The sequence below is a fragment of the Bacteroidales bacterium genome, assembly GCA_014860585.1.
In the GTDB taxonomy this organism is placed as follows: Bacteria; Bacteroidota; Bacteroidia; order Bacteroidales; family 4484-276; genus RZYY01.
Genome location: JACZJL010000112.1, coordinates 1 through 56,867 on the forward strand (window position 1 = coordinate 1; position 56,867 = coordinate 56,867).

General features: G+C 41.5%; 48 protein-coding genes, 3 tRNA genes and 1 pseudogene. 29 read left to right on the forward strand and 23 right to left on the reverse strand.

Annotation, left to right across the window (positions count from 1 at the left end; genetic code table 11):
- A partial coding sequence (locus tag IH598_11955) for a MiaB/RimO family radical SAM methylthiotransferase (GenBank protein ID MBE0639226.1) occupies positions 1–1,067 on the reverse strand: 1,067 nt, incomplete at its 3' end.
- A 196-nt stretch (positions 1,068–1,263) separates the two neighbouring features.
- Between IH598_11955 and IH598_11960 the strand changes: the two genes are divergently transcribed.
- From IH598_11960 to IH598_11990, 7 genes and pseudogenes are all read left to right on the forward strand, one after another.
- A tRNA-Ser gene (locus tag IH598_11960) sits at positions 1,264–1,348 on the forward strand.
- A 176-nt stretch (positions 1,349–1,524) separates the two neighbouring features.
- Positions 1,525–2,538, forward strand: a pseudogene (locus IH598_11965) (DUF1016 family protein).
- 360 nt (positions 2,539–2,898) lie between these two features.
- Positions 2,899–5,271 (forward strand): DUF349 domain-containing protein, encoded by a 2,373-nt coding sequence (locus tag IH598_11970; protein MBE0639227.1) that lies wholly within the window; start codon positions 2,899–2,901, stop codon positions 5,269–5,271.
- Between the two features lie 40 nt (positions 5,272–5,311).
- Complete coding sequence (locus tag IH598_11975) at positions 5,312–5,704, forward strand: hypothetical protein (protein MBE0639228.1); 393 nt, start codon at positions 5,312–5,314, stop codon at positions 5,702–5,704.
- Positions 5,705–5,733: 29 nt separating this feature from the next.
- On the forward strand, positions 5,734–8,625 hold the full coding sequence (locus IH598_11980; GenBank protein MBE0639229.1) for a hypothetical protein: 2,892 nt from the start codon (positions 5,734–5,736) through the stop codon (positions 8,623–8,625).
- Positions 8,626–8,773: 148 nt separating this feature from the next.
- Entirely contained in the window at positions 8,774–9,589 is an 816-nt protein-coding gene (locus IH598_11985) for an SDR family oxidoreductase (GenBank protein ID MBE0639230.1), read from the forward strand.
- Positions 9,590–9,611: 22 nt separating this feature from the next.
- Complete coding sequence (locus IH598_11990) at positions 9,612–10,091, forward strand: hypothetical protein (protein MBE0639231.1); 480 nt, start codon at positions 9,612–9,614, stop codon at positions 10,089–10,091.
- 342 nt (positions 10,092–10,433) lie between these two features.
- Here the strand turns inward: IH598_11990 and IH598_11995 are convergent, their stop codons facing one another.
- Positions 10,434–11,000, reverse strand: a complete 567-nt coding sequence (locus IH598_11995) for a DUF1684 domain-containing protein (GenBank protein ID MBE0639232.1) — start codon at positions 10,998–11,000, stop codon at positions 10,434–10,436.
- Between the two features lie 115 nt (positions 11,001–11,115).
- Here IH598_11995 and IH598_12000 point away from each other — a divergent pair, with 115 nt between their 5' ends.
- On the forward strand, positions 11,116–13,083 hold the full coding sequence (locus IH598_12000; protein ID MBE0639233.1) for a tetratricopeptide repeat protein: 1,968 nt from the start codon (positions 11,116–11,118) through the stop codon (positions 13,081–13,083).
- A gap of 156 nt (positions 13,084–13,239) precedes the next feature.
- Positions 13,240–13,695 carry a ferritin family protein gene (locus tag IH598_12005; GenBank protein ID MBE0639234.1) on the forward strand — a complete coding sequence of 152 codons (456 nt, stop codon included), beginning with the start codon at positions 13,240–13,242 and terminating at the stop codon, positions 13,693–13,695.
- Between the two features lie 108 nt (positions 13,696–13,803).
- Here IH598_12005 and IH598_12010 read toward each other — a convergent pair whose 3' ends face one another.
- Both IH598_12010 and IH598_12015 read right to left on the reverse strand, forming a co-directional pair.
- The gene (locus IH598_12010) at positions 13,804–14,199 is read right to left on the reverse strand and encodes a hypothetical protein (GenBank protein MBE0639235.1); all 396 of its coding nucleotides are present in this window, start codon (positions 14,197–14,199) and stop codon (positions 13,804–13,806) included.
- A 55-nt stretch (positions 14,200–14,254) separates the two neighbouring features.
- Positions 14,255–14,827 (reverse strand): sigma-70 family RNA polymerase sigma factor, encoded by a 573-nt coding sequence (locus IH598_12015; protein ID MBE0639236.1) that lies wholly within the window; start codon positions 14,825–14,827, stop codon positions 14,255–14,257.
- Positions 14,828–14,963: 136 nt separating this feature from the next.
- On the opposite strand from IH598_12015, the gene IH598_12020 reads away from it, so the two are divergent.
- From IH598_12020 to IH598_12035, 4 genes are all read left to right on the forward strand, one after another.
- On the forward strand, positions 14,964–15,608 hold the full coding sequence (locus IH598_12020) for a hypothetical protein (protein ID MBE0639237.1): 645 nt from the start codon (positions 14,964–14,966) through the stop codon (positions 15,606–15,608).
- A 202-nt stretch (positions 15,609–15,810) separates the two neighbouring features.
- Positions 15,811–16,929 (forward strand): L,D-transpeptidase family protein, encoded by a 1,119-nt coding sequence (locus IH598_12025; GenBank protein ID MBE0639238.1) that lies wholly within the window; start codon positions 15,811–15,813, stop codon positions 16,927–16,929.
- Between the two features lie 5 nt (positions 16,930–16,934).
- Positions 16,935–17,714, forward strand: coding sequence for a L,D-transpeptidase (locus IH598_12030; GenBank protein ID MBE0639239.1), 780 nt, complete (start codon positions 16,935–16,937; stop codon positions 17,712–17,714).
- Positions 17,714–18,544, forward strand: coding sequence for a hypothetical protein (locus IH598_12035; GenBank protein MBE0639240.1), 831 nt, complete (start codon positions 17,714–17,716; stop codon positions 18,542–18,544). Before IH598_12030 ends, IH598_12035 begins: the two co-directional genes overlap by 1 nt.
- 111 nt (positions 18,545–18,655) lie before the next feature.
- On the opposite strand, the gene IH598_12040 is transcribed toward IH598_12035, so the two are convergent.
- The 4 genes from IH598_12040 to IH598_12055 form a co-directional block, all read right to left on the reverse strand.
- Entirely contained in the window at positions 18,656–19,381 is a 726-nt protein-coding gene (locus IH598_12040; GenBank protein MBE0639241.1) for a hypothetical protein, read from the reverse strand.
- Positions 19,382–19,415: 34 nt separating this feature from the next.
- Positions 19,416–20,213: a PorT family protein gene (locus IH598_12045; GenBank protein MBE0639242.1), complete on the reverse strand. Its 798-nt coding sequence runs from the start codon at positions 20,211–20,213 to the stop codon at positions 19,416–19,418.
- A gap of 64 nt (positions 20,214–20,277) precedes the next feature.
- A complete protein-coding gene (locus IH598_12050; GenBank protein MBE0639243.1) occupies positions 20,278–21,297 on the reverse strand; it encodes a D-glycero-beta-D-manno-heptose-7-phosphate kinase in 1,020 nt (339 codons plus the stop codon).
- A 13-nt stretch (positions 21,298–21,310) separates the two neighbouring features.
- Entirely contained in the window at positions 21,311–22,519 is a 1,209-nt protein-coding gene (locus IH598_12055; protein MBE0639244.1) for a pyridoxal phosphate-dependent aminotransferase, read from the reverse strand.
- 317 nt (positions 22,520–22,836) lie between these two features.
- On the opposite strand from IH598_12055, the gene IH598_12060 reads away from it, so the two are divergent.
- Entirely contained in the window at positions 22,837–23,358 is a 522-nt protein-coding gene (locus tag IH598_12060; GenBank protein MBE0639245.1) for a hypothetical protein, read from the forward strand.
- Here IH598_12060 and IH598_12065 read toward each other — a convergent pair.
- Positions 23,343–23,843 (reverse strand): PaaI family thioesterase, encoded by a 501-nt coding sequence (locus IH598_12065; protein ID MBE0639246.1) that lies wholly within the window; start codon positions 23,841–23,843, stop codon positions 23,343–23,345. The two genes, IH598_12060 and IH598_12065, sit on opposite strands and share 16 nt — an antisense overlap.
- 162 nt (positions 23,844–24,005) lie before the next feature.
- Entirely contained in the window at positions 24,006–25,802 is a 1,797-nt protein-coding gene (locus IH598_12070) for a long-chain fatty acid--CoA ligase (protein ID MBE0639247.1), read from the reverse strand.
- Between the two features lie 227 nt (positions 25,803–26,029).
- Between IH598_12070 and IH598_12075 the strand changes: the two genes are divergently transcribed.
- Complete coding sequence (locus IH598_12075; GenBank protein MBE0639248.1) at positions 26,030–27,544, forward strand: hypothetical protein; 1,515 nt, start codon at positions 26,030–26,032, stop codon at positions 27,542–27,544.
- A 155-nt stretch (positions 27,545–27,699) separates the two neighbouring features.
- Positions 27,700–27,775, forward strand: a tRNA-His gene (locus tag IH598_12080).
- 92 nt (positions 27,776–27,867) lie between these two features.
- On the opposite strand, the gene IH598_12085 is transcribed toward IH598_12080, so the two are convergent.
- The 5 genes from IH598_12085 to IH598_12105 all read right to left on the reverse strand — a co-directional run bounded on the left by IH598_12085 (position 27,868) and on the right by IH598_12105 (position 32,485).
- Positions 27,868–28,881, reverse strand: a complete 1,014-nt coding sequence (locus IH598_12085) for a DUF4837 family protein (protein MBE0639249.1) — start codon at positions 28,879–28,881, stop codon at positions 27,868–27,870.
- Between the two features lie 30 nt (positions 28,882–28,911).
- Positions 28,912–30,822 (reverse strand): LysM peptidoglycan-binding domain-containing protein, encoded by a 1,911-nt coding sequence (locus IH598_12090; GenBank protein ID MBE0639250.1) that lies wholly within the window; start codon positions 30,820–30,822, stop codon positions 28,912–28,914.
- Positions 30,823–30,996: 174 nt separating this feature from the next.
- A complete protein-coding gene (gene thrH / locus IH598_12095) occupies positions 30,997–31,602 on the reverse strand; it encodes a bifunctional phosphoserine phosphatase/homoserine phosphotransferase ThrH (protein MBE0639251.1) in 606 nt (201 codons plus the stop codon).
- A gap of 70 nt (positions 31,603–31,672) precedes the next feature.
- Positions 31,673–32,173, reverse strand: coding sequence for a flavodoxin FldA (gene fldA / locus IH598_12100; protein ID MBE0639252.1), 501 nt, complete (start codon positions 32,171–32,173; stop codon positions 31,673–31,675).
- 237 nt (positions 32,174–32,410) lie between these two features.
- Positions 32,411–32,485, reverse strand: a tRNA-Val gene (locus tag IH598_12105).
- A 136-nt stretch (positions 32,486–32,621) separates the two neighbouring features.
- Between IH598_12105 and IH598_12110 the strand changes: the two genes are divergently transcribed.
- The 3 genes from IH598_12110 to IH598_12120 all read left to right on the forward strand — a co-directional run bounded on the left by IH598_12110 (position 32,622) and on the right by IH598_12120 (position 38,578).
- Positions 32,622–36,596, forward strand: a complete 3,975-nt coding sequence (locus IH598_12110; GenBank protein MBE0639253.1) for a T9SS type A sorting domain-containing protein — start codon at positions 32,622–32,624, stop codon at positions 36,594–36,596.
- Between the two features lie 250 nt (positions 36,597–36,846).
- Positions 36,847–37,830: an acyloxyacyl hydrolase gene (locus IH598_12115; GenBank protein ID MBE0639254.1), complete on the forward strand. Its 984-nt coding sequence runs from the start codon at positions 36,847–36,849 to the stop codon at positions 37,828–37,830.
- A gap of 1 nt (position 37,831) precedes the next feature.
- Positions 37,832–38,578, forward strand: coding sequence for a DUF2807 domain-containing protein (locus IH598_12120; protein MBE0639255.1), 747 nt, complete (start codon positions 37,832–37,834; stop codon positions 38,576–38,578).
- Here IH598_12120 and IH598_12125 read toward each other — a convergent pair.
- On the reverse strand, positions 38,575–40,047 hold the full coding sequence (locus IH598_12125) for a proline--tRNA ligase (GenBank protein ID MBE0639256.1): 1,473 nt from the start codon (positions 40,045–40,047) through the stop codon (positions 38,575–38,577). The two genes, IH598_12120 and IH598_12125, sit on opposite strands and share 4 nt — an antisense overlap.
- 128 nt (positions 40,048–40,175) lie before the next feature.
- On the opposite strand from IH598_12125, the gene IH598_12130 reads away from it, so the two are divergent.
- On the forward strand, positions 40,176–41,765 hold the full coding sequence (locus tag IH598_12130) for a hypothetical protein (GenBank protein MBE0639257.1): 1,590 nt from the start codon (positions 40,176–40,178) through the stop codon (positions 41,763–41,765).
- Positions 41,766–41,808: 43 nt separating this feature from the next.
- On the forward strand, positions 41,809–43,281 hold the full coding sequence (locus tag IH598_12135) for an outer membrane protein transport protein (protein ID MBE0639258.1): 1,473 nt from the start codon (positions 41,809–41,811) through the stop codon (positions 43,279–43,281).
- Between the two features lie 66 nt (positions 43,282–43,347).
- On the opposite strand, the gene IH598_12140 is transcribed toward IH598_12135, so the two are convergent.
- The 3 genes from IH598_12140 to IH598_12150 are packed head-to-tail and all read right to left on the reverse strand — an operon-like array spanning position 43,348 to position 46,076.
- Positions 43,348–44,160 (reverse strand): hypothetical protein, encoded by an 813-nt coding sequence (locus IH598_12140; GenBank protein MBE0639259.1) that lies wholly within the window; start codon positions 44,158–44,160, stop codon positions 43,348–43,350.
- Between the two features lie 52 nt (positions 44,161–44,212).
- On the reverse strand, positions 44,213–45,307 hold the full coding sequence (locus tag IH598_12145) for a Nif3-like dinuclear metal center hexameric protein (protein MBE0639260.1): 1,095 nt from the start codon (positions 45,305–45,307) through the stop codon (positions 44,213–44,215).
- Positions 45,294–46,076, reverse strand: coding sequence for a biotin--[acetyl-CoA-carboxylase] ligase (locus IH598_12150; protein ID MBE0639261.1), 783 nt, complete (start codon positions 46,074–46,076; stop codon positions 45,294–45,296). Before IH598_12150 ends, IH598_12145 begins: the two co-directional genes overlap by 14 nt.
- 165 nt (positions 46,077–46,241) lie before the next feature.
- On the opposite strand from IH598_12150, the gene rsfS reads away from it, so the two are divergent.
- From rsfS to IH598_12185, 7 genes are read left to right on the forward strand one after another with little or no spacing between them, the layout of a single operon-like run.
- A complete protein-coding gene (gene rsfS, locus IH598_12155) occupies positions 46,242–46,643 on the forward strand; it encodes a ribosome silencing factor (GenBank protein ID MBE0639262.1) in 402 nt (133 codons plus the stop codon).
- Positions 46,643–48,823, forward strand: a complete 2,181-nt coding sequence (gene ftsH, locus IH598_12160; protein MBE0639263.1) for an ATP-dependent zinc metalloprotease FtsH — start codon at positions 46,643–46,645, stop codon at positions 48,821–48,823. The genes rsfS and ftsH overlap by 1 nt, the downstream gene beginning before the upstream one ends.
- Before the next feature lie 39 nt (positions 48,824–48,862).
- Positions 48,863–49,504: an LUD domain-containing protein gene (locus IH598_12165; GenBank protein ID MBE0639264.1), complete on the forward strand. Its 642-nt coding sequence runs from the start codon at positions 48,863–48,865 to the stop codon at positions 49,502–49,504.
- Positions 49,505–49,529: 25 nt separating this feature from the next.
- Positions 49,530–49,739: a DUF2007 domain-containing protein gene (locus IH598_12170; GenBank protein ID MBE0639265.1), complete on the forward strand. Its 210-nt coding sequence runs from the start codon at positions 49,530–49,532 to the stop codon at positions 49,737–49,739.
- A complete protein-coding gene (locus IH598_12175) occupies positions 49,732–50,553 on the forward strand; it encodes a phosphatidate cytidylyltransferase (GenBank protein MBE0639266.1) in 822 nt (273 codons plus the stop codon). The genes IH598_12170 and IH598_12175 overlap by 8 nt, the downstream gene beginning before the upstream one ends.
- Positions 50,554–50,560: 7 nt before the next feature.
- Entirely contained in the window at positions 50,561–51,217 is a 657-nt protein-coding gene (locus IH598_12180; GenBank protein MBE0639267.1) for a phosphatidylserine decarboxylase family protein, read from the forward strand.
- A 15-nt stretch (positions 51,218–51,232) separates the two neighbouring features.
- Positions 51,233–52,150, forward strand: coding sequence for a ribonuclease Z (locus IH598_12185; protein MBE0639268.1), 918 nt, complete (start codon positions 51,233–51,235; stop codon positions 52,148–52,150).
- A gap of 59 nt (positions 52,151–52,209) precedes the next feature.
- Here the strand turns inward: IH598_12185 and rplS are convergent, their stop codons facing one another.
- The 4 genes from rplS to IH598_12205 form a co-directional block, all read right to left on the reverse strand.
- A complete protein-coding gene (gene rplS / locus IH598_12190) occupies positions 52,210–52,563 on the reverse strand; it encodes a 50S ribosomal protein L19 (protein ID MBE0639269.1) in 354 nt (117 codons plus the stop codon).
- Positions 52,564–52,710: 147 nt separating this feature from the next.
- Positions 52,711–53,481, reverse strand: a complete 771-nt coding sequence (aroE, locus tag IH598_12195; GenBank protein MBE0639270.1) for a shikimate dehydrogenase — start codon at positions 53,479–53,481, stop codon at positions 52,711–52,713.
- The gene (locus IH598_12200; GenBank protein MBE0639271.1) at positions 53,478–54,410 is read right to left on the reverse strand and encodes a DUF368 domain-containing protein; all 933 of its coding nucleotides are present in this window, start codon (positions 54,408–54,410) and stop codon (positions 53,478–53,480) included. Before IH598_12200 ends, aroE begins: the two co-directional genes overlap by 4 nt.
- 43 nt (positions 54,411–54,453) lie before the next feature.
- Positions 54,454–55,860, reverse strand: a complete 1,407-nt coding sequence (locus IH598_12205; GenBank protein ID MBE0639272.1) for a tetratricopeptide repeat protein — start codon at positions 55,858–55,860, stop codon at positions 54,454–54,456.
- 613 nt (positions 55,861–56,473) lie between these two features.
- On the opposite strand from IH598_12205, the gene IH598_12210 reads away from it, so the two are divergent.
- A complete protein-coding gene (locus tag IH598_12210; protein ID MBE0639273.1) occupies positions 56,474–56,710 on the forward strand; it encodes a hypothetical protein in 237 nt (78 codons plus the stop codon).
- The last annotated feature ends 157 nt before the right edge of the window (positions 56,711–56,867 follow it).

Below are 56,867 nucleotides of genomic sequence, written 5' to 3' on the forward strand. Positions count from 1 at the left end.
ACATCGTCAATCCATCTGGAACTGGCTGCACCCGGCCGTTGTGAATATTGCGCGATGTAGGCCATGTTATAGCTGAACTCATCCATGATCTTCCGGGTATTCTCAAATTGCTCGTCAGTTTCACCCGTGAAGCCGACAATGATATCGGTGAAAAGCGTGGCCTGTGGGATCAGCCGGCGGATCGTGGCCACAATTTCGCGGTATTTTTCCACAGAATGTTTGCGGTTCATACTGATCAGTACCTTGTCGTCACCCGATTGTATCGGAAGGTGGATTTGTTTGGCCAGGCAGTTGTATTGTGAAATCACTTCGATCACCTCGTCTGTCATGTCGCGCGGGTGCGGTGAAGTGAAATAGACCCAGAAATCTTTTTCTGACGCGTTGCCCAGTTCACCAATTTTTCTCAACAAATCCGGAAAGGTAATCTCTTCCCCTTTTTTATCCAGGCCGTAGGAGTTCACATTTTGGCCAAGCAGTGTGATGGATTTAAACCCTTCGTTCACCAGCCGTTCCACCTCGCTGATGATTTCACCGGATGGCCTCGAAACCTCACGTCCGCGGGTATAGGGCACAGCGCAGAAGGTACAGAATTTATCGCACCCATTCTGAATCGGTATAAACGCTTCAAAATCGGAACTGTAGTAGGGCTTCACCTTCCAGAAGTCTTCAATGTGCTCGTTTTTTGGCATTCTATCGAGGTTGTTTACCAGCGAGGCCGGCGTTACAACGCCATACTGACGAATAATTTCCGGCAGGATTTCCAGCTCGCTCATCCTGAAAATGATATCGAAAAGTTTAAGGAATTTGTCCATATCATCGGGCAGGATGCAACCCGAAATGAAAGTGACAAGGCTCTTACGGTTTTTCCATTTGTTCCAATTCTGGATGCGGGAATACACCTTGTCAATCGCCTTTTGCCTGACCGAACAGGCCAGGATGCCCAGCAGATTTGCTTCTTCCTCATTGTCGGTCCACTGGTAGCCGGTTTGCGTTTCGATGACCGAACGCACCCGCTCACTGTCCGACATATTCATCTGGCAACCCAGCGTGATCAAATGATACTTCATAAAAAATCTTTCTGTTCAGAATTTAATAAATCGCTTCCTTCAAAGGCTTAAAATCATACAATTTACCTTACCTACAAATTGTTAACTGCGATGATGCCGCAAAGATAGCAATAGCCAAACATCGGCTGTCTGCAGTTTGTTTAGGTAAAAAGAAACAAAAACTTTTGAAAATTCGAAAAAAGTGTACTTTTGCCGCGGAGAGTTGGCAGAGCGGTCGATCGCGGCGGTCTTGAAAACCGTTGACCTGCAAGGGTCCGGGGGTTCGAATCCCTCACTCTCCGCAACTAACAAGCAGTCTATTTGGCTGCTTTTTTTATATCGTATTTTGAGGTGGTTTCATCATACCGGAACAGCCGCACAGATTTTCCCAATTGTGTCCGCACTGCGTTCACAATTCAATACATCACGTACGAATTGATTCTTAATGATTTAAATTGTCACAACACTCAATTGAATCATGAGCAACGACAATCAAAAACTATCCACTTCATTTGTTCAGGACATCAAAAATATCATCGGGCAGGCGCGGGTGCAGGCCGTCCGAAGTTTTGAATTTCATCGCGTGCAAATGTACTGGAGCCTGGGCGAACGGATTTTCAATGAAGAACAGGAAGGGAAAGATCGTGCCGATTACGGCTCTTTTTTAATCCGGAACCTAGCAATGGAGATTGAGCCTGAGTTTGGAAGCGGATTTTCTTACCGGCAACTTAACTGGTGCAGGCAGTTTTACCGCACTTTCCCAATTGTGTCCGCACTGCGGACACAATTGAACTGGTCACAATACAAGATGCTCTTAAGTATTGAAGATGAGAGCAAACGAGAGTATTACGAACTTGAAGCTGTTAAAAACGGATGGACAGGCCGTGAAATGGAACGGCAGATCAACTCAGGATTATTTGAGCGATTGTTACTGAGCAATGATAAGAATGTCGTTATGGCTATTGCCCGAAACCAGAGAACCCCTGAGCTGCCACGGGAAATTATCAAAGACCCGATGATACTTGAGTTCCTGGGATTGGAGCGAAAACCCCATTATTACGAAGATGAATTCGAAACGGCGCTGATCGGCCACCTTCAGCAGTTCTTGCTGGAACTGGGAAACGGCTTTTCGTTTGTTGCCCGGCAGAAACGCCTGCTGCTCGAAGATGATGAATTTTTTGCCGACCTGGTATTTTACAACCGGCTGCTGCGATGCTTTGTGATCATCGAAATTAAAACGCGGAAAATTACACACCAGGACCTTGGGCAATTGCAGATGTACGTGAATTACTACGACCGCTAAGAAAAGCTGCCAGATGAAAACCCCACCGTGGGTATTCTCCTTTGCGCCAGCAAAAACAACGAAATGGTAAAAATGGCTTTACCCGAGGACAACAAAAGCATCTTAGCCAGCCAATACAAGCTCATCCTGCCCACCGAAAAGCAGCTTTTAGCCGAAATAAGAAAGGAATTTGGCGAGAAAAACATTTGAGCAACCACAACTGCTGATGAACGGGAAGGTGAGGGGAACAGACACTGAATAATCCAAAACCCAACATAATACTTTATGCCAGAAATACTCAGAAACAACAAAGGACTATCCTGTGAGTAATTTGAAGATTGCTGGCACTGATTTGATTTCAAAACTCAGTGGTTTAAATATCAGCAGTCATTTACCGACATCCCAGGTTAACTTTCATTAAAATTCTCCCTTTTATTACCAAAAAACCTCCCCGAAATGAATAATTGCTATTTTTGCACCTCATTTTTTAATTGATTAATTCTAATTATCAGGTTTTTAGACAAAAAAAACCCGAATTCGTACCACAAAAATTCAAATTTACTTTTTGTTATGGAAAATAAAGATCAACTGAATCAAATTCCTGTTGACCCTGAGATGGTAACACAGGATGAGAAGACTTCACAAACACTGGAAATCAATGTTGAAGCATCTCCCGTAGCTGACTCTGGTCAGGAAAACGCTAACACACAGGCCATTGAAGTAGCAGATGTTGATGCTACTGAGGCCGGGACATCCGAAGTGACCGACCTTCCCGAAATGACTACCATGGCTGATGAAGCCCAGGAAGTCGTTGAACCGGCAATTGAGCAACCAGTTCAGTTGCAGGAAACCGAAACCAAAGTTCAACCGGACGAACCCGCAAATGAGGAGTTGGTAGTATCCGAAGTTGAGCCTGTTACTGTTGAAGAAAATCCTGAAGCTGAAATGCAGGTTGTAACTGAAACGGCAGAAGAAATTTCTGACGTTGAAACACAAACAGACACGGAAAAAGTTGCCGGGGTGGATGATTCTCCGGTTGCTGAAGAAGTTATTGTTGCAGAAGCTGTTAAGGAAGAATTGCCGGAAGAGCAGGTGGTTGAAGGTGTTAAAGAAGAGGAGGTACCAAAAACCAAGGAAAGCGTTACTGCAGAAGCTGAAGAAGTTCAGCATGAGGAAGAGCATGATGAAGAGGATGAAGAGATTGAGCATGATGAGCATGCTGACCTGACATTGCTCAATTACGACGAGATGACACGTGAAGAGTTGATCGAAAACCTTGAAGCGCTCGTTCATGAGGACGACGTGACAAAAATGAAATCGAGGATTGCCCTGATCAAGGTGGCTTTCCTTCGTAAATCCAAGGAAATAAAGGAAACCGGGTATCAGAAATTTTTAGATGAAGGTGGCGAAAAAGAAGCTTATGCCCCCGAAAGTGACGACCTCGAAACCAAATTTAATAGCTTGTTTGATATTTACAGGCAGAAAAGGGCTGTTTACCTGGATAATCTTGAAACCGAAAAAATTACCAACCTGAAGAAGAAACAGGAAATTCTTGACGCATTAAAGGAGCTGATTAATTCCGAGGAGACACTCAAAAAGACCTACGACGATTTCAGGGATTTACAGGAAAACTGGCGTCAGATAGGGATGGTTCCAAAGGCAGAAGTAAACAACCTATGGCAGAATTATCATTTTCTGGTGGAGAAATTCTTTGATAAAGTAAAAATTAACAAGGAACTGAAAGACCTGGACCTGAGGAAAAATCTCGAACAGAAAATTGAGTTGTGCGAGAAAGTGGAAGAGTTGCTGCTCGAAACATCAATCATCAAATCTTTCAAGCAATTGCAGCGTCTTCATGAGCAGTGGAAGGATATAGGACCGGTTCCGGATGATAAGAAAGATGAAATCTGGGATCGCTTTAAATCAACAACTGACAAAATAAATCAGCGCCGCCGCGATCACTATAAACTTTTACAGGAAGATCAGGAAAACAACCTTGCTGCAAAGGTTGCTCTCTGCGAAAAAGCTGAAAGCCTCCTTGCCGAGGAGGTTAACTCAATCAAAGGATGGCAGGAACGCACCCGCCATTTCAACGATCTTTTCAGGGTTTGGAAGTCTATCGGACAGGCGCCGAAAAAACAGAACGACGAAATTTGGGAACGTTTCAAGACCTCACTCGATGGATTTTTTGCTGAGAAAAAGGATTATTTCGGGAAAATAAAAGAGCAACAGGTCAACAATTATAATTTGAAAGTTGAACTCTGCCTGCAGGCCGAAGCGCTGAAAGATACCGACGACTGGCGAAATACCACCCGTGAACTGATCGATTTGCAGAAACGCTGGAAGGAAATTGGCCCTGTGCCCCGCAAGTATGCTGACAAAATCTGGCAGCGTTTCAGGGATGCCTGTGATGAGTTCTTTAATAAAAAATCAGCTCATTTTTCAGGAGTTAGAAACGAAGAATCAGAAAACCTCAGGAAAAAAGAGGAACTTATCGCTGCTGTTGAGAATCATGAGTTTGGTACGGATAAGTCAAAGAACCTGGAATTGCTCAAAGATTACCAGAGACAATGGACGGAGATCGGTTTTGTTCCTTTCAGGGATAAAGACCGGCTGCAGAATGCTTTCCGCAATGCCATTAACAAACGCCTGGATCAGCTTAATATCAGCAATTCCGAAATGTCCCTTTCGAATTACATATCTAAGGCAGATTCGATGAAGCATACCGCTGACGGAGGAAGGCAATTGCAACGCGAGCAGAATTTTGTTCAGAACAAGATTGCTGAACTTCGGGAAGATATTATGCTGTGGGAAAACAACATCGGTTTCCTGGCCGATACCAAAAACGCCAACCTGTTTAAGATCGAGTTTGAAAAAAAGATCGAAAAAGCAAAAAGCGAACTGGGAGTGCTCGAGTCAAAACTGAAAATTTTATCCAAATAACGGACGGAAGTTCATTTATTTGAAAACAAATCTGTAACCCATGTCGGGTAATACTTTTGGGCGATTGTTGAGATTTACCGGCACAGGTCCTTCTCAAGCAGAGACCCTTTGTGGTGTGATCGATGGTTTTCTTACTGAAATTGCCATCGGTCACGCCTCATTTAATCACAAATCCATCATTTCATTTTCAGTAAAGCCTTCAGCCTTCCGGTCATTTAACTATCCCATAGAAATAAATCCACTGTCTGATACCAACAGTAGTCAGCACAGCAGGATTGACTCCGGCCCATCCGCTCCCAATTTTTTAAGGCATAGTTATCCTTGCAACCGGATATATTGTGATCGGCTTTGCAGAGGGGTTAACGAATTGACAACGATACTGCTGAAGGATTCCCTGTTAAAAACTTTTCCACCGTTTAATCCGTTAATATAAAATACCTTAAAACCAAAAAATCAATTGTTATGAAAAAACTTTTCAAAATTCTTGGAATTGTCATTGTCCTCATCCTGGCGCTGATGGTTGTTGTACCCTATTTTTTCCGCGACCAGATTGTTGCAAAAGTGAAGGAAGAAATCAATAAAAATGTCAATGCGCAGGTGGACTTTTCAGGTTTCAGCCTGTCGCTGTTCCGTAATTTCCCCGATTTTAACTTTCGGCTTTCGGGATTGTCAGTGATCAACAATGAGCCCTTTGCCGGCGACACACTGGCCTTCATTCCGAAACTCAGTCTTACGATCGACCTGATGAGTGTTTTCAAAGGTGAGGAATACGTCATCAAAAAGGTTGATCTGGATCAGCCGGTATTCAACTTTCTGGTCACCGGTGAGGGAATCGCAAACTGGGATATTACGATTCCGTCAGAAGAAGCTGAGGTTCCGGCAACTGAGGAATCCCCGGGGTTAGTAATACAACTCCGTCAGGTTACTATCAGGGATGCCCGGCTGGTGTATGATGACAAGAGCTTGGTCACCCTTGTTCAGATTGATGGTCTTGACCATACCCTTTCCGGTGATTTTACGATGGATTTTACCACTTTGCAAACCCACACACTGATTGACGAAATCACCGTGTATTATGATCATGTGAAATATTTACACCGGATCGATGCTGAACTGACCGCACCGGTGGAAGCCGATCTGAAGAACTACATCTTTACCTTTAAAGACGGCGATTTAAGGTTGAACCAGTTCTTTTTGCTCTTTGAAGGAACATTTACCATGTACGACAATGGCGATTATGGCATCGTTTTTACCTACTCAACCAGGAAAACCGATTTTAAAAACTTCCTCTCACTGGTTCCGGCCATGTATATGACCGATTTTAAGAACATCAAAACAGCAGGTACCGCTGTGTTGAACGGCAATGTAAAAGGGGTTTACAGCGATGTTTCCTACCCGGGTTTTGAATTGAATATCTTAGTAAATAATGGGAGATTCCAATATCCCGACCTGCCAAAATCGGTGGATGAGATCAATTTGGATACAAAAATCAACTTTCCCGGTGGCGCCGATTTCGATGCCTTAACGGTTGATGTTTCCAATTTGAGCCTTTTTATGGGTGGAAATAAATTCGCATTGTCGATGTTCCTGAGTAACCCAGTGAGCGATATGTATATGAAAGGTGAAGTGGATGGCGTGATCAATTTGTCTGAAGTAAAAGATTTTTATCCACTCGAAGAGGGGGATGAACTGAAAGGAAAAATGACCGCGAAATTGCTCTTTGATGGAAGGATGTCGGCAATTGAGAACGAACGTTATCAGGATTTTAAACTTCTTGGCTCGATGCTTTTGGAATCATTTGCTTACAAAACAGGAATGGTCAAAGAAGAGGTTGAAATTGCCAACGCACAAATGAACTTCTCTCCGGAGTATATTGACCTGGTAAATTTCGATATCAAAATTGGGAAAAATGATCTTTCAGCCAGCGGAAAAGTGGAAAATTTTCTTCCATATGCTTTTGCTGATGGTATCCTGACGGGAAATCTTCAACTCAGCAGTAATTATCTTAATGTGACGGACATTCTTGTTGAATCTGAAGAACCCGAAACAACCGTAACCGACACAGCAGCGCTGAGTGTGATAGAAATCCCCGGCAACATTGATTTTACCTTGCAATCAACCTTCAAAACAGTGATTTATAACCAGATCGATTTGAAGAATGTTGAAGGGAATTTGCTTGTAAAAAATCAGGCACTTTTGCTCGATAAACTGAATATGGAAGTATTGGATGGTACCATTGGAATGTCAGGAAAGTACGACACCAAAGACCCGGAGAAACCCCGTGCCGAATTCGATATGAACCTTAACGGTATCGACATTCAGAAATCGTACTCAACTTTTGGCACAATAGAGAAATTTGCCCCTATCGCTGCTAAAACCAGTGGAAAATTCTCAGCCGCTCTGAGTGTTAAGACATTGCTCGATAATCAATTGATGCCGATTTACAGCTCGATGAACGGTGGTGGAAATCTGAGTACTTCCGATATTATTATCGAGAATGTAAATTCGGTTAACAAGATTGCCGACTTGCTTAAAATGCCTGATCTAAAGCGACTGAGTCTAAATCCCGTACGTCTGTCGTTCGAGTTTATTGATGGTAAGGCACACGTCAAACCATTCGACATAAAATACCAGGACATCAATGCCAACGTACTTGGTTGGGTTTCATTTGACCAGTCGATCGATTTCGACATGGTACTCGCCATACCAAGGGCAAAATTTGGAGGCGCCGCCAATGCAGTGCTCGACAACCTTCTAAGCGAAGCCAATAAACTGGGTACCAACTTTTCAGTCGGAGATAAGATTGACGTAAGGGCAAAAATATCAGGAACAACCAGCGACCCCAACGTAAAACTTTTTCCTGGTGAAGGATCAGGACAATCGATGATGGATGACCTGAAAAAACGTGCCCAGGAAGAACTTGACCGACAAAAGCAGCGCCTTGAAGAAGAAGCCCGTAAAGAACTTGAAAAGCAAAAGAGTGATGCAAAAGCGAAGGCTGATCAGTTGATTGCCGATGCCAATAAGCAGGCAGCAAAAATCATCGAAGAAGCGCAGAAACAGGCAGATGCTATCAACAAAACAGCACGTGAAACAGCCGAAAAAGTGAAAGAGGAAGCCAATAAGCAGGCTGATAAGTTAATCCAGGATTCAAAGAGCAAAGGCATGGTTGCGGAGATAGCGGGAAAAAAAGCTGCCGAGCAATTGCGCAAGGAAGCTGATAAACAAGCCGGTCAAATCGTTACTGAAGCCCAAAAGCAATCGGATAACCTGATCAGGGAGGCGCAAAACCAGGCTGACAAAATCAAAGCTGATGCCCGTAATCAGGCCGATAAACTGATTGATGGTATATAGTTTTGAATAATTAACTAAAAAACAACACCGGCAAAAGTATCAGTTTCAACTTAAATGATAAATTTGCCCACAATATCATGGATGAACTGTTTGAATGTCGCAATTTAAGTATGACAACATTATTGCAACTTTTCAATAATCCCAGCTAATGAAGCGATTCGACGATAAGGTGGTGGTAATTACGGGAGCATCCTCAGGGATCGGTAAAGCGTTGGTTTATGAATTTGCCGTACGTGGTGCAAAGGTAGTGGCAGCGGCACGTTCGCTCGATAACCTGACCATCCTTAAAACGGACCTTTTTTCAGCCGGAAAGGAGATTCTTATCGTGCAAACCGATGTGACCATAGAAAATGAATGCAGGCAACTCATTGAAAAGACGATTGAAAAATTTGAAAAAATTGACGTGCTGATCAACAACGCCGGCATCTCCATGCGTGCGCTTTTTAATGAACTGGACACAACAGTAATCAGGAAATTGATGGAGGTCAATTTTTGGGGAACGGTGTATTGCAGTAAATTTGCACTACCGCACCTGCAAAAATCAAAGGGTTCGCTGGTAGGCGTTTCATCCATTGCAGGATATAAAGGACTTCCCGGAAGGACAGGTTACAGCGCCTCAAAATTTGCCATGCAGGGATTACTCGAAGTTATCCGTATCGAAAATCTGAAAAAAGACCTTCACGTGCTGATTGCATGTCCAGGATTTACTGCTTCGAATATCAGGAAAACTGCCTTAGCTGCAGATGGAACGCAACAAGGCGAATCGCCCCGCGACGAAGGTAAAATGATGAGCGCCGAAGAGGTGGCTCGTCACATTGCTGAGGCTATCGGGAAGCGAAAACGTTCGTTAATACTAACTTCTCAGGGAAAGATCACCGTTCTTCTCAATAAATTTTTCCCTGCAATGCTCGACAAAATGGTATACAACCACATGGCAAAAGAGATTAATTCACCGTTCAAATAAATATCTATTAATTAACAAGTTTATGAAAGGTTTAACACTTGAGATCAGGCCACTGGAAGGATTTGGTGAGCTTGAGTTCGGATCAAAACCCGAAGAGGTAGTAAAATTTCTTGGTGAACCCACCGAGGAAGAAGTTCTGGAAGACGACGAAGACCTGATGGATACACTGATCCATCATTTCGACGAAAGCGGAATCACCATCTATTATGACGACCTGGAAGACCCCGTCCTGTCGAACTTCGAAACCGATAATCCTGATGTAACGCTATTTGGGTCAAAAGTTTTTGAGATGACCGAGGAAGAAATCATAGCGCTCATGAAAGATAATGGTTACGAAGAATATGATATTGATGAAGTAGAATCTGACGATGACGAGGATGAGGTAGATAAATGGGTTTCGTTCGAAGACGCACTCATCGACTTCCTTTTTCAGGACGGAAAAGTTGTGAATGTAAACTGGGGAGCCTACTTCGACGAAGAAGATCTGGAAGACGAGGATTAGCAATCATTTTCAAGGCATTAGCTCCTGATCATTTACGAGACAGGGAGGATACGCATTTTGTCCGGGGGAAACCCCGGCTGTTTAACCAATTATGTGCGTCTATCCTCCCTTTTTTATTTCCTTTTTTAGAAAGTTTTTGATAAAAGAGGACACACAAACGGTTGAGTAAAGAGCCTGGACGTAGATGTTACCGCCAAAAAAATAGTAATTATAAAATGGTACAAAACCATTTAATAACTTTATACTACTGTAAATACAAATGCTACCTGAAAATAGTCCAACGAGATAAAATTGAAACTGGACTGTGTTAAAAGTGCAATTGGCGCCAAAACTTCAATTTAATTACTTCCGGTCTTCAAATTTCCGCTGACCTACTGTAAAGGAGAGGCCAGCCATGTTTTCTTCGGGTGCAATTATACTTTCCAGTGCAGGGTTGTAGGAATTTAGAGGATTGAAAGCCTTGTTAAAGTCCAACTCCACCTGGTTTGAGCCTTCGTTGACAGAAATCAAAAGGTAGCGTCCTGCCGGATGACTTTGTATTCCGGAAGTCAGGTCTTTAAAAGGAATAAATAACTGACCGGGTGCATCGGCGAAGTCATTGAGATTTCCTGTCTTGTAAACGACCAGTTCAAAACTTTTACCATCAAAACCAAACCTCGCAATTCCAAATCTTTCTACACCAACATTCCGGCCGGTTGAAGTGTTGAGTTGAACAACTGCCGGTGTACTATCCTTCACGAGAATACCTGATATCCGGTACCTTTCATCAACCGGAAAATACGATAGTCCGGTAAAAGTAGAAAGCGATAAGGAGGTCAGCGGTGATGTGGCTGAGTTTTTGAAAAGATTGTCTTTTTCAAGTCTTTGCTGGTTGATCTGGTCAGCATAGGATAATGTGTTTTTACTCATAAATTGTGGGTTTTATATTATATTGAAGAAACATAAAGCTGGTTAAGTTGTTCAAATTTATATTTTTGCATGTTGGAAAGTTGATGTTCATTAGGATTTAGTTCGTAACAAATAAATGAAATCATACAAAAAGTGGCTTTCAGTGCTTTTAATTACTGCATTTGGGTTGTGTACCCAAATCCGGAGTTACGCCTCAACTCCTGATAGTCTCTTGATTTTATATGGCGCCCACCCATACGATGTATCGCTTTCTGATACCCTTTCTGAAGAAGTTTTCAGGACCATTTACGATGATCCCAACCAGGCTATACTTCTTGCAGAAAAGGTCCAAAAAATTTCCGAAAAGAACCTGAATCACAAAACAACGGCAAAAATGCTGATGTACATTGGAATTGCCTATGACTTCAAAGGTATGTACGACTCTTCATTTAAAAAATACGATCAGGGACTTAATGTAGCCGAAGTGAATAACCTCGATGAGATCAGGGGGGATTTGTTGAACAACTACAGCATTACCCTTGCCATTGTTGGTGAGATGGGGGCATCAGTGGATTGTGCACTCAAAGCACTTTCGATATTCGAAAAGTCAGCCGACAGTACACGTCTGGCAAAAATTTACAACAATCTTGGGCTGCGTTACAGCGAGATGGGTTTCAAGGAGAGTGCACTGGATTATTATTTAAAGGCAACTGCCATCAACGAACGCTGGGGCGATACCGCAAGACTTGTTTACAATTATGGAAACATAGGCCTGTTATATTACGACCTGAACGATTTTGACCCTGCACTCGAATACCTCAGTAAATCGCTCAACTTGCAGGATACGGTGAAAAACAGGCTGGAGTATTCCATTTCATTGCACTATCTGGCATTGGTTTATCAACGGATAGGAAGGCATAATGATGCGTTTGAACTTGAGCAGCAGGCTTTCAGAATTGCTGCTGAACTGAATGATGAACTGGGTATGATTCCTATCCTCCAGGGTAAAGCCTCGATAAAAAGAAGCCAGGGTGATAGACAGACCTCACTTGCATATCTTCACCAGGCATTGGCCATTGCTCAGAAAATTGGCGCCAGGGCTTACCTGATTAATATTTATCAGGATCTGTCCGAAACCTATGCCGATAAAAATCAATTCAGGGAGGCTTTCAGGTACAGCAAACTTTACACTGATCTCAAAGATTCGCTCATGTCGTTGGAAAAGAACAAGGCGGTTGAGTTAATAACACAATTCGAAAAAGAGAACAAACAACGTGAAATCCAACTCTTAACCAAAGATTCGGAAATCCAGCAGTTAAGCATCAGAAGGCAGAAGATTTTAAGAAACTCAATTGGAATTGTTGGATTATTATTGTTGGTCATGGCAATTTTACTCTTCCATCGCTACCGTTATGTGCGGAAGACAAACAGCCAATTGGAGGAGAAAAATCTTATTATCAACAAGGAAAAAGATCGCTCTGATAAATTGTTGCTCAACATTTTACCTGCTGAAACTGCTGAAGAACTCAAATTGAAAGGCTATGCAGAAGCTAAACATTTTGAACAGGTAACTGTCATGTTTACCGATTTTGTGGGATTTACGAAATTGGCTGAAACACTATCTGCACAAGACCTTGTCAGTGAAATCGACTATTGTTTTAAAAATTTTGACCTCATCATTTCCAAGTACACCATCGAAAAGATTAAAACCATCGGCGATTCATACATGTGTGCAGGTGGATTACCGGTTGTAAATACTACCCATGCAATAGATGTGGTGAACGCCGCTATTGGTATACAGCGATTTATGCTTAACCTGAAAACTGAACGTATAGCATTAAACAAGCCATATTTTGAGATACGAATCGGGATTCATACTGGTCCGTTGGTAGCTGGTGTAGTCGGCATCAAAAAATATCAGTACGACATCTGGGGAGATACCGTCAACCTTGCCTCCCGAATGGAGTCTAGCGGGCAACCCGGAAAGGTCAATATCTCACAATCAACCTGGGAGTATATTAAGGACAAGTTTACTTGCGTTTACCGGGGTAAGATTGAAGCAAAAAATAAAGGCTCAATTGATATGTATTATGTTGAAATGTAGATATTTAAGATGTGTTATAATCTATGACCTTTATTTTAATCTGATCAGAAATGAAGAATAAAATGAATGAAGAATTCAATCGTATCGTTTTTTTGTATTTTTGAGGCTGTTATTTTAAAAGAATTAATTCTCACCGTTAAATTTTGAACACATATTATGAGTACAGATTACAAAAAAATCCTTGAGATGGCCATTGGTAATGAGATTGAAGCCCATGATTTTTACATGCATGCAGCTTCCAGATCCAAAAATGAATTACTGAAATCAATCTTCACCGAACTTGCTGAAGAAGAAGAAAAGCACAAGAGAACCCTCGAAGGTTTTCTAAACAATCAGTCGCTGAAGTTGAATTTTCATGTCACTGCACCCGATTACAAAATTGCTGAAACCATCGAGCTGCCTAAACTTACAACCGAAATGTCATTTGCCGACGGCGTCGCTTTAGCGATTAAGAAAGAACAGGAAGCTATGGAGATGTATCAGAAATTTGCTGATGCAAGTTCGGATGTGGAGCAACAGAAAATTTTCCTTGAACTGGCAACGATGGAGTTAGGTCACAAGGTGAAACTCGAAGATATTTATGTGGATACCGCTTATAAAGAAGTTTGGTAATCAACACCTTGCATGCTTTTCAGCAAAAAAAATCCGATGGTTACGTTCATCGGATTTTTTTTAGGGTAAGTTTAAGCTCTTCTATACCATCCAGGGATGTCGAACACTTTACAAACGTTCCATTTTTATTTTGTGGCCCAAAGAGTCAATAAGCAAATGATAACGTGTAAGTTCATGATTGCGAACAATAAGTTCGTAATTCATGGTTTCAGAGGCATAAACAGCGATACAGTTCATGATCTCGAAATCCTCTTCAAGGTTGGTTTTTACAAAATAGGGTATTTCAGGAACAGGCGTATTAATCCGGCATTCGACCAATTTTCCGTTTTGATCGAATCTTGCAATCTTTTCAATATCCTGATCAAAAAAAAGGGCTTCGTAAAGTTCGCCATGGTTGCCCCATTCAATACTTTTGGCTTTTGAAAAATGTTTAGAAAGGCTCTGTTTTACAGCCTTTGGAATACGGGGGCCACCTCGCTTAAATATTTTGGCTAAAAAATCCATTCTTAAATTTTGGTTTTATCTTTTGACGTCAAAGGAGGGAAAAGTAACACAATGATCAGGAATAATGACCGTATAAAGTTTTGTAAAGAAAGATCAGCCTTGCTCTGGCGCGCATAAGCCGCATTTTCACCGCACTCTCGGTAAGCCTCATAGATGAAGCGATGTCTTTTAGCGACAGGTCATCCTGGTATTTCATCATTAAAAGGGCTTTTTCTTCCGTATGTAACCGGTCAAGTAACTCGAGTAACCTTGTATAATGAAGATCGGTCAGGTCTTCTTCTGTTACATCAACAATTTCAGGTAGTTCGTGCTCCTGATTCCATTCAGGATAGTGTAATTTTTTATTCGTCCTGAGATAATCGATGCAATAATTGTAAGTGATCGAATAGACCCATGAACTGAAGGAGGAATTTCCCCTGAAGCCTGATAACTTCTCGAAAACCCTTGAAAGAATATCCTGGGCAAAAATTTTTGATAATTCCCTGTTTTTTAAGAGGCCATAGCTCTTTTCAAGTACTTTGTGATAGTACCTTTTGTATAAGATGCTGAAAAGTTCAGTCGCCCCATCCCAGGTGATTTTTTGCACCAGTTCCTCATCCGTCAGTTTATCATAGTCTTTTGTTTTCATACCCGATTTTCAAGTGCGAAAATAAAAAAAATAATGACAGGTGTTTAATTTGGTTACTTTTCTTTCAAGTACCGTCTAAATAATAGTTCAAAAAAGTGCTTTTAGCGCTATCATGTGAATAATAATCGCTATAGCATTGAAAATAAACATTTTAATACACTTTTTACATTTATTTAATTTTTATCAAAACATGAAAAAGCAAGTTTTATTGGTAGTTGCAGTCTTAGCAATGGTTGTGTTGACAACAAGTTGTCAAAAAGTTCCACAGGAACAAATTGATGCTGCAAAGGCAGCAGTAGAATCAGTAAAAGCAGTACAAGCCGATCTTTATGTACCGGCTGAGTATGCAGCACTTCAGGATTCACTTCAGGCAGTATTGGCTGCAGTTGAAATCCAAAAATCCAAAACATTCAAGAATTTTGATGCAGTTAAGTTACAACTTGAAGGCATTATGGCGACTGTTCCACAGGTTACCGCAAACGCTGCCGCTGCAAAAGAGCAGGTTAGGATTGCAACTGAGGGAGAAGTTGTGGCCATCAACACTATTCTTGAAGAAAACAGAGTTCTGATTACTAAAGCTCCAAAGGGCAAAGAAGGCGCTGCTGTATTGGAAGAGATTAAAAATGAGATGACACTGATTGAAACTGCAGTTGCTGAAGTTAACCAAATGCTGGCAAACGGTGATTTCCTTGGTGCTCAGGTTAAAGCAAAAGCTGCCAAAGAAAGCGCAATGTCCATCAATACCGAGCTAACCGAAGCCATTGCCAAGGTTAAAAGGTAGGTGTTAGACGACTGACATCAGATAGTTAAAGAAAATCCCCGACGTATGTTGGGGTTTTTTTTAGATTATAGTTACCACTTTAAAAGAGGAACTTAGCTTTAATGCTTTTGCGAAACGTGGCAATATAAAATTTTAGCACTCTATTGCCGTTTTGTTTTGGTTTAATAGGTGGATTTATTCATAAATAACTTGATCGGATTTAATGAGGAAGCTTTTAAAAGGTATATTAATAGCAGGTATTATAGTAGTAGTAGGAGGTGTAACCTCAATCATTGCTATTAATATGAAACCTGACCCTCCGGTGGTTGAGATGGATCAGGCCAGACTGGCTTTAGCAGCTGCGCGAAATATTAAGGCTGAAACTTATGCACGCGAAACATTTGAGCAGGCGCGACTACTTTATGACTCAGCAATGGCTTGCTGGAACAGGGAGAATTCGAAATTTTTCCTTAACAGAGATTTTTCAGGAGTAATTCAGATGGCAAAATTGTCAGAACAGACTTCTGCTTTGGCAGCTGAGTTGTCCTTAAAATCATCCAGCACCATTGAAGCAACCGTGAAAACAAAATTAAAGTACCTATCAAAATTAGTTGATGAGGTAAATGTTTTATCTCGCTTTCCATTGTCACCAAGGATAATGGATCGGTTGGCTAAAGGGAAACTGGCACTCAGTGAAGGACAAGCTGCTTTTGCACAGGATATGCTGGTACAATCGAACCTAAAAGTTACCGAAGCAGAGACTCACCTGGAAGTTGCACACAAAGAAGCCTACAAAGTAATTAATAACTATTTTGGCCATTATAATACATGGAAATCCTGGAAGGAGCAGACAATAAGGGAGTCGAAGCAGAAGAAAATCACCAGTATTCTGGTTGATAAATTTGCCGGAAAATGCTATGTCTATAAAAATGGCCAATTAACCAATGAGTTTGATGCTGAGTTGGGTAAAAACTGGATCGGTGATAAACGTCAAAAAGGTGATCGTGCCACTCCGGAGGGGCTTTACAAAGTCGTTGATAAGAAGGAGGGACACAGAACCAAGTACTATAAAGCCTTGCTCATTAACTACCCTAATGATGAAGATAAAAAGCAGTTTAATGCTGAAATCGCCAATGGAACGCTGTCAAAAAAATCAAAGATCGGTGGATTGATCGAAATTCACGGAGACGGAGGCAAAGGGACTGACTGGACAGATGGTTGTGTTGCACTGACAAACAGTGATATGGACAAAATTTACAAGTTGGTGCAAAATGGAACTCCTGTTACAATTATTGGATCAGCAGTAAGTTTGGATGTAATTCTCAACGACAAAAAGCAGTAATGAAAATGACAACTGTCAACTCACCATCAATTTCGCGAAGTGATAGGTCAAATACGGTACATGGAGAGGAAATTTCTTTTAAGGGAATGTTTTTGCAAAACAGGGCTGTAAAAATCACATTGACGATTTTATTTACTGTATTGGGAACCATGATATTTGCTCTGTTTTCAATCTGGTTTATCCTATTTGGCACACCTGTTACACAGGAGTTCTTTGTAAAACAAAGTGCTATACCGGTCATCTCTGATTCCATTTCCCAAGTTGATAAACAATATGATCAGGACATTGCTTCAGCAAGGAAAGAACTCCAAAAGCTAAACACAACCTATACTTCGCTAACACCAAGTCAACCATTTTTGGTGATTAACACAACCAAAAATCATTTCTTTTTATACAATAAAAAAGAGGTAATCAGAGAAGGATTTTGCAGTTCGGGAAGTTATATACAACTCAAATCAAATGATGACCGTGAGTGGATATTCAAGACACCCAAAGGAATGCGCACGGTAAAAGGTAAAACGACATCGCCTGTTTGGAGGAAGCCCGACTGGGCATTCATCGAAGATGGGCTCCCTGTACCCTCTGGTGATCACCCTTCGAGATATGAAAGAGGTGTATTGGGTGATTATGCGCTGAGTCTTGGCGACGGTTACCTGATACATGGAACCATTTACAAGCGATTTCTTGGAATGCCTGTTACACATGGCTGTGTCAGGCTAAGTGATGACGATCTGGAGCAGGTTTACAAAACCCTCAGCATTGGTTCAAAAGTTTATATATATTAATGGAAAACCCGCAAATGCAATCCAATCATTCTGAAAGAGTAAAAAGCCGAAGGCGGTTTTTTTGGTTTATAGCTTCACCTATATTTCTGATTATTGTTTTTATGGTGTATTATCTTTTCATTAATGTACAGTCTGCTAATCGCTGGGTTAACGATTTCAATGCAAGGTATGAAGCAGAGTTGATAGAAAAGAATTTGCCCAGGCAAGCGTATTCAGGTGATTCTACGTATCTCTCATTGCAAAGACAAATTGCTTTTACCAAGTCACGTCTTGCTCTCACCAAGGCTGATCCCATTGGATTGAGCATAAATTTGACTGACAATATTGCAACCCTTGAAGTTAATGGAGTTACTGTGCATTCAACCGATATTTTGGATTTCAATATTAGCCGGAGCCTTGATGCCATTGATCCATTATGGCTTGCAACAGAGCTATCTAAACCGCTTCAGATTGTAAGTTCACGCGCCACTATTGCCAAAGAACCCATTATCGTGAAAACTGCGCCCAAAGACACCCTTGAAGCTGCAAACCTGGCCACGGTTCCTGATACGGCAACAAATATTCCAGTATTCTTCGAACTAACTTTTAACAATGGCTTCCGAATGGTTGTGCTGCAGGAGAAATCTGAAATTAATAAATATGACAGGGAACGTTTAAAGTTTCTTGCTTTACCTGCTTTCCAGCGATTTCGGAGTAACCTGAAGAATATGTTAAAATTTAAAACCCCCGACTACTCCCCTGAAATAAGGCTAACTGTTACCGGCCCGGAAGCACGCACCATTTACAGGGCAATTCCTGAAGAGGGATTAGTGTCCCTGCGTTTGCGATAGCCAAAGATCTTTAGACATCAGGGGATTTAACCAGCTTCAGATTTTTCTTGAGTTTTCATCCCTCCAAAAGTTCGATACTGAAAAACCAGTATCCGGCTGTCATAGCTTATCTTATGGAGTATCACCGTCCATTGGTGGGATTGGTTGCTCTTCGTCATCTGAATCGGCCTGAAAGCGGAAGCCAAGCCTTTTGCCGGTTCTGATTTTCATATTGTCCAGCGTCGTCTGAATTTCATAGACGCTTAGGACTTTAACCTGTTCATAGGGCGGGGTAAGCAGGTCAAAATTCAATGTGTAAGTGATTGCGGACTGGATAATAGTTTTGGCTGCTTCATCATTCATTTGTGCAACGTCAAAACTACGGTATAACAAACCTATTTCACGCTTCCCTTCGATGAAGTAGTGATTGTCCTTATTGATAAAAACCCTCCCGATCAGGTAGCCGATGTCGTTGATGCGCTTGTACTTGAATGAATCACCCAGGAAATTATAAATGTTAATGATACCGCAATAGGATCTGTCTTTGTCATCGGTGATATATGGCATGTTCATCAGTTGGTGTGAACGAGGGAACTCAAATACATTCGTGTGCATCATAAAAATGAGGATGTCTCCGCCAAATTTCAGTTCGACTTCAAATTCTCCCCGGTTTTTATACTCAAAAGGAATATACCTCTCACCCTGCACATCGAGTTCCTGGTATTCCTTAACCAGCTTTTTAATGATCTTTTTAAACTTATTAAAAGTTTCGTACGTGTTGTAATAGACATATTGTTTGAGCGATGATTTTTTGATGATCGCTTCAAAAAGTTGCATCGATTCGTCTTTTTGCTCCATAGTTTTACATTTAAAACAGGCAGATAACTAGAAATTATTCGAAGGTAAAAGTAAGCATAAAAATCTTTGAGCGCAGGCTTTCTATCCCTTCTGTATATAAATTATTCTCTCTCAGCAACATATCTTTCATTCCATAAGACATCGAAAGTTCGACGCCAAATTTAAACCAGTTCATGTAAAAATCGAGCCCCGTACCCAGAACAAAATTGCTGTCCGTTCGGTAGAGTTTTGGTTCATAATTGTTTTCTTCTGTTTTATTGGCTTGTGAGGCAAGGTCGAAACTAAATTTGATGCCGGTAAAGATATAGGCTCTCATGTTGTATGCCCGCTTGGATTTGTACTTCAGGTATAAGGGGAAATCAACGAAAGTTGAGTTGATCTTTTGGTTGATCACGCGTGAAATCGTAGTGTCGCTACCATCAAAATCTTTCTTGTAAAGCCTTGTGTCGTATTGCAGGTCTCTGCTTCCAAATGACAGACTGGGGATAAAGCGAAGGTTGAAATATTCACCAATGTTCTTATCGCCGACTATTCCAACGGTAAAGCCAAGGTGTGGAACGGCCTGAATTCCATAAACTGAAGCTGAGTCAACATCTGCTACACCAAGGTCGAATTGCGGTAATTGGGATCCTTTGAAATACATTTGGTGGATATCTTCATTTGTCTTTAATACAAATCCCATTTGGTTGGCAGCCAGAATGAAACCAAAATGCAACGGGTCATAATCGTACAGTTTAAGGTTGGGAACTTTGTTTGCCTGCGGAAAAAGCGATATGCTTATTAGTAAAAGTGTGATTGTGGTTGCAACCTGCGAAATCCTTTTATGGCTCAAATGAAGAAGTTTTAAAAATTCCCTGTGATAACGACTATTAAAAGGTTTTATTTTTCTTTATCAATCAGAGCTTTCGGTTGAGAAGCTCTGACATTAGTTTTGTGCGGTCAACAGGAACAACACCTACCATTTCGCAAACCTGACCGCCGGCAAGATTGCTTATTGCTGCTATTTCATAGTCAGTCATCCCGGCTGCCAATGCCAGACAGGCAAGACTCACCACTGTATCGCCTGCACCCGAAACATCAGCTATCGAGCGTAAATGTGCCGGGATATGCTGGTCGGAGTAGGTACCGTCGGAGTGCTGTCGACTGATGAAGATACCATCATCCGAGAGTGTTGCAAGGATTAAGGCTGTGTGAAGTTTTTTGTGCAGCAAACGAACCGCTTGACGCAATTTGTCAATAGTGAACCCATCCAGAGAAACACCCAATCCTTCCGAAAGCTCCTTGATATTGGGTTTGAATAGGGTTACATTGCGGTAGTTGGAGAAGTTTCTCTTCTTCGGGTCTACTACGATGGGAATCTTCATTTCCCCGGCCAGTTCAACAATTTTACAAATCAATCCCGGCGTAATTACTCCTTTGTCATAATCCTGGAATACGATGGCGTCAATTCTTACGGAGTTGATGATTTGTTGGATCAGCGCTAAAAACTTTTCATGATCATCAGACTCGAGTGGTGTATTCACCTCTTCATCCACCCGCAACATTTGGGTATTATTCCCGATCACCCTGAATTTGGTTGTTGTGATCCTTTGCGAACTCTGAAGGATACCCTCGGTAAAAAGGTTGTTATCTTTCAAAAGACGGTTAAAAACAACAGCTTTATCGTCTTTTCCAATAACCGAGCAAAGATAAGGTCTTGCGCCAATAGCTCTAAGATTCAGCGCTACGTTGGCCGCACCTCCAAGCCGGTTGGTTCGTCTTGTCACTTCAACTACAGGAACCGGGGCCTCAGGGGAAATTCTGTTGACTTTGCCCCAAAGATAGGAGTCAACCATCACATCGCCAATTACCATTACCGATAAAAGGCCGAACCGTTCGAAAATGTCGTTGACTTGTTCTGGAGTATAAGTGATCATGGCTTAATATTTTTTAGCACAATGCTTCCAGTGCTTCTTTTATTCTCCTGACAGACTCATGAATTTCGCCGGTGGAACAGGCATAGGAGAAACGGATATGGTTTTCGCATCCGAACGCCGAACCGGGTACAAGCGCCACATGGGCTTTGTCCAGAAGGTAAAGGCAAAGATCGGTGTCGTTTGCTATTTGTGTTTTGCCGTCAGATTTTCCGAAATACCATGAGATTTCAGGAAAAACATAAAAAGCGCCATCTGGAACGTTTGTTTTCATTCCACGCACATTACCAAGGAGTTGCAACAACAGGTCTCTTCTTTCCCGAAACTGTTGTTTCATCACCTGCATTTCCTTTAGTTCTGAAGGATTTGCCTGCAATGCTTTGAGCGCAGCCATCTGTGAAATAGAGGAGGCTCCGCTGGTATATTGGCCTTGCAGCGTGTTACATGCTTCGGCTATGGCTTTATTGGAGGCAGAATAACCAATCCGCCAGCCGGTCATGGCAAAACCTTTGGAAACGCCGTTGATAGTGATCACGCGATCTTTGATAAAATCAAACTGAGCGATACTTTCATGTTTCCCATTGAAATTGATCTGTTCATAAATCTCATCCGAGATGATATAAAGGTCTTCTTTCTTAGCTAAAACCTTTGCTATGGCCTCGAGTTCTCCTTTCGTAAATACAGAGCCGGAAGGATTGGAAGGAGAACTGAATATGAATACTTTTGATTTGTCCGTCATGTGCTTTTCAACTTGGTCGGCCGTCACTTTGAAATCCTGTTCGATGGTGGAAGGGATGATCACTGATTTTCCATCGGCCAGTTTGACCATTTCTGGATAAGAGACCCAGAAGGGCGCCGGTATCATGACCTCGTCACCTGGATTTACAAGGCAAATCAATGAGTTGGCTATGGATTGCTTGGCGCCTCCCGAGACCACGATCTGGCCAAATGAGTAATCGAGATCGTTTTCCCGCTTCAGTTTGGCAGCTACAGCCTTTCGCAACTCATTGAAACCTGCAACGGGTGAGTAGTGTGTAATGTTATTATGGATTGCCTCAATAGCTGCTTCTTTAACACAATGTGGTGTGTCGAAATCCGGTTCACCAATGCTCAGGTTAATGATGTCATAACCGGCTTCTTTCAATTCCCTGCTTCTTCGGGTCATCAGCAGCGTGGCTGATTCTGACAAACTGTTTACACGGTCAGAGAGATGTTTGTGAATCATTTCAATATGTTTTGACAAAAAATTAATGAAGGCGCAAAAGTATTAAAAAACCCACAGCAATCAGCGATGGGGAAAAGAAAATGTAAAAGGAGTCCGGATGTTAATTTTATTCGTCTTTGTTGAAATTTGCCGTGGTTGCCACCCAATGAAATTTATCGTTATTGGTGAAATGGTTCATCGTTTTCAAACCTGCCAGATTTAGACAACTCTGACTGTGGTTAACCTTTGATTCCAGGTGTATGCCAGTGGGTTACACTAATTTGCTGTTTTAATTGAATTTGATACTTTTGCATCACATATTTTTTAAAGCTAATCCTATGGATGTTTTCATCGAAATCCTACCATACACACTTCCGCTTTTAATTGTTTCCGGTACTGTCCTGATTGTTATTCGCTTGTTTTTCAAGCAGGAAAAGGATCGGTCGGTCAGCTTACAAAAAGCTGAAGCTCTAAAAACCATCCTGCCACTGCGGCTTCAGGCGTATGAACGGATTATCCTCTTTCTGGAACGGACGGAACCATCGCAGGTTATATCGCGACTCCTGCCTCATCATATAACAGCCAGGGAGTTGCAACATGAAGGTATTTTATCCATCCGTCAGGAATTTGAACATAACTTTACCCAGCAGTTATATATTTCGGAAAATGCCTGGGAAGCGGTGAAACTGGCTAAGGAGTCCGCCATTCACCTGATCAATAAGTCGTTTGCTGATTTAAAAGAAAATGCCACTGCCGGAGATATGGCTATGCATATTCTTCAACAGGAGAATTCGGTTGCATCAAAAAATATCGAAATGGCTATCCGACAGATTAAGGTTGAAGTTCAGGATTTATTCTGAAACTCCAATCCTGGGTATTTTTTTTCCATTCCTTCATAACGAGGCAGGCGCAATCCTTCAATGGTTTTTGACACGAGGTTGCATTTCCCTGTTGCAATAAGTTTTCCTTCTTTGTTTTCTAGTTTTAAACCGACATTAATCATCGTGTTACCTTCTCTCAGGATATGTGCCGTGACTGCAACGGTTTCACCCGCATTCACTCCTTCAAGATAGTCAAGGTAAAAGTTTACCGCGACATAAAGTTTGTCTTTTCCCAGGCTGTAAACCGCTACTCCGAGCGTATCGTCCATCATGGTGGCAAACACTCCTCCCTGCATAGTGCCAAGCGGATTGGTCATTTCTTCCCTTACAATATATTCAATGGTAGCTTTTCCCAATTCAATAGTGATGAGTTTTCCATTAAGCCACCTTCCGATAGGAGATGGGGAGTTGTTGAGGTGCTTTCCGACGAGTGTTTTCAAAAATTCAAGAATTGAATTTGCCATGTTGAGTTGGATTAAATGAATATGGAAAATTTTGTAGCTGTAGAGACAAGGCATGCCTTGTCTCTACAGCATGCCTTGTCTCTACAGCATGCCTTGTCTCTACAGCATGCCTTGTCTCTACAGCATGCCATGTCTCTACAGCATGAAAATAAATTATCCGGATTATTGACTGCCATTCCCGTTTTTCTGATAATTATAAATAAGCTTCAATAGATGATCATATTTTTTGTAAATCATGGAGCGTCTCAACTTAAGTGTTGGAGACAATTCGCCTGATTGTGGCGACCATTCTTCGCAAACGAGTTTGAAACGTTTAATTCGTTCATGTTCACTCAGGGTAATATTAGTCACATCAACTTCTTTCTGGTATTTGGCAATGACGGCAGGATTCTTCACCAATTCTTCGTTATCCCTGAAATGAACCTTGTGCTTTGAAGCCCAGAAGTGAAGATGGTTAAAGTTGGGAGAGATCAGTGCACTGGCAAATTTTTCATTGACTCCGACTACCATAATCTGCTCTATAAAAATGGATTCTTTGAATTTATTTTCGATCAATTGAGGTGCAATGTATTTACCTGAGGATAATTTAAAAATCTCCTTTTTACGGTCGGTAATTTTCAGGAATTTGCCCTCTTCAAGATATCCAATATCGCCTGTATGAAACCACCCGTCCTTATCAATTACTTCGGCAGTGTATTCCGGGTCTTTATAATAACCAAGCATCAGGTTTGGACCTTTAACCATGATTTCGCCATCTTCAGCAAACTTCAGTTCCACCCCTTCGAGTATGGGGCCTACAGTGCCGAATTTAATTTTTGGCCAAAAGGGATAACCCACGGCAATCACGGGCGAGGTTTCAGTTAGGCCATAACCCTCCACAACTCTCATTTTGGCAGCCCAGAAAACCCTCGAGAGCCTTGGTTGCAATGCAGCTCCTCCAGAAATAATTACTCCGATTTTTCCGCCAAGAGCTTCCCTCCATTTACTGAAAACCAGTTTGTCGGCAATTTTTAGCTTAAACTCATATATTGCGCCATTTTGCCCGTTAAGCTCATACCTGAGGCCAAGTTTTAATGCCCAGTTAAAAATCGCTTTTTTTACCGGAGATAAGTCTTTTCCTTTGGCCACGATTTTGTCATACACTTTCTCGAGCATCCTCGGAACAGTTGAGAACCCATTAGCACTTAGCTCCTTGATGTTGGCGGCAATCGTACCCATATTTTCAGCATAATAAATACTGATGCCAAGGAACTGGTAATGGTAGTTCAGCATCCGTTCGTAAATGTGGCATAGCGGCAAAAAGCTCAATACCTTGTGTTCATGATTCAGTGGCTGAACTTTTGATGTGGCGATAAAATTTGTAACCAGGTTCTTATGCGACAACATCACACCTTTAGATGTGCCGGTAGTCCCCGACGTATAGATTATTGTAGCCAGGTCATCTGGCCTGATAGAGGCTTTGATGCTGTCGAACTGCTCTTTAAGTCTGTCATGGTTGGTTTCGCCCAGTTCGATAATTTCAATCCAGTTAGGAACACCCTCAACTTCGTTGAATGTAAAAACATGCTTAATCGTATCAATGCCCCTGATGATATCTTCCAACTTGGTATAGAGCGACTTATCTGAAATGATCAGGGCGTTTGCATCGGAATGGGTAAGAATATGTTTATATTCCTCGAGGCTGATGGTTGGATAAATGGGTACGTGAACAATTCCCGTCTGAAGCATACCCATATCGGCAAAATTCCACTCAGGCCGGTTATTGGTAACCGTAGCTATTTTGTCACCTTTCTTAAAGCCAAGGGCAAGCAAACCAATCCCAAAATAATTGGAAATTTTGATGTAATCATTGGTGCTGTATTTCACCCATTCGCCGTTCTTTTTGCCGGCAAGTGCATCCTCTTTCGGAAATTTGGAGGAATAGTGATCGAGCAAATCAAAAATTCTTGTGACTTCCATGTTGATTATTTTTTGTTGTACAAAAATAATTTTATTTCACTCCTTTTTATGTTTCTTTCAAAATTTAAGATTTAACTGATCCGGTAAAAATATCAAACCTCCACTAAATAAAGGTATGACAAAGTAAGTTGTTAAATGTTAAAAATAACTAATCGACAATCTTTTACTTTAGTTTTAGTTTGATTTGCAATATTTTTTACTTGTAAGGCAGATACATTATACTCGTTTTGATAGTTTGTAATCTCATCAGGGACGGTTTCTTCCGGTTTAAATTTCTCCAGAAATTAATCATCGCTGCTTTAATTATGCTGGCCGATGGCTCATCTAGGCTTACTGCACAGGTAAATTACGGGCTTTCGGTAAGTAATTTTGGCGGCATAAATGCAGTGCAACTGAACCCAACAGCCCCTGTAAATTCTAAAGTTTTTCTCGACTTCAACTTCTTCGCCTCAGGCTTTTCGGTTTCCAATAATTTCGCCTTCATTCATAAGGACGATGTAAACCTGCGGGGCATGATAATGAATAACCCAGTCTTTCCATCATCAGAAACCCGGGGGGAAGGAATTGATTATACAACGGATATTGAAGTGGTTAATGCTTTCATCCGGACTGAATTGAATGGTCCGTCGTTTTCAATGTCTTTTGGAAATCAATCTGCCGGGTTTTTCTCCCGTGTTGTCCTTGCGAATTCAGTCCGGAGATTGCCGGTTGATATTGCAGTTTTAATGTTTGAAGGGCTTGATTATGAACCGCTTCAAGACACAGCAATTACCGGGGATGATTTTTACGCCGGGGCGATGGGCTGGGCAGAGTTCGGACTTAATTATGCCGTGGTTTTCAAACAGGATTTTTTAAGCAACTGGTCTGCAGGCGCCAACGTTCGGCGACTAATTGGTCACTCAGGTACTTATTTGAGCGCACGGAATGTTGATTTCACTTTAGGCGCCGATAGAAATTTGGATATCAGGAATCTGGATGCAGGATATGGCTTTGCAGTGCCAGTCGATTATAATACCAATGAATATCCCGGGCCTGATCCCCTTTTCAAGGGACGTGGAGTGGCAATGGACATTGGTATAAGTTACCGGAGGAATCGTGAGATGAAATTGTTGTCCGACCCGGCTAAGTATTGCCAATACAGTTATCAGCCTTATCTTTATAAAATCGGTATTTCGTTGCTCGACATAGGGAGTATTTCCTTTAAAAACCAGGCACAGGAACATGATTTTGATAATGTTTCTGCAAATTGGCAACGCGTTGACACCACCGATTTCAATAGCCTGAATGAGTTTACTCAACAGTTGAGCAATGTTTTCTACGGTAACCCCGAAACTTCACTGGTCGGGATGGACAATATGAGAATAAACCTTTCCACTGCATTGAGCCTGCAGGCCGACTATCAATACTACCCCGACTGGTACCTTACTGGTGTTTTGGTATTACCTGTCAAAACAGGTAATTATCAGGTACATCGGCCTGCCCATGCCTATTTAGGTTTAAGATATGAAACCGATCGCTATGAAGTAAATTTGCCCGTTTCCTTTTACAACTTTGAGAAACTTCGGGTTGGGCTTTATGGACGATACAGCTATTTTAGTATTGGAACAGATAATCTCGCATCATTTTTTGCTGCAAACGATCTTTACGCGCTGGATTTCTATTTTTCAATAAAATTTCATTTGCAAAAAGGATATTGCAACAGTTATAAATCAACAAAAGATTGCAGAAATCTTTCTTTTTAGAAGGTTTTGGCAGTTTTTTTTAGTTTGAAAGCAATGATCAAAATCAAAAAATATTATTTTTGCAGCCCGTTCTTTCACTGAAATTTTGAATTAGCGACCTAAAAGCGACCTGATTTACACTCATGGTTAGGTTTTATTGTCAGAGAAAAATACATGGTGCATGTAGCTCAGCTGGTTAGAGCATCGGATTGTGGTTCCGAGGGTCGTGGGTTCAAGTCCCATCTTGCACCCTAAGCCCCGGTTTTCGGGGCTTTTTTTTTGACTTTGAGTTGTCTGAATAACTATGTTGGCAAGGATTCTAAGGTTGTGAGGAGTTGAAGGGTTTATTTCTTTTGTTCTTCCGGGAAACTTAGCGTGTAAAGGAGTGCTTCCAATTGACGAACAAGATGTTTTTTCTCCTGGTTTGGATTGTAAACATATCCATCAAGAGTTATTACCCTGTTTTTACGGGGGTCAACCAAGGTGTAACTTATAAATGGGCCTCCCATAAAATCCCCTTCAAGATCCCATAGCCCGCGCATTTCGACAGCAAAATGGCCATTAAAATCAATGCGCCTGGTTACCGGAGGTTCGAATGTTGAAATTTTCATGTATGATCCATCAACAGGACCTGGAACATGATTCATCGTGAAATCGTTCCGCCGGCTGATAATTTGTTCGGGATCGAAGGCGATGGTGTCGGTGTAGGGATAGAAGTAGATGAGGATGCCCTGGCCGAACTGTTGCGCTTCGCGGCGAAGCCAGATGAAATCTTCAGTTTCGGATGCAACGAAGAAACTTTGGGGTATAAGGATGTCAATGCCAAATTTATTCAATAGATGGTTTTTGATTTTCATGTCAGGGATTGTCCCGTAGGCCAGAGCTGCACGGGTACGTTCATTGGCATTGAATAACTCGATGAAGGCCTCTTTGTGTTGTTCAAATTCATTTAAAAAGGTTTGTTCATCGGCGACAGTCATCTTAATCACCCGTTGTGGTTTAGCCCAGAAATCTGCATAGGTTTCAATCACCGGTTGAGCGAATGATGGGTTGATATCGACGATAAAGATGTTGTGGTGGGTCTTAAACATCTGTGAAAAGTTAGGCTCAGGAATATGAGCAATATCATAAGTCTTTTCCGGTTGTGGTAAACCCTCTAAAATTTGACCGAAAAATCCGCTGATTTCGGATCCGGTGTTACCTTTCCATGTAGCCTCGCTGTTCGTAACTACAAGTAATTCGTTGGTTTTTCCGGTTGATGGCTTCAAACCTGATCGATCTGCATCACAACCTGTAACGAGCAATGAAAAAAATATTAAAATAAAAGTTGGGTAGGAAACATTTAATAATTTGTCCATAGATGAATGTTTTTGGAAACCGGATTACTTTCAACCTGTGATGCTAACCTTTATTTTCTGACCCACCTTGAGGGATTGAGCATTTTTGATATTGTTGAGTCGTTTCAAATCTTCAACGGTTACCCCATTGTACTTTTTTGCAATGTCCCATAAGGTGTCGCCTGGTTTTACTACATAATAGATAAATTCAGTATCAGCAACAGATGATTTCTGAGCATTACCTGAAGAAGCTAAAGTCGTGGCAGCGTTAGAGTAAACAATCAATTTTTGTTTTGGGTAAATTGTATTGGATTTGAGATTGTTCCATTGCTTTAGATTACTCACCGAGCAACGGTATTTTGCAGCGATCGATCCAAGATTTTCACCACTTCTGACGGTATGTGTAGTCTGTTCTCCGGATTTGCCTGATCCAGATGCTGCTGTGGTTACATTTTTTCCTGATGTATTTGGTTGTACTAAAAGTTTCTGACCGGGATGAATGGTTGTGGAACGCAGATTGTTCCATGATTGAAGGCTGGATACTGAAGTTTTATATTTTCTAGCGATGCTGCCAAGTGATTCACCACTTTTTACAACATGCACCTCTCTTTTCTGCATTTCTTCAACTTGTGCAAGGAGTTTCTCTTTATCCAATCCCTGTTGGGTTTTATGGCTGTAAATTTCTTGCTCTTTCGAGACAAAATAGCCGGTCAGGCTGCGTGGTAAACGAAGTACATATTTATTATCGGGACTGGCAGGAATTAATCCTTCTTTGAAAGAGGGATTTAAGTATTGTAAATCCTGCGGAGAAATACTTAGAATCTCGGAAATCTGATCAAATGAAAGGACATCGTGCACATGCACAGTGTCGATGGCATTGTAGAGAATTCCCGGATGAACGGGATATAAATTGTGATCGGCAGCATAGTTCATCAGGTAGGCTACAGAAATAAACGCCGGGACATATCCCCGTGTTTCAGCCGGCAGGTATGGCCAGATTGCCCAATAATTTTTTACTCCACCGGCGCGCCGGATGGCCTTATTCACATTGCCTCCTCCAGAATTGTAAGCAGCAAGAACAAGCCACCAGTCCTGGTAAATATCGTAAAGGTCCTGCATGTGCTGACAAGCGGCAATGGTTGATTTATAGGGATCAAAGCGGTCGTCAACGTAAGAGTTTGATTCAAGTCCGTACATTTTTCCGGTTCTGTACATAAACTGCCATAATCCTTTTGCTCCTGCGTGAGAACCTGCAGTTGGTATCAGCGCCGATTCAACAACTGCAAGGTATTTCAACTCAAGTGGCATATTATATTGATCCAGAATTTCTTCGAACATCGGAAAATATACCTCTGCCAATCCAAGAATGCGTGATGTTAAACCACGTTTTCTTACCGTGTAAAGTTCGATAAAACTTTTTACAGTTTTGTTATAGGTCAATTCGAGCGGTGTTGTCCGGTTTAACTTCTCTATCCTTGCAGCATAAACCGAATCAGAAAAAATGGGAACATAATCTTCGGCGTAATTAAAAACATTGAGTGTATCGCGGTTAAAAAGTAATTCATTGTCATTGAAAAACTTCAGATTAACCAGATTATCCAACATGTATAAACTACGGGACTCATTGACAAGTTCCTCTGCAATCCTGCTGTCATTCATGCGATATTTCGAGAACATCGCAACGGTGTCATCAAAATCAAATGATTCAGGCAAATAGGTAGTGTCCGTTTCCGGTTCATCCGGGTTGTATGATTCATATTGAATAAAATCTTCTTCGCTAAATAGATTGGATTGACTTTCCAAATCTTTATTGTGCCTGAAGAATCGGTTTTTTTCTCTGGTCTCATCTTTTGCAACCGTTTCGGAAGATGTGCGGGAGGAACGGAAAATTGAACAACCTTGTAATGCAAAAAGGGTAAATATAATGGAGGTAAGAACAAGGGTTTTGATTCGAATGGTCATCAGCGCAATAATTTTTAAAATAAACGACTAAAACGAAATTTATTTTTAATGCTGCAAATTTAATCAGAATAATGATACCACTATGGATTCATGAAAGGTATAAAATGGGAATTAAAAACAGTAAGTACATTCGGTATGTGGTGAAAAGTAATTGAAAAGAACCGTAATCGTCATTCAATGACCAAGGTAATTGTTGAGAAGTTTTTTCAATTGAGCGTAATTATTTGTAACTGGTAATTCCGGGTAGTCGTCAATCACATTTTGTGGAGGTCGAAACAGGATTCCCACTTCAGCCTGTTTGAGCATGCTTATGTCGTTGTATGAATCTCCGAAAGCTATCACTTTGTATTCAAGACTTTGCAGTGCCTGGACTGTTTTTCTTTTTGGATCTTTTTGCCTGAGATTGTAACCAATAATATTATCTTTCTCATCGATAATCAGATTGTGACAAAACAAGGTAGGTCTCTCCAACTGTTTCATCAATGGATCGGCAAACTGACGGAAAGTATCTGAGACGATAATTAACTGAGTGATCTCTTTAAGCCAGTGGATAAAGTCAAGCGCTCCGTCAAGCGGTTTGATGGTTGCGATGACATTTTGGATGTCTTTGAGTTTCAGGCCGTGATCCGCCAGGATTTTAATCCTTTGGTTCATCAGCACATCGTAGTCACTGATGTCGCGGGTGGTAAGTCGCAGTTCAGGTATCCCTGTTTTTTCGGCAACATTAATCCAAACTTCCGGAACGAACACTCCTTCAAGGTCAGAACAGATTACGTACATCGGAATAATTTTTTGTTACATGAATGGATTTGCAAAAAAAGGAAAGTTTTGACAACCCGGTCACAAAAAACTATTTGAATTCCTTTTTAAGCATTTCTACCCATTTCTTAACGCGCTCGTCAGTAAGCTTTGATTGGTTATCTTCATCTATCACGAGCCCGACAAATTTACCATCCTTCACGGCTTCCGATTCGTCAAATTCATAACCCTCTGTTGGCCATGCTCCAACAACTTTGGATTTATCAGCGATCTGATTGTACAGCACACCGATTCCATCGGCAAAACTATCAGGAAAATTCTCCTGGTCGCCCAAACCGAACAATGCAATTTTTTTATTTCTCAGATCAGTCTGTTGAACCATTTCCATAAAATCTTCCCAGTCGTCCTGCATTCCGCCAATATCCCAGGTGGAGGTGCCAAAAATGAGGTATGGGAATTTGTCCAGATCAGTTTTTGAGGCATCCGCAACATCTAAAGTGATGGCATCGTTGCCAAATGCTTGTGCAAGCAATACTGCAACCTTTTCGGTGTGTCCGGTTGAGGAGCCGTAGAAAATTCCAATTTTTGCCATTTTACTTTGCTATTATTTTGTTTTTGATGAATTACTATTTTAAAACCTTCTACTTAACGCGATGATTGCAGATTTGTTCAGGAACACAACGCACTGAAACCAGGTTTTGTAATGATTTTACTGATTTACATTCGAAAGATTTGGAACAAATTATTAAGGTAAAAAAAGGAATTCCGGTTAAAATAATGGGTGTATTAAGATGGTCATTCTTATGTAAATCAAACCGGTATGAGGTTGTGGGCATTACTGGACTCGAACCAGTGACTTCCACCCTGTCAAGGTGACACTCTGAACCAACTGAGTTAAATGCCCTTCGTATTGCGCGGCAAAAATGCAATTTTTTTTTAAAATGGTGACCCAAATTTTTTTCAAGTAAAACAGCTGAAAAAATAGTGTACTTTTACCGTCGGTTAATATTCCAGTTTTGTTTTACCAAAAATCATTAAAAATGTCTTTACGCTTACACCTATTGCTACTCGGTCTGCTCATAGTTAATTTGCTTACTGCGCAAAACATTCGTTTATCCTACACTTTTGAACAGCCAGATTTTATTGACCGTCACGATGGCTTTGTTGAGCCTGTGATGAATAATTGCCATAATCTTGGCGATGAAGGATTCCCTTTTTTACCTGCATTTAGCGGGCAAATTCTCATCCATCAGGGAAAAGAGGTCGCTGAAATCAAAATTGTTTCAGTTAGTTATTCTGACGTGATCAGCGGAATTAACATTGTTCCTGCAGCACGGCCATTTCCTTTTTCTGAACCTGCACCTCCGGATTATCGCCCTCAGCCCAAAAACGATATTTATAATTCTATAAAATCTTATCCGGGATCGGTAATTTCAGATGTTTCAACGCAGTACCTGGCGGGATACTCCATTGCAGTGTTTAATATCTGGCCAATAGAGTTTAACCCGGCTGAAAAGAGCATCAGGGTAATTACCTCTATCGAAATTGAAATTGAAACCAGAGATACCAGGCAAGACTTCATTCAACCCGCTTTGCAAAGTGAAGTCACCGGGAGACGTCTGGCCTCGGTCGTTTCCAACCCTGAAATGGCTAAAAATTATATCTTCAATAGTTCAAGGGATACTGACCAGATTGATATGCTAATCATCACTAAAGGCACATTTGTGACTGCTTTTACTGAATATGCAAATTATAAAACAGAAAGAGGTTTCATTACAGAAATTGTTACGACTGAAGATATTTATGCAAATTATCCGGGCAGCGACAACCAGGAGAAAATAAGGAACTGTATCAGGGATTATTATGAGAACAATGGAATCGTTTACGTCATACTTGGAGGTGACAGTGATACACAGAACGCTTCCCAGCGCATTATCCCTCATCGCGGATTTTATGTAGATACTGGTTTTGGAACCATCGACGAAGACATACCCTCCGACATGTATTATTCCTGCCTGGATGGAGACTGGAACAGCAATGGAAATAACAGGTATGGTGAACCGGGCGAAGAAGACATCTTTGCTGAAGTGATCATTGGACGGATGAGCATCGATAGTAATGATGAAGTGCTGAACATGGTCAATAAACTGATTAAATATCAGGATACACCAGTCCTGTCTGACATTGAAAAGGCACTGATGGTTGGTGAGGCATTGGATGATAACACCTGGGGTGGTAATTATAAGGATGAAGTGGCCAACGGAAGTAGTAATCATGGATATGTAACCGTAGGGCTAAGTTCCAATTTTGTGGTGAGCAGATTGTACGAAATGAATGGCAACTGGACAAAACAGCAGGTATATCAGCAGTTTAATAACACAGGTATCAATCTATTGAATCACCTTGGACACTCTGATGTGGGATACAATATGAAAATGTCGCTGAGTGACCTGACAACTGCAAATCTTCAAAACAATGGCATAAACCGCGGATTTGTAATTGGTTATTCACAGGGTTGCTACAATGGTTCCTTCGATAATCGTGGGTCAGGCGGAAATTATTCAGGTAGCGATTGTTTTGCTGAACGTATTACTACTATGGAAACTGCCATGGTAGCCTCAATGTCCAATTCGCGCTATGGATGGTATTCACAAGGCAGCACAAATGGTCCTTCTCAGATTTTCGACCGTAAATTTTTTAATGCCATTTTTGGAAAGGGAATAGCTGAAATAGGCACAGCCAATGGCGACTCGAAAGAAGATGCTGCCGCATTCATCATCGCTAATCGCGTGAATCGCTGGTGTGCTTACGAAATTACTCTTTTTGGAGATCCGAGCATGTCAATCTGGACACAGCAGCCAACCGATATCACCGCAACCTACCCTGGTGCACTGCCAATTGGGATCAGTAATGTAACTGTAGAATCTGATGCACCCGGAGCAAGGATTGGTTTTAGTCAAAATGGAGTACTTCTCGGGCGGGCACTGGCAGATGAGAATGGCTATGCTAACATTGAGTTTTTCGACATTGTTTCATCTGACGATCCTATTACCATCTCCATCACTGCCCACAACAGGACGCTTCTTACATCCACAATACCTGTGCTTGCCGACCAGCCTTATGTGGTGCTCGATTATTTTGAAATTAATGATGGAAGCGGTAACAACAATGGTGTACCGGACTATGGGGAGGAACTTGCTGTTGGATTGGGAATGAAAAATCTTGGAAATGTTGCTGCAAATGATGTTATCGTTACTTTGAGTTCAACTGATAACTATATTACATTGGCCTATCTTGCCGTAGAATTTGGAACCATCGGACCGGGTGAAACGGTGTTTATTGAAGATGCTTTTCCCGTTCATATTGCCAACAATGTCCCGGATCAACACCAGGTTCAGATCAACGTTCAGGCTATGGGTGCCGAAACCTGGGTTTCGAGTATGAAATTCAATGTTAATGCACCAGCACTGAATATTCAATCACTAACCATTGACGATGTTGCCGGCGGAAACGGAAACGGAATGCTCGATCCCGGTGAAATGGTTGTTTTTCGATTTGATGTTAAAAATGAAGGGCATGCGTTGTCACCTGCTGTCACTTTTCATCTTGCATCGAACAATGCAAACCTTACACTAACCATGACACAAGCTAATCATGATGGACTTCAGCCTGACGGTATTGCCATTTTTGAATTTCTGGGTTTGGTAAACCCGGATGCAGTGATGGGTGACCTTGCTCTTTTGCAGGCTACAATTAATTCAGGTGCTTACCAGGTTACAGAAGATTACTCACTCAAGATCGGAATGATTATCGAAGATTTTGAAAGTGGAGACTTTGGATTGATCAATTGGGAATTTGATGGTGAACTGCCATGGACAATTTGTGAAATTAGCCCGGCCCAGGGGCTTTACTGCGCTCGTTCCGGAGTTGTCAGCCATGAACAGATCAGCGAAATGAAAGTAAATATTTTCGTCGCTGCAACCGATACAATCTCCTTTTACCGTAAAGTTTCATCTGAATCAGGTTTCGATATGTTGAAATTTTATGATGGATCTCTGCTCAAAGCCCAATGGTCTGGAAGTCAGGATTGGGAAAAAGTAAGTTATGTTATCTATCCCGGGTACCATACCCTGAGATGGGTTTATGAAAAAGATGTGGCAATCAGTCAGGGTGATGATTGTGCCTGGGTTGACTATATCAGATTCCCGAAACTTTTGCAAAGTACACTTAGTGCCGGCGGGGATGATATGGTCTGTGCCGGTGATGATTATCAGACAAAATCCAGTGGGATTTACCTGATGGGCATCCAATGGACAACGTCAGGAACCGGGACTTTTAGCAACGCCGCGATCCTCCAGCCCGTTTACACCCCAAGCCAGGAGGATATTCAAAATGGATCTGTTGTTCTCACAGTTTCAGCTACTTCAGCTAACAACCAACCTTTATCAGACCAGATGACGCTATACATGGTGGACAATCCCGGGACACCCTCCAAACCGGTTGGTGAGCAGGAGGTGTGCACCAATTATGGAATTTCTTACGAGTACACAACTTCACAATTGCCCGAAATACAAGCTTTTGTATGGGAGTTGATCCCTCCTGGTGCAGGTACATTGACAGGAAACAGCCACGTCATCAGTATTTTGTTTACCCCGGATTATTCAGGTGATGTTGAATTGCGCGTTAAAGCAATGAATGCTTGCGGCGAAAGTGCGTTTTCTGAGTCACTTCAAATTGTTGCTCAGATATGCACCGGAGTTTACGAACCGGGTTCAGAACAAATTTCAGTTTTCCCAAATCCAAGTACCGGGCTCATCTTTGCCAGGATTCCCGACGCTGATGAAATTTTGCAGTTAAGTATTTATAATACTTTCGGGCAAATCGTAAGGAGCGAATCCCTTCATGTTTCTGATGATTTGATAGAAATTGATCTCCAAAATTATCCACCCGGTATTTATCTTCTAAAACTTGAAGCAAAGACGTTTAGCTTCTCAAAGAAAATTCTGTTGAAATAAATTGTAATTTCAACATAATATCCTCCCGCTGCTGAAAAGTTGCGGGAGTTTTTGTTTCCGGGGAAAAACTAATTTTGACCTCTGTCATCATTTGCCAATGCTAGTAAATTACATAAAATATCTGCCTTCTCATCCGACCATCAACTTGGTTGTCTTTGTGTTGTTATTTATTTACAAAAGTGGATTCTCTCAGGATCCAAAGCAAGCATTCGGTTCAACCCTGTATTTTGAAGGAAAAATCCATCATTCCATGATTATTGCACATCATCCCGAAATGTGGGCACTTACTGACGGTTTTTTCCCTTCCTGGGAGTTCTCGCTAACAAAGCAGACTGTTGGAAAAAATTCATGGGTGTACCTGAGGAACTATCCCCGCTACGGTTTGAGCTACAGATATTCTGATTTTGGACACTCAATTTATTTAGGTGAGGCACACTCAGTGATGCCATTTATCAGTCTTCAATTGTTGAAAACCCCGAAAACTTTGCTTGATTTCAGGATTTCACTTGGGGCAGCTTACATTACCAGGAAGTTTGACCGGCTTGAGAATTATAAAAACAGGGCGATCAGCACTCACTGGAATGCTTCGGTCAGCTTTGAAGTGCAAGGCAACTGGCAACTGACCGAGGTTACAGGGTTAACGGCAGGGCTTTCGATGCTGCATCTTTCAAATGGAACCATAAAAACGCCAAATTACGGGCTTAACGTTCCTGGGGTTTTTGCCGGGTTAAATTTTCGATTGAGCCGAAAACCGATTAACTATCAAATTCCAGATGAATTAATTTTGAACAAAGGTAAACAAAACATCAGGATTTCGGCTGGAATTGCACGGAAACAGCTCATTAATCATCCGGATGAATTGTTTCTCGTCTATTCTTCTGAAATTGCCTACGCTCGTTATTATAACAACACAAACCGGTTCATTATTGGCGCCGATGCATCCTATGACCAGTCTAACAAAATAGTTCTTGAAACCCAGGGTGATACCACAAGCAATCTTACTGAACTTTCGAAATTTGGCCTGATTGCCGGACATGAGTGGGTCTTTTCACGGTTTGCCTTGAATTTCTCAATCGGATACTACCTTCATAACCTTAACGATTCTAATGATTTAGTATATAATAAATTAGGAGTAATTTATTTTTTTCATAAAAACATTTACGCTGGCATTACGCTGAAATCGCATTACGCAAAAGCTGATTTTTTCAGTGTCGGAATGGGTTTGAGTTTTTAATATGAGACATCGAATACAATACATGATCTTCATAGTTATTTTGACGATCCTTGCAGGTTGTGAGGGAGATCTGTTCAATGACTGCCTGAGCGGAAGGGGAAATGCAACCACCGAACGCCGCGGACTTTATTCATTCCGGAATGTTGCAGTTTATGACAATATCCGGCTGACCATCGAACTAAGCCAGGAATACTCGGTTACGATTAATTCAGGGCATAAACTGGGTCCGATGATTACAAATCTGATCCACAATAACACACTTGAAATCAGGAATGAAAGCCCCTGCTCATTGCTGAAAGACCCATGGGCGCCAGTGGATGTGCTTGTGAAAGTCCCGACCCTCGATTCTTTGTTGGTGATGTCACAGGCTGGGGTTTCAGTAAATGGTGTTATTGTTTCAGAAAACTTTTATGCAGAGGCTACAGAAACTTCAGCAAATATCACACTCAATCTGAACACCAGGTATTTCAGATTAGATTTTCTAAAAGGTACTGGCGACATCAGCATAACTGGATATAGCGATACAATTTTTATTTACAATGTTTCAGCAGGTAAGGTAGATGCGCTTAACAGCCAATCTCAGGTGATGGTAGTAAATACAGGAAGTTTAAACGATGTGTACGTCAGGGCAGGGGAAAAACTTCTGGACGTTAATATCCAAAACATTGGCAATGTTTATTACAGTCATGATCCAGCTGAAATCATTTATTACTCAACCAATACAGGGAAGCTGTTGTGGCTGAATTAGTAAGATTTAGCAAAGACTACTCTTTCCTTACTCGAACGGCCTGTAAAAATGCATTTACCTTCCTCCGGTTTATTGTTTAGAGGGATCGTCCTGATGGTGGCTTTCGTTTCTTCTTTAATTTGAATTTCTGTTTCAGTGGTGCCATCCCAATGTGCAAGAACGAAGCCTCCTTTTTCAATTTGCACTTTAAAATCTTCCCAGGTATCCACCTTAAACGTGTTTTCCTCACGGAATGCGAAAGCTTTCTGATAAAGATTGAACTGAATCTGATCAAGCAGGTTGACTATTTTGGTCTCAATATCCGTCATTTGGTAAATTTCCTTTTCGAGCGTATCGCGCCGTGCAACTTCAACAGTTCCATTTTCGATATCTCTTGGCCCAATGGCTAATCTCACGGGAACACCTTTGAACTCATATTCAGCAAACTTCCAGCCGGGTTTTTGCGTATCACGATCATCGTATTTGACTGAGATCCCTTTCGAAATCAAGGCATCTTTAATCGTGTTTGCTTTTTCACTTATGATGGCCAATTGATCATTATTTTTATAAATAGGAACAATAACGACCTGGATAGGAGCAAGTTTTGGAGGAAGTACCAAACCATGATCATCAGAGTGGGACATAATGAGCGCACCCATCAGCCGTGTGGAAACCCCCCATGATGTTGCCCAAACATAATCCAGTTTATTTTCTTTGGATAGGAATTTTACATCAAACGCTTTCGCAAAATTCTGACCCAAGAAATGTGAAGTCCCGGCCTGTAATGCTTTACCATCCTGCATTAAGGCTTCTATGCAGTAAGTATCAACCGCTCCGGCAAACCGTTCGTTAGGTGATTTCAACCCTTTGAGAACGGGCATAGCCATCCATTTTTCAGCAAATTCGGCGTAGATATTGAGAATTTTCATGGTCTCTTCCACAGCTTCTTCCTGGCTGGAGTGCGCAGTATGACCTTCCTGCCATAGAAATTCAGCTGTGCGTAAAAAAAGACGAGTACGCATTTCCCACCTCACAACATTAGCCCATTGGTTGATTAACAGCGGAAGGTCGCGATATGATTGAATCCATGTGCGATAGGTGTCCCAGATGATTGTTTCGGATGTTGGACGTATGATCAATTCTTCTTCAAGTTTTGCATCTTCATCCACCACGATCCCTTTTCCATCTTCTGAGGTTTTCAGTCTGTAATGTGTAACAACGGCGCATTCTTTGGCAAATCCTTCCACATGACTCGCTTCTTTGCTGAAAAACGATTTCGGAATAAACAATGGAAAATAGGCATTGGAATGCCCGGTGTCCTTGAACATCTTATCGAGAGCCGCTTGCATCTTTTCCCATATCGCATATCCGTATGGTTTAATCACCATGCAACCTCTTACTGCTGAATTCTCTGCCAGATCAGCTTTAATAACCAAATCATTGTACCACTGTGAATAATTTTCAGCCCGGGTTGGAAAATCTTTTGCCATATCGCTTTTTGGTATAGTTTTTGAAACTTTTTAACGTGTTTTTTAAGTTGCAAAAATAGAAAATAATTAACCCAACAGTATTTGAACAATCATTCACGACATTATAAAATCTCAGGGAGGCAATCACTATGAAAAAATTGGCAATTTTAATCGGAACAGTAATCGTGATGTCGGCATGTAAGACTTCTTACGATACTGCATCAGTTTACGATGATGTTTACTACACCCCCAAAGGTACATCAGTTGAAGAGGTAAAAACCACAACCACAGGAGTTACATACGGCAGTAATACATCAACTGCACAATACCAGCAAAGTTCAACCCCACAGAGTGAGATGATCGAATCCGCTGTCAGTGAAGATTATAAATCATCTGGCAACACCCAGGATTATTACCCAGAGTCGTCATCAGATGAGTATTACTATCAGGATTCTGAAACTGATGAATACTACGATTACGATTATGCCAGCAGGATAAACAGGTTTTATGGAGCAAACGTTGGCTTTGGATATTATGACCCATACTATTGTGGTTCATCACTTTCATTTAGTTATGGATGGGGATGGCCAAGCAGCTATTTCTCGATAGGCTTCGGATACGGGTGGGGATATCCTTACTATAGTCCATGGTATTATGATCCATGGTATTATGGCTACGGGTATTACCCTTATTATGGTTATGGCGGTTCTTACTGGGCCGGTTACAATCATGGATTCTATGATGGATATTATGCCGGTGGTGGAGGTTACTATTATCCCAACGATGGTTATGGAAGCGACTACTATTATGGCCCAAGAAATCCACGCGGCAGCAGCATCATAGGTGCTGAAGATGGTCGTGGTTCCAGAATTGCTGCTGATCAGAATGAAATAAAAAGCAGTGAGATCATGGGACGGACTAACCGAATGAATGAAGTAGCAGGTACTGCTGTGAATTCAACCGGCTCAACAGAACCAGGACGGACTTTAAGGACGCCTGAATCTGCGCGCATTACATCTGATATCTCTGCTGACGAAACACGTGAGATAAGAAGTGAAAAATTAGCTAGACCCGAAAATGCAAAGAATGTTCAGGGAGTGCAATCAAATGCTGCTCGCACAACAAGGGAAACAAATTTGCAAGCCACTGAATCCAGAACTTCAACAAGGGTCTCAAAGCCAGAAACAGCCTCTGCTCAGAGAACACAACAGGAGCAAACCAGGTACGCAAAGCCACAAAACTCAGGTAATGCTAACCCAACTGTTTACACTCAGGAAAGAAAGTATGCCAAACCCCAATCGAACGATCTGGAAAGAAACGCTGCTTCTCCAAAGAGTTACAGTTCTCCTAATACAAACAGACCCCGGTCGAGTAACGAATATACAGTGCCCAGTTCAAGAAACGTAATTGAAACCAGCAGACCACAGGAGAACCGCCAGCAGCAGTTAACAGCACCGCGTAATAATACAACAAGGAATTATTCCACACCTTCCAGGTCGGAAAATCAGTTTTCTCAACCGGGCAGAAGTATTAGCACTCCTCAGAATTCACCTGCCAGGTCTACATCACCTTCTCCGGCAACAAGAACTATTTCAACACCTCAGCGCTCAACAGGTAGCTTTTCAGCACCTTCCAGATCGTCCGGAGGCTCTTCAGGTTCATCATCATCAGGCAGATCATCATCTGGTGGTGGTTCATCATCTGGGGGATCATCGTCGGGCGGTAAGAGAGGAAGATAATTATCATGGAAGTGTTTTTTAACTGTCAAAAATTTATTGCTAAATGAAACGATTAATTTCAATCATAGTAGTATTTTACCTGCTCCTTAGCAACAGCTTTGCACAAAACGAAGAAGATGTTTTGCGATACTCAAACACGCAGCTCATTGGTTCAGCACGTTACCTTGCACTGGGTGGGGCCTACGGAGCTGTAGGAGCCGATTTCTCATCGCTAAGTTCCAATCCTGCCGGGATAGGCCTTTACAAGCGGTCAGAATTTTCGATAACTCCCATGCTTTACTTTGGTAGCGCTGAAAGCAGATACGGAGGCCAAACCCACGACGGCAATAAAAATAATTTTGCTTTGGGTAATGCCGGGTTTGTGCTGAATTTTCAAACTGCAGACCGGCTTGATAGTAGCCCCTTCAAGAATTTTCAAATGGGATTTGGGGTCAATCGTTTAAAGGACTTCAATAACAGTATTTTTATCCAAGGGGTAAACAGCGATAATTCATTGCTTGATGCCTACCTGAGCTATGCAGGGAATAAAAATCCGGAGAGCCTCAATCCATTTGATACCCGGCTTGCTTTTGATACCTTTCTATTAGATACAATCCCAGGTGCAGCAGTGCCAACTTATGTGAATGCTTACAGTTACATCGGTGGTTTCTCAAGTGCACTTCAACGTAAATCCATTGAGACTTATGGCTCAGTAAACGAGTGGGTACTTTCCGGTGGTACAAATATCAATGATAAACTATATCTTGGTTTCACTGTCGGATTTCCCCAAATCAGATATTTCCAGTCATCAGTTTACAATGAGGTCAACCAAACTACCCCTCTTAAAGACCTCGACCAGTTTAACTATATCGAAGACCTCGAAACCAATGGCGGTGGCGTGAATGTTAAAGTCGGCGCTATTGTCAGGCCACTGGATTGGCTCAGGGTTGGCGCTGCCTATCATTCACCGACATGGTACACCAACCTTGATGATTCATGGAGCACACGGATGAACGCGTATTACACCAATGGAGACTTCTTTACATCGAATTCACCAGTTGGTGATTACAATTACGACATTCAGACTCCTTCAAAATTTATTGGTAGCCTCGCTCTTCTATTTGGAAATATGGGGTTAATAAGCGCTGATTATGAATATGTTGATTTTAGTAAAGGCAAACTTGATCCCAGTTTTGATTTCAGTATGCAGAACGAGATTATCAGGGATAACTTTACAGCAGGTAACAACTTACGGATTGGCACTGAGTGGAGAGCCGGTGTGATGTTGCTCAGAGGTGGCTATGCCAATTATGGCAGTCCTTTCAGGACAGGAGTGAATGACGGTCAAATTCAGACTTTTTCTGCCGGGCTGGGCTATAGAAATCGCGACTATTTTATTGATGCAGCATTTAACTATTCAGTATCTGAAATGGATTACACACTTTATGGTAATAATGTAGTTAGTCCGGTTCCATCTGCACTCAACAAATATCAGGTGTACAATTTTTTGATAACCCTGGGTTACAGGTTTGATTAGCAAATAGTTAAAATAAAGGCCGGTACTCTTGGTGGGTACCGGCCTTTATTTTTATGTTGCAGGTCTTTACATACTTTGTTTAACTTCGGCTGCGATGTCGTCGTCAACGAGGATTCGTCCACAGTATTCACAAACAATAATCTTCTTATGCATCTTAATATCCAATTGATGTTGAGGTGGAATTTTGTTGAAACATCCGTTGCAGGCATCTCTTTCGATTTGAACAACTGCAAGTCCATTACGGGCATTTTTCCTGATTCTCTGGTAGGCTGTCAATAATCGTTCTTCGATCATTGAACCGAATCCTTCCGATTTCCTAACCAATGATTTTTCTTCTTTTTCGGTTTCTTCAACAATGTCCTTAAGCTCTGATTTTTTTATTTTAAGATCACCTTCTCTTTCTTTCAGGACTGCTTTTGCATCTTTTATCAACTGATTTTTAATTTCCAGTTCATCGGTAAACTCCCTTATGCGTTTTTCAGCCAACTGGATTTCAAGATTCTGAAATTCAATCTCTTTCGTCAATGAGTCGTATTCACGATTATTCCTCACATTCATCTGCTGCTCTTCATACTTTTTGATCAGTACAGCAAATTCCTTCATTGCATTTGTTTTGTCAGCGATTTGCTTTTCCAGCACTTTCACTTCATCTTTGTATTTTGTTATACGGGTTTGAAGGCCGGCAATCTCGTCTTCAAGGTCCTGCACCTCCAGAGGCAATTCACCTCTTATGATGCGTATTTTGTCAATCTGGGAGTCAATCTGTTGAAGGCTGTAAAGTGCTTTAAGTTTTTTTTCGATGGAAATCTCAAGTACCTCAGCACTTTCGGGTGATGCATGATTGTCAAAAAGTTTTGTTTTATTTTCGTTTGCGCTCATTGGATGTTACTTAATCATTAATGGATGTTAAACTCTGTATATCGATTTCTAATCAAAGATAGAAAACCGGATTTGTTTTTATTTTACTAATCCGGGCGGCAAAAGTAGGAAATTTTTCCAACAAAATATTTTTGATCACCTCTGTTGTAAACTGCTCGCTCTCAAAATGGCCGATATCAGCCAACAATATTTTACCGTCGGCATCAAAAAACTCATGATATTTCACATCACCGGTGATGAAAACATCGGCATGCCGGGCAATGGCATGTCCCATCAGAAAACTTCCACTACCTCCGCAAACTGCCACTGTCTGCACCTTGTCGTTGATTAGCCTTGTGTGGCGAAGGCATTTTACTTCGAAAGTTTCTTTTAATCTCATCAAAAAACTAGCTGTTTCCTCAGGTTGTTCCAGTATACCAAACATTCCTGAACCCACTTTGCTGAATTCGTTTTCCAAAGGATAGAGATCAAAAGCCACCTCTTCGTAAGGATGCGATTCAATGAGTGCTTTGAGAATGACGGACTGCTGGTAAATGGGGAAAACAGTTTCGATTCTGACTTCATTTTCAGCATGCAGCGAATTTACAATTCCTACAAAAGGATTTGCCCCTTCAAGTGCCCTGAATGTGCCTTGTCCGCCGGTATTGAAACTGCAATTGTCGTATTTGCCAATGTGTCCTGCCCCTGCTTTGAAGAGTGCTTCACGCACCTGATTGGCGTGTTCTTCAGGGCAAAAGGTGACTAACTTTCGCAGGAGGTGTGCTTTCGGATCAAGTATCGAAGTTTCTTTCAACCCTATTTTTTCACAGATCATCTTGTTAACACCCTGATGAACATTATCAAGATTGGTGTGGGCAGCATAAACGGCAATGTCGTTTTTAATACAACGGGTGATCATCCGCTCAACAGGATTTTTTGTTCCAATTGTTTTAATCCCTTTAAATATCAGGGGATGATGAGCAATAATGAGTTTGCAGTTTTGTTGAATGGCTTCATCGATTACCTCTTCTGTTACATCCAGGGTGATTAATGCACAGGCGACTTCATCTGAAGGTGAACCGATTAATAATCCGGCATTGTCATATGATTCCTGTAAAATGAGCGGTGCGAAGCGCTCAATTGCTCCTGCAATTTCACTGATTTTCATCTGAATAAGTTTTATTTTTTGTTATTAACGCAATTTCTTTCATATCGTATTTTATCATCTCACCGTCTGATTCCAGTTCCAGCAACCCAAACTGATCAACACCACGGATTATCCCTTCAAATGTTCTCTCTTTTGAAATGTAACAGGCCTTTTTGTTGAAATTCAACATCCGAAAGAGGTATTCCTGATCAATGAACTTGATTTCGCCTTTCTTTAAAAGTTCATAAAACGCTTTAATCTGATGAATTAACTCATTCAGAACAAGCTCCAGTGAAATTTTTTTTCCTGTAACCTGCGCCATGGAAACAGGATTTGGTAACTCCGGATTAAAATTCAGCTGGTTAACATTGAGCCCGATACCAACGATGCAAGAACTGAACAGACTGCCCAGGATGATGTTTTTTGATAAAATTCCGGCAATCTTTCTGCTTTCAAGATAAATATCGTTCGGCCATTTTATCTCTGTTCGTTTCTCAGGTATAAATTTATCCAAACACCTGCATACCGCAAGTGAGGCAACTTTGTTGATCATGAACTGGTCGGCTGGATTTAGAAATTCAGGATGCAGAACAATGCTCATCAGGATGTTTTTTCCCGGTTCACTCTGCCAGGAATTGCGGCCTACGCCTTTACCTTTGAGCTGAGAATCAGTGAAAATTATCGTATATTCTTTCAAATCCCCTGCAAAAAGGAGTTTTTCTGCTGTTTCATTTGTAGAATCTACCTTTTCGAAGTATAAGAGATTGTGGTTTTCAGCTTTAAATTTCATTGAACATAATGCATTTAAAAAGGTTTAATGTGTGTGATTTGGTTTGAGTTAGCCATTTGGTAAAATTACCATTTTAAATAGCTGATTCCACCGTTTGAATTTGTCATGAAGCAGATACATTCAGAAGACCAAAAATAGTTACTTTTGCTAAAATTTCATTTTTAAATGATTAAAAACAATTTGCCAGTCCAACGGGAAAGCAATAGAGAAGAATTAATTAAATTCATCATCGAAGGAATTCATGAAGTGAAAGGTCATGAAATCGTTGATATAGAATTGAATACGATCCAAAACTCGATTTGTGATGATTTCATCATCTGTCATGGCACTTCAAAACGCCAGGTAGATGCCATAGCGGATTCAGTAGAAAAAACGGTAAGAGAAAATACCAAACTTAAGCCATGGCACAAAGAAGGCTTCCAGAATGCCGAATGGATTTTGCTTGATTATGTTGATGTGGTAGTTCATATCTTTAATGAACAAAACCGAAAGTTTTACAACCTTGAAGGATTGTGGGCTGATGCAAAAATAAATTACATTGACCAAAAAAACGAATCGATTAAATAATGGCCGAGAAGAAAGAAAAAAAATATAGTCAAAACGAAAAAGACAAAAAGGACGACTTTATGAAGAACCTTAATCCTGGCAACAAGTCAGGTGACAAGAACAAGGGCAAATTTAATTTTTACTGGATATATACGGTAATTGCCGTTGTTTTCTTTGCACTTTTCTTTTTCAACCGCGAGGGACAAATCAAGGACATTACCTGGGGGGACCTTCGGCAAATGATCATTGAAGAGGATGTTGAGAAAATTGTTTTGGTTAACCGGGAGTTTGCTGAGATTTTTATCAAGGAGGAAAAAATCACAAAACCACGATATGACGAGCTCAGGGAAAGTACTTCATCTGAATTGTCCAAAACGGCTCCACACTATAAGCTGGTGATAGGATCGGTTGAGTCATTTGAGAAAAGCGTTCAGGAAATCCAGGAGGGTATGCCCAACCCGGTTTACATCCGGAATGAGATCAGGCGAAACTGGACAGGTGATATCATTGGATGGTTGCTTCCCCTTGTGATTCTTGTGGGTGTCTGGATATTTATCATGCGCATGATGAGCAGGGGAGGACCGGGTGGCGGACAAATATTTAATATTGGGAAATCAAAGGCACAACTTTTTGATAAGGATACGCACGTCAATATTACCTTTAAGGATGTAGCCGGTCTGGAAGAGGCAAAAGTGGAGGTAATGGAAATAGTTGATTTTCTGAAGAACCCTACAAAATATACCGAGCTTGGAGGGAAAATCCCGAAAGGAGCACTTTTAGTAGGTCCTCCGGGAACCGGGAAAACCTTACTGGCCAAATCGGTTGCGGGTGAGGCCAATGTTCCGTTCTTTTCCATTTCGGGCTCCGATTTTGTCGAAATGTTTGTTGGTGTCGGAGCGTCACGTGTTCGTGATCTATTCAGACAGGCAAAGGAGAAAGCGCCATGTATAATTTTTATCGACGAAATTGATGCCATCGGACGTGCCCGTGGCCGCAGTGCCATCACCGGAGCCAATGATGAAAGGGAAAATACACTGAACCAGCTGCTTACTGAAATGGACGGATTTGGTACAAATGCCGGCGTAATTATCCTTGCTGCAACCAATCGTGCAGATATACTCGACCGTGCTTTGCTTCGTGCTGGCAGGTTTGACCGCCAGATTAATGTCGAACTCCCTGACCTTGAAGAACGTAAAGCAATCTTCCTAGTACATCTTAAACCCATTAAATTTGACGATACCGTTGATGTTGATGCGCTGGCAAAGCAAACTCCAGGGTTCTCGGGAGCTGATATTGCCAATGTATGCAACGAGGCGGCACTGATCGGAGCCAGAAAAGGAAAAAAGATTGTTGAAAAACAAGATTTTATAGATGCCATCGACCGAATAATTGGCGGCTTGGAAAAACGAAACAAGATCATTTCGATGACCGAGAAAAAGACGATAGCCTACCATGAGGCCGGACATGCTGCTGTCAGCTGGTTGCTTGAATATGCCTCTCCTCTGGTAAAAGTTACTATTGTGCCACGAGGTAAAGCACTTGGCGCAGCCTGGTATCTTCCCGAAGAACGTCAGATTACAACTTTCGAGCAAATGGTTGACGAAATGACAGCAACCCTTGGCGGTAGAGCTTCCGAAGAGGTAAACTTTGGAATGATATCCACCGGCGCCCTCAACGACCTCGAAAGAATTACCAAACAAGCCTATGCAATGGTCACCTTTTTTGGCCTGAACAAAAAAATCGGTAATATCAGTTTTTACGATTCAAGTGGCCAGCAGGAATACTCATTTACAAAGCCCTACAGCGAAAAGACGGCACAGATTATTGATGAAGAGGTACATGAGCTCGTTGAGTTTGCTTACCAAAGAGCCGTAAATTTGCTGAAGCAAAACAGGGATAAGGTGGATCAACTCGCCCAATTACTGCTCGAAAAAGAAGTTATTTTTAGCGAAGATCTGGAGAGAATTTTTGGCAAGCGCACATTCAAACGCGACCTTGAGCTAGTAGAGGAACATGCAGAGGAAAAGAAACGTATGAAAGAGAAACTTGCCAACTTAAAGAAAGAGATCGAAGAAAGTGAACTATCAAAAAGTACTTTTGAAGGCAATGGTGGCTTAAAAGACAAGGATCAGACCGGAGGTGAGATGGCCACTGCCGAACAAGTTCCAGCTGCAAATAAAAATAAGTCAACAACTGAGTAACTATTCAAATTCAGAATAAAAATCGAAGCCATGCCCAGTGTGAACGAAATAACCACCAGGGAAAACATTTACAAGCATATTCGTAATGCTTTGATCGATAAAGTGGAAAATCCTTTTATCGGGATGGATACCGAATCACCGGTGTATCACCCGATGAAAGAGACTGATGATGTGACGTTTGCACAGGAATTCACCAGGGTTGCAGGGAAATTTGTATACTGTGAGAATGACGAAGACCTTGCTCAGAAACTCAAGTACATCATCATGGAGAACAAACTTCAAAATGTCTTTTGTTTCGAGGAAAAACTAAAACCATTGCTTGAAGAATTTGAAATTCCGTTCAATGCAAAACCTGATATGGTTTTAGAAGTAGCTACAGGCATCAGTTTTTGCGAGTGCCTGGTTTCACGTATGGGTAGTGTTGTTGTCTCTTCTGTGCAATTTTCTGGTCGCCGGTTACACGCGCTGCCTGAAATACATATCATAGTTGCCTACACCTCACAGCTGGTAACAGATTTAAAAGATGCTTTTGCCCTGCTTAAAGTTAAATATCAAAACACTCTGCCCTCTTCCATCACTGTCATTACAGGGCCAAGCCGTACGGCTGATATCGAAAAAACATTGGTTATGGGGGCGCACGGGCCTAAGGAACTTTATGTCTTCCTGGTTGAAGCAAATTGAATTATAAACTTTAAATGTATTGATTATGGACAAAGATTGGGTACAAATTTATTCGGCGGGCAACCACTACAAAGTTGACCTGGTTAAAGGGCTTCTCTCAGAATTTGGCATTCGCAGCGAAGTCCTTGATCAGAAGGACAGTGCATTTCTTACCGGTGAAATCGAGCTATTTGTGGAAACAAAGGACGTTGAACAAGCCAAAAGAATAATCGCTGAACGAGAGGATATTGAATAATCTTGTCCTTCGAACAGTCACCGGGGCAATCTATGTTGTTGCTGTGATAGGTTCCATTTTTCTTGGTTCTACTGTTTTTCTATTGCTGTTTTTCTTCATCAATGCTTTGGTGCTGAGAGAATTCCTATTAATTCTTGAAAAGGGATTAAAGATTCCGCTCAATTCGACACATGGAATTATATGCGGTTCAATTCTTTACCTGTTGATTTCGCTTTCGGCCATGCAGTTGATCGACCGTCAATTCTTATTATTAGCAGCTGCCTTGCCTGCCATTCTTTTAATTATTGCATTATTCGGAAAAACGACTCAGCCGCTGGTTAAAATTGCAATAATACTCCTGGCAGTTGCTTACATCAGCATTCCCTTCTCATTGCTTAACCTTCTGTTTGCTAACCAAAGCATCATAAGTGATGGCTTTCCATGGATTCTGACCGGACTTTTTATTGTTATTTGGGTGAATGACAGTTTTTCTTACCTCACTGGAACATTTATCGGGAAGCATAAACTTTTTGAACGAATTTCTCCTAAAAAGACATGGGAAGGTACAATGGGAGGATTTGTATTTTCAATTGTATCCGGGATTATTTTTTTCTATTTCATTGGCTTGCTGGAGCTATGGCAATGGATAGTCATGTCTGGATTAATTGCTTTATTCGGTGATTTTGGCGACCTTACCGAGTCAATGATCAAGCGAAGTTTCAATATTAAAGATAGCGGAAGTGCACTGCCAGGACATGGTGGTTTGTTGGACCGTTTTGATTCGCTCTTGTTTGCTACTCCAATAGTAGTCATATTTTTAACATTTATCCAATGAAATGATCATGAGTATTCATAAAGAAGGTCACCGGATTATTATTTTAACTTTTGCCATGATTTTCTCTATCATTGCAATCATCAATTACTTTCATCCTGTTCAAAGTATTTTCCACTATCTCATTTATTTCATCCTTGTTTCGGCGCTGATTTTTGTCATCAGATTCTTTCGCAATCCTTTAAGGCCATTGACCACAGATGAATCAATAATCATTTCGCCTGCTGATGGTAAAGTGGTCGAAATTATGGAAATCGATGAGTCTGAATTTTTTAACGATAAACGACTGAAAGTTTCCATTTTCATGTCTCCAAATAATGTCCACAAAAATTGGTATCCCACCAGTGGTGCAATCCGTTTTTTCCGGCATCATGCAGGTAAGTTCCTTGTAGCCTGGCATCCAAAATCTTCAGAATTAAATGAACGTACTACGGTGGTGATTGAAAAGGGAAACGGAACCCAGATTCTTGTGAGGCAAATAGCCGGCGCTGTAGCCCAGCGAATTAGTTGTTATGCCGAAGTCGATAAAAAAGTAGCACAGGGTGAGGAACTTGGTTTTATCAAGTTCGGATCGAGGGTGGATGTTTTTCTTCCTCTTGGAACTGAAATATTGGTTGCAGTTAACCAGAAAGTGGTAGGGTGTACTTCACCAATTGCCAGGCTCTAATCATAACTATAGACAATGTCCTTTTCTATTACAGTTTTAGGCAGTTCAGCATCAATCCCCACTTCAACCCGCAATCCCTCAGGTATGGTTGTAAAGTTGAACAACGATTACTATCTTGTTGATTGTGGTGAAGGCACTCAAATGCAGCTGCGCCGTTACAATATCAAAATGCAGCGTATCAACCATATTTTCATCAGTCACCTGCATGGCGATCACTTTTTTGGACTCATTGGATTGATATCCTCATTTCACCTAATGGGACGAAAAGACCCGCTTCACATTTACAGTGATGCTAAACTGAGAGAAATCATTGAACTTCAGTTACTGGCATCTCAGACCTACCTTGTTTATTCACTGATTTTTCATCCTCTTCCAACTTATCCTGAAGTCATCTATGAGAATGAACATCAGTTTGTTAAATCGTTTCCACTTGATCACCGCATTCCTACACGTGGTTTTCTGTTTGCTGAAAAGCCGAGGCTGCGTAAGGTCAGGAAGGCATTCCTTTCTAAGGAGGACGTTTCGATTGAGCAAATAAAATTGATCAAGGCAGGGGCTGATTATATTTCAAATTCAGGTAAAGTATTCGAAAACAGCTCGATTACCATAGAGCCAGCAAAGCCACGTTCGTTCGCTTATTGCTCAGATACAAAATATAACGAAACTTTAATTGAGCATCTTCAAAACGCCACCCTGCTTTACCATGAGGCTTCCTTTTCGAATGATATGGCACTGGTGGCTGACGAGAAGTTTCATTCAACTGCGCAGCAGGCAGCAAGTATTGCCCAAAAATCTAATGTTGACCAATTGCTCATTGGACACTTTTCGGCACGCTACAAAAATACTGACGAGCTATTAAGAGAAGCTTGTGCAGTTTTCCCTAACACTTTAATCGCTGAGGATGGAATGGTTTTAGGTATTTTTTCAAAATAAAAAACCTGGTACAGGTGTACCAGGTTAAAATACAAACATTATGAAAAAACCTATACAATCTAAACTCTCTTTTCTTTGATCCTGGCTTTTTTACCACGTAATCCCCTGAGGTAGTAGATTCTTGCTCTGCGCACAACGCCGCGTTTGTTCAGTGTTACTTCGTCAATAAACGGGGATGAAACAGGGAAAATACGCTCAACGCCAACGTTATTTGATATTTTTCTTACAGTGAAAGTAGCTGTAGGTCCGTGTCCTTTGCGCTGCAGCACCACACCGTTGAAATTTTGTAAACGCTCTTTGTTTCCTTCTTTAATTTTATAGGTAACGGTGATTGTGTCACCGGCTTTAAAATCCGGCATCTTTTTAATCTCCGTGAGGCTTTCAACATAGGTCAATACTTGATTCTTGCTCATTATAGTAACTTTTTTCGAGTTTTTTAAAATGGCTGCAAAAGTATGCAATAATTTTTTATTAGCGTATCATTGAGGAAAAAAAATGTCTGCTATCCTTCTTTTATTTTAAGAACTGGGATTAAAAACTTTACTAAAAGTTGAAATTGATCATTTATTCAATTGATTACCAGAGTCATCAATGTTATTCCATATATCCCAGGATTTTTCTGCCTGCAATTTGAGCATGCGGAGACCATTCATTGTTTTGGCGCCGGATTGCTTTCCTTTTGCTAAAAAAATGGTTTTGGCCGGGTTGTAAACCAGATCGTAAAGAAAATGGTCTTTTGTGATCAGGTGATAGGGGAGGGGTGGACAGACCTTTTGATCCGGAACCATCCCAACAGGAGTTGCATTAATGATCCATCGGTATTTTTTCATGATTACCTCATCTATGTCATTATAGCTGATTTCGCCGGTTTCTTTTGGCAGGCGCGAAACCATGAGATAATCAATGGCTTTTTTTCTCAAAACAAAAGTGATTGCTTTTGCCGCACCGCCGGTTCCAAGTACCAATGCATGTGGGTGACTTACGAAGGCGTTGGTCGAATGTTCGAAGCCCCAGGTATCGGTGTTGAAGCCCTTCGTTTTAATTTTCCCATCAACCCTGAAAATTTTAATGGTGTTCACCGCACCAACTATTTCTGCTGTTTCGTCCAATTCGTCAAGGAGCGCGATTACACTCGTTTTGTAAGGTATGGTCACATTGAGGCCGGTCAGATGATCTGTCCGGTTGATTAAATCATTCAGTTCAGTTATCGAATTGAGTGGGAAAAGATCATAACGGCAACCGGACAGAATTTCCTTTGCAAATTTACCATTGAAATACCGGGCAGAAAATGAATGGTTTAAGGATTTCCCAATGAGTCCAAATTGTTTCATTCCGTCGATTTTTTTCCGGCTAAATACTCAGTAAGCCAAATGCTAACGATGCCCAAAACGATAATTGCAGTCGCCATTGCCACCTCGTTGCTGAATGATTCCGGGAAAAACCAGTCGTAACCGCTGACAATCTTTTCCCCTTTGCGGTTGAGAGCAAATTCCCCTGCAGAACTTACTTTATATATGGAGTTTTTCCAAGGCCAGATGATACCCAGTGAACCGAAGATGAAGCCGGTCAGTACTGCGATGGTGTGATTGCGGAATTTTTTGAAAATCCAGGCCAAGACGTAGGAAAAGGCAATTAACCCAAACCCTGCGCCTGCAACAACCGGAATCAGTATTACCAGTTTCATTTCGTTAATGGCGTTGATCATCACTAGTTCGTAATTGCCCATCAGTACCAGTACAAATGAACCGGAAATCCCGGGCAGAATCATACTGCAGGCTGCAATTATACCGCAGAGGAAGAGGTAAAAAACATTGTCGTTCTCTGCAGCAGGTGTAAGCAGCGAAAGCAGAATGGCCAGTGATACCCCAATAATAAAGATCAGGATTACGGATAAGCCCCACTTGCTGACTGTGCGACCGACAAAGAATACAGAAGCCAGAATTAATCCGAAAAAATAGGACCAGATGTACACAGGGTAATGGGCAAAAAGGAACTCGAACAGCCTGGCCAGGCTTAGTATTGCTATGCCAACCCCGAGGAATACCGAAACCAGGAAAGCCAGGTCGATATGTTTGGCCAAATCACTAAAACGACCTTTGAAAAGCAGCTGAATGGCTGTCAGGTTAAACGACTTGATCGCGTTGATTAGCCTTTCCAAAATTCCGGTTATCAGAGCAATCGTGCCGCCTGAAACACCAGGAATAACATTGGCAGCGCCCATTCCCATTCCTTTTAAAACGAGGATAAGGTATTTAGTCATTAGCAACAAAAGGATTATGATTGTAAAAAAACGGTTAACTTAACTAGCTGAGCGGTTTGTAAATTTCGATGAGGTTTAAAAGGTCAACATGTTGTTCCAACTCCGGAAAAAACTCAAAAAGCATCAGGTAACCATCATAGCTCAGTTGTAGCGCGGTTTCGAAGTTCTGAAGGGCTTCTTTGGTTCTTCCCTTTTTCAGTAGATAACCGGCAAGGCGGAAATACAATTCGGAGTTTTGGGCTTGCTTTTCGATGCCCTGAATGATGATGTCGATGGCTTCGGTGTAAAGTTCCTCTTCGGCGTACATTGCAGAGTAGTCGAGCCAAACGTCGGGATGCATCGGGTCGGATTCCATAGCCCTTTTAAAAGCTTCTTTGGCTTCATCCATTTTGTCGAAACGATACAGTGCATCACCCAGCGTGAGCCAGTTATCGGTGTTATAGCTGTCGAGCTCTATGGCTTTTTTGTAAAACTTGATCGCGGCCAACTCATTGCCGGTTTTATCATGAATAGTTCCCATTCCCATCCAGGCGTCGGGCAGCTCAGGATTTAACTTTGATGATAATCGATAATTTTCAAACGCATGAGCATGGTCATCCAATTTTTCATAGCATTCACCAATATAAAGGTAGGTAAATGCATCCGGTTCCTCATATTCAAGGGCTTCTTTGTACATGTTGATGGCTTCCTGGTATTTCTCGATGTTGGCCAATGCGTTAGCTTTGTTGAAGTATGCAGATGAAAAGTCAGGAGTAATAGCTATTACAAACTCATACGCATCTATTGCCTTCTCATACAGCCCCAGGTTGGAGTAAGCAATGCCGAGGTTGAACCATGCAATGTCGGAATAGGGGTATTTATCGAGAAAATTCTTGAAATAGTCTACCGACTCATCTTCTCTTCCGGCCAGTTCGTAACAAAAAGAGAGTTCGTAGATCACAGCCTGGTTGTCGGGATTGTATTCCAGCGCCTTGATCAGGTATTTGATGGCTTTGTCGTAATCGTTCAGTTCTTCATACTCAAAAGCAATCCGGGTGTAAATATCGTCTTTGTCGTCAGAATATTCGATGGCTTTGTGGTAGGCTTCGATGGCAAGGCTCACCTTCTTCAGTTTGCTGTAAACCGATCCTTTCGAAAGATAAATATCCGGGTTTTGTGGTTCCAGTAATTCAAGTTTTTGTAAAATTTCGAGGGCGCGGGCCAGTTTGTTGATCCCTGAAAAATACTGCGCTTTCCTTAATAAAAATGTTGTTGAAGAGGGATGTTGGCGCAATGCATGATCAATGGCAGCCTGGGCGCGCTTGGAGTTGTGACGTTCGAGGTAAAAATCAATGATATCCTCAAATTCCTCCACATCGAAGAAATACATCTTGTTGTGCCTGATCATCTCATCAAACTTACCAACCAGCTCATTCAGTTCACCGCTCAGAGGATCGAATTCTTCCTGCATAAAAAATTGATTAAAAATCGCCACAAAATTAAGTTTTTTAATCAATCCCTGAATTTTGGTTAAAAATTCACCGAAACGCAGGCGATATTACCGCTTCGGGCGATGCTACCGCTGAATGAGGTTGGTTACAAGAAAAAACGCTGTCAGTCCCGTACCTATGGGATCGCACGCTGACAGGTTTTTTAGTCACCCGGTGAATGCTGCCAAACTTCGACCGTGCTTCGAACCGTGGTGGACATTTCAGACGATTCACCGGGTGACTACGATTTAACAATTCACCCCGAGAAGATACCATCCCCCCGCCAAACCTGAAACTGCTGTGGACGTTGCAAATGATTCACGGGGTGAATGATCTCTGTTGAATGTATACACTGAAAATAAGGTAATCCCGAGGGGATCCCTACGGGATAAGGTTGAAAAGCCTGATGGTTGCTCAATCCTACTAAGGTTTGAGGATGCAAATAAGGTTTTCAATTTTTCGGAGAAGGAAAACCTTATCCCGAAAAAAAACCTTAGTAGAGAAGATGTTTTGTAAAAATCAACCTTATTACCTTATTGGTGGACTTTGCAGGTGGTTCAAGGGTGAATAAAGAAATAACCGTGGGTCATTGTAATGACTTTTAGTTATGACTTTTGGTCATTAAAGCTCGGGGTTGCCATCCCCTCCTCCAACCCAAAGCTGGCGCAGCGGGGTTTGCTTCCCGGTTTAACAATTCACCCCGTGAATGTTACCAAACTATCACCAAACCTGAAACTGGGGCGGCTTTTGAAGGTGATTCACCGGGTGGATCTTTTTCATTCAAGATTCTCCAAAGTAGTCCTTCGGACAAAATTCCAGTTCACCTGGTGAATGGTTTAAAACAACCACTTAACATGAAAATGAGGTGGGCTTTGCTGGCAATTCATGGTTTGAATCCGGCTGGTTAGCCTTTTTTTCAAATCTTCTCCAACCTCAAGTAAAAAATGAAAGTAATTTTGCGGGCAAAAATTTCACTATGCCTTTGATC

Bases quoted from the DNA above. Each gene is read 5' to 3' on its own strand.
- IH598_12010 (MBE0639235.1), bottom strand. From the start codon at position 14,199: ATGGATTTTTTAGCCAAAATATTTAAGCGAGGTGGCCCCCGTATTCCA.
- IH598_12125 (MBE0639256.1), bottom strand. From the start codon at position 40,047: ATGGCAAAAGATTTTCCAACCCGGGCTGAAAATTATTCACAGTGGTAC.
- IH598_12055 (MBE0639244.1), bottom strand. From the start codon at position 22,519: ATGATTCACAAACATCTCTCTGACCGTGTAAACAGTTTGTCAGAATCA.
- IH598_12205 (MBE0639272.1), bottom strand. From the start codon at position 55,860: ATGCAGGAAGAATTCGATCCTCTGAGCGGTGAACTGAATGAGCTGGTT.
- IH598_12200 (MBE0639271.1), bottom strand. From the start codon at position 54,410: ATGACTAAATACCTTATCCTCGTTTTAAAAGGAATGGGAATGGGCGCT.
- fldA (MBE0639252.1), bottom strand. From the start codon at position 32,173: ATGGCAAAAATTGGAATTTTCTACGGCTCCTCAACCGGACACACCGAA.
- IH598_12065 (MBE0639246.1), bottom strand. From the start codon at position 23,843: ATGGCAAATTCAATTCTTGAATTTTTGAAAACACTCGTCGGAAAGCAC.
- IH598_12085 (MBE0639249.1), bottom strand. From the start codon at position 28,881: ATGGACAAATTATTAAATGTTTCCTACCCAACTTTTATTTTAATATTT.
- IH598_11985 (MBE0639230.1), top strand. From the start codon at position 8,774: ATGAAGCGATTCGACGATAAGGTGGTGGTAATTACGGGAGCATCCTCA.
- IH598_12000 (MBE0639233.1), top strand. From the start codon at position 11,116: ATGAAATCATACAAAAAGTGGCTTTCAGTGCTTTTAATTACTGCATTT.
- IH598_12120 (MBE0639255.1), top strand. From the start codon at position 37,832: ATGAGACATCGAATACAATACATGATCTTCATAGTTATTTTGACGATC.
- thrH (MBE0639251.1), bottom strand. From the start codon at position 31,602: ATGTACGTAATCTGTTCTGACCTTGAAGGAGTGTTCGTTCCGGAAGTT.
- IH598_11970 (MBE0639227.1), top strand. From the start codon at position 2,899: ATGGAAAATAAAGATCAACTGAATCAAATTCCTGTTGACCCTGAGATG.
- IH598_12025 (MBE0639238.1), top strand. From the start codon at position 15,811: ATGAGGAAGCTTTTAAAAGGTATATTAATAGCAGGTATTATAGTAGTA.
- IH598_12030 (MBE0639239.1), top strand. From the start codon at position 16,935: ATGACAACTGTCAACTCACCATCAATTTCGCGAAGTGATAGGTCAAAT.
- IH598_12015 (MBE0639236.1), bottom strand. From the start codon at position 14,827: ATGAAAACAAAAGACTATGATAAACTGACGGATGAGGAACTGGTGCAA.
- aroE (MBE0639270.1), bottom strand. From the start codon at position 53,481: ATGAAACAATTTGGACTCATTGGGAAATCCTTAAACCATTCATTTTCT.
- IH598_12115 (MBE0639254.1), top strand. From the start codon at position 36,847: ATGATTATTGCACATCATCCCGAAATGTGGGCACTTACTGACGGTTTT.
- IH598_12050 (MBE0639243.1), bottom strand. From the start codon at position 21,297: ATGATCACTTATACTCCAGAACAAGTCAACGACATTTTCGAACGGTTC.
- rplS (MBE0639269.1), bottom strand. From the start codon at position 52,563: ATGAGCAAGAATCAAGTATTGACCTATGTTGAAAGCCTCACGGAGATT.
- rsfS (MBE0639262.1), top strand. From the start codon at position 46,242: ATGATTAAAAACAATTTGCCAGTCCAACGGGAAAGCAATAGAGAAGAA.
- IH598_11975 (MBE0639228.1), top strand. From the start codon at position 5,312: ATGTCGGGTAATACTTTTGGGCGATTGTTGAGATTTACCGGCACAGGT.
- IH598_11990 (MBE0639231.1), top strand. From the start codon at position 9,612: ATGAAAGGTTTAACACTTGAGATCAGGCCACTGGAAGGATTTGGTGAG.
- IH598_12130 (MBE0639257.1), top strand. From the start codon at position 40,176: ATGAAAAAATTGGCAATTTTAATCGGAACAGTAATCGTGATGTCGGCA.
- IH598_12035 (MBE0639240.1), top strand. From the start codon at position 17,714: ATGGAAAACCCGCAAATGCAATCCAATCATTCTGAAAGAGTAAAAAGC.
- IH598_12040 (MBE0639241.1), bottom strand. From the start codon at position 19,381: ATGGAGCAAAAAGACGAATCGATGCAACTTTTTGAAGCGATCATCAAA.
- IH598_12210 (MBE0639273.1), top strand. From the start codon at position 56,474: ATGACTTTTAGTTATGACTTTTGGTCATTAAAGCTCGGGGTTGCCATC.
- IH598_12005 (MBE0639234.1), top strand. From the start codon at position 13,240: ATGAGTACAGATTACAAAAAAATCCTTGAGATGGCCATTGGTAATGAG.
- IH598_11995 (MBE0639232.1), bottom strand. From the start codon at position 11,000: ATGAGTAAAAACACATTATCCTATGCTGACCAGATCAACCAGCAAAGA.
- IH598_12110 (MBE0639253.1), top strand. From the start codon at position 32,622: ATGTCTTTACGCTTACACCTATTGCTACTCGGTCTGCTCATAGTTAAT.
- IH598_12145 (MBE0639260.1), bottom strand. From the start codon at position 45,307: ATGAAAATCAGTGAAATTGCAGGAGCAATTGAGCGCTTCGCACCGCTC.
- IH598_12185 (MBE0639268.1), top strand. From the start codon at position 51,233: ATGTCCTTTTCTATTACAGTTTTAGGCAGTTCAGCATCAATCCCCACT.
- IH598_12180 (MBE0639267.1), top strand. From the start codon at position 50,561: ATGAGTATTCATAAAGAAGGTCACCGGATTATTATTTTAACTTTTGCC.
- IH598_12070 (MBE0639247.1), bottom strand. From the start codon at position 25,802: ATGGAAGTCACAAGAATTTTTGATTTGCTCGATCACTATTCCTCCAAA.
- IH598_11980 (MBE0639229.1), top strand. From the start codon at position 5,734: ATGAAAAAACTTTTCAAAATTCTTGGAATTGTCATTGTCCTCATCCTG.
- IH598_12150 (MBE0639261.1), bottom strand. From the start codon at position 46,076: ATGAAATTTAAAGCTGAAAACCACAATCTCTTATACTTCGAAAAGGTA.
- IH598_12140 (MBE0639259.1), bottom strand. From the start codon at position 44,160: ATGAGCGCAAACGAAAATAAAACAAAACTTTTTGACAATCATGCATCA.
- IH598_12170 (MBE0639265.1), top strand. From the start codon at position 49,530: ATGGACAAAGATTGGGTACAAATTTATTCGGCGGGCAACCACTACAAA.
- IH598_12135 (MBE0639258.1), top strand. From the start codon at position 41,809: ATGAAACGATTAATTTCAATCATAGTAGTATTTTACCTGCTCCTTAGC.
- ftsH (MBE0639263.1), top strand. From the start codon at position 46,643: ATGGCCGAGAAGAAAGAAAAAAAATATAGTCAAAACGAAAAAGACAAA.
- IH598_12060 (MBE0639245.1), top strand. From the start codon at position 22,837: ATGGATGTTTTCATCGAAATCCTACCATACACACTTCCGCTTTTAATT.
- IH598_12090 (MBE0639250.1), bottom strand. From the start codon at position 30,822: ATGACCATTCGAATCAAAACCCTTGTTCTTACCTCCATTATATTTACC.